Raw genomic sequence first — 54,858 nt, 5'->3', positions numbered from 1 at the left:
CGCAACGGCTCGCTGCAGGCGGCCTATCTGATGATTGCCGCGCGGTCGCTGGGCCTGGATTGCGGGCCGATGTCGGGCGTGAAGCTGGACGGGGTGAACGCCGAGTTCTTCGCCGGCACGACCTGGGAAGCGAACTTCATCTGCAACATCGGGCACGGGACGGATGAACACCTGCATCCACGTTCGCCGCGGCTGGACTTTGAAGAGGCGTGCCGGGTTTTGTGAGGGCGGAGAGCCGAGGCGCAAATACCGAACGTCATCCTCGCCCTTGTGGCGAGGACCCCTCGCGCAGCCGCACAAACAGCTCCCCAGCCGGACGCGTTCGGGACGCGTCGAGAGGGATCCTGGGCACAAGGCCCAGGATGACGAGGGTAGGGTTAGCCTACCCGTTGGGCCCACGCGGTGGTCAGCGCCGCCGCTGATCCCGTCCCGAACACATACCGGTCCGGCCGCACCAGAACCGCCTCAGCGTCGCGACTCCCGAACCATGCCGTCAGTTGGTCCGCGAATGGCGCTAGCGGGCTGTCTGCCAGCGACGCGCGGTCGATCAGCCACGGCCCCTCGCCGAGCAGGTCATCCAGACGCACATCGCCCGCCCAGGGCTGGGGAAAATACTCCCCGCCCACGCCGTCCAGCATCACGCCGGGACCGAGCCGCAGCGGCGCGATCGGCGGCGGGGCATGGCCTGCGGCGCGTTGGGCCAGCATGCCGGCGTCGCGCATGGCGGCGGCCTGCGGGTCGCTGATGCAGACCACCCGGCCCATGGCGATGGCCAGTTCGATGACGCTGCGCACCTGTGGCTCGCGCTCGGTCTGGTAGCTGTCGAGCAGGTCCGGATCCGCGCCGCGCCGGATCACCGCCGCCAGCTTCCAGGCCAGATTGTCGACGTCGCGAAGACCCGAACACAGGCCCTGTCCCGCGAAGGGCGGGGTCTGGTGGGCGGCGTCACCGGCCAATAGCACGCGGCCTTCCCGCCAGCGGTCGGCGACCCGGCCGTGGAAGCGGTAGACCGCCTTGCGCTCGATCTCGACGACATCCTCGCAGTTCCAGGGCTTCAGCAGGTCGCGGATAACGGCGTCGTCGAGCAGGCCCTCGGGCTGCTCACCGGGCAGCAGCATGAACTCCCAGCGGTGCCGGCCCTGGCTCATCACCAGGCAGGTGGTCGGCCGGGCCGGGTCACAGATCTGCAGGTTGGCCTGGGGCAGTCGCGAGACGTCGCTGACCACCGCGTCGATGACCAGCCAGGGCTCGTCGAAACCGTAGTCGCTCTGGCCGATGCCGAGGGCGTCGCGGACCGGGCTCTTGGCGCCGTCACAGGCCACCATCCAGCGGGCCCGGATTCCGGTCCTGCCGTCTGGTCCGTCGACAGAGGCGGTCACACCATCGGCGTCCTGGGTGAAGCTGGTGAGGCTGTGCCCAAGCCGGGCGTCGATCAGCGGCGACCCTGTCGCCAGCCGCCGCAAGGCATGCTCGAGGCTCGGCTGATGGAACATGTAGCCGGGCGCCCAGCCGGACGGGCTGTCCAGACGCTGGTCGTAGCGCATGAGGATCTCGCCGGCGGCGTTGCGGAACTCGTAGGCCGCCGCCGGCTGCGAGGCCGCCTGCATCTCCTCGGCGATGCCGAGCTTCTGGAACAGCCGCATGATCTCGTGATCGAAATGGGCGGCGCGGGGCAGGGGATAGACGCCGGTGTCCTTCTCGACGGCGATGGCCGTCACGCCCTGCCGGGCCAGCAGGGCGCAGAGCGCCGCGCCGACAGGACCCATGCCGGCGACCAGGACGTCGCAGTCGTAAGTCATCAGACCGCCTCGCAGACCGCTTCGATGGCGCCCAGGCCATCGACCTCGCAGCGCATCACGTCGCCGGCCTTGAGGAACTGACGGGGGTTCATCGCCGCGCCGACGCCGCCGGGCGTTCCGGTGAAGATCACGTCGCCGGGCTCCAGCGTCATGGCCGTCGACAGGTGCTCGATCTGCGCCCAGACGTCGAACACCAGGTTCTTCGTGTTCGAGTTCTGCCGCGTTTCGCCGTTGATCAGGCAGCGCAGTCCGAGCGTGTGCGGGTCGGCGATCTCGTCAGCGGTGGTGATCCAGGGGCCGAACGGGGCGTGGGTGTCGAACGACTTGCCCAGCGACCACTGCGGCGTGCGGTGCTGCCACATCCGTTCGGTGACGTCGTTGCCGACGCACCAGCCGAACACCGCGGCGGCAGCGTTCGCCTTGCTGATGTTGCGGCCGCCGACGCCGATTACCGCGACCATCTCGACTTCGTAGTCGCAGGCGGGGGTGGGGACCTGCACCGGGTCGTACGGCCCGGTCACCGCCGTGCCGGCCTTGGTGAACCAGACCTGGTTGGGCGGGGTCTCGACGCCGCTCTCGGCGATGTGGTCGGCGTAGTTGAGGCCGATCGCCCAGATCTTCCCGGGCCGGGGGATCGGCGCCAGCAGGCGGACGCTGTCCAGCGCCAGGGCGCCGGTTCCGGCCGCTGCAATGGCGCGGACCTCGGCCCCAACGCTCGGCCAGGCCTTGATCAGGCCGATCATGTCGGCCGGCAACCCAGGCGCGGCGCGGTTCAGCGGCACGATGCGGTCGCCGGTGACGACGCCCAGTTCCGGCGCGCCGTCGGCGGTGAAGGTGGCGAGTTTCATGTCTGTCGTTCCTAGCCGAAGTCCGGCGGCGAGGGCTGGCCCCACTGCACGCCGAGAAGGTCCTGAAGGGTGGCGGTGTTCGGGGCGTCGGCGGCGGTGAACAGGTCGCCGTCGGTCCAGTGTTCGAGGATGTGGCCCCAGGGATCGCGCCAGTAGTCGAACACCTGGCTGCCGAGGATATGGCGACCCACGCCCCAGGCCGGGGTGCGGGCGCCGGCCTTGAGGTGCGTGTGGCCGGCCATCAGATCGTCCAGGTCGCGCACCTCGAAGGCGGCGTGGTTGAATCCCGGGCCGGTCGGCGCCTGGAGAAGGAACAGGGTGTGGTGGTCCGTCGGCGTGTCGCCCCGGTCGCAGCGCAGGAAGGCGCCGATGGAGAACTCCGGCGCGACGGCGATCTCGTCGGAGGTCAGGAAGCCGAACCGGGCCTTGTACCAGGCCTCGGACGCCCGGAAATCCGACACACCGAGCACCGCGTGGCCGAGCCGGATGACGTTGGCGGGGCCCTCGCCGGTCCGCTTCACGGTGCGCAGACGAGGACGCGCCTCGATGTTGTTCCACGGCGGGCGGGGCGCGAAGGTCGCGGGGTCGGTCCAAGTCTGGCCGGCGACGACCTCGACCTGATGGCCGTCCGGGTCGCGGAGGCGCACGACGGACCCGCCGCCGGGCGCGTCCAGAGGCTCGATCGCCACGCCCTCGGCGGTGGCCAGCGTCCGCAGATCGTCGAGGCTCGCGGCCCGGAAACCAATGGCTGCGAACCCGGCATCGCCGCGCTCGGTGGCATGCAGGAAGGGCGCGCCGCCCTGCCCGCGCATGAACAGGCGCGTCTCGTCGGCCATGGCGACCTCGAGCCCGAACTGTTCGAGGAAGGCCTGCATCTCGGTCAGGTCCGGCGCGCTGAAGCGGACGTAGGCGATGTCCTCGATACGGATCAGGCTCATGATCGGGTCTCCGTGAAAATGTCGGCGGCAGCGGCGTCGCTGAGGGCGCGGGCGAGGTCTTCGGCGACGCCCAGGCCGCGCAGCAGGCCGAAGTTCAGGTCGCGGCAGAGGTCGGCCGCCGGGGTCTGGCCGCGCGGTTCGAGCACCCGGGTGATGGCGATCATGGCCATGCCCATGGCCATCAGGACGCCCGTCTCAAGCGTCAGTCCACGGAAGGCGCCGGAGGTCAGGCCGGTCTCGATGTCGGCGCGCAGCCCCCGGTTCAGCGGGGCGTCCGGCAGGGTCGCGCCCGCGAACAGCCGCATCATCGCGCGGGACCGCGCGGGGTTCTGAAGGGCGAACCGCACGACGACTGTCTGGGCGCGGGCCATGCGGCGGGCGGGATCGGTCAGGCCGTCGTTGACCCGGTCGACCTCGGCCTCGACCTCGGCGCGCACCTGTCGCGCGATCTCCCGCGCCAGCGCGTCCTTGTCGGCGAAGTGGTTGTAGAAGCTGCCCTTGGCCACGTCGGCGGCGGCGACGATGTCGTCGATGCTGACGGCGTCGACGGACTGGGCGGAAAACAGGCTCTCGCCGGCCTGCAGCAGCGCCGCCCGCGTTCTGGCGCGGCGTCGGTCCGGTTTGATGTCGATGGCGTCGGCGATCATCGCGCGGGTCCATATTTGACTATTTGGTCACTATTGAACTAATCAGTCAGAATTGCAAGCCAATCGGAGATCGGGCATGGGCTCCGGTCAGCGAGACCGCGCAGACGGCCTGACGCCACAAGGGGAAACGCCGATGACGACGCCCACGCCGATCAACCCTTTCGCCGGGCAGGACATCCGGAGCCTGATCGACGCCCAGGCGACTCGGCGCGGCGAACATCCGGCGCTGATCTGGGAGCCTTTCGAGGGCGAGGGGCGTACCTGGTCCTATGCGCAGCTGGCCGAGGCGATCCGCCGGTTCGCCGCCGGGCTGCAGGCGCGGGGCGTGAAGCCCGCGGACCGGGTGCTGGTGCACCTCGACAACTGTCCGGAGTCGGTCATCGCCTGGCTCGGCTGCGCCTATGCCGGCGCCGTGGCGGTGACGACCAACGCCAAGTCGAGCGCGGACGAGATCACCTATTTCGCCAGCCACAGCGGCGCGGTCGGCGGCGTCACCCAGCCGTGCTTCGCCCATCTCGTGCGCGACGCCGCGCCCGGTCTCGGCTGGCTGGTGGTGACCGACACCGACAACGGCGCGCCCGCGGCGGCCGACGTCTCCGGGTTCGAACCCTTCTCCGCCCTGTCAGGGGATCCGGCGACCCTGACCGAGCGGCCGCACGACCCGATGGCGCACTTCGGCATCCAGTACACCTCCGGCACCACGGCCCGGCCCAAGGCGGTGCTGTGGACCCACGCCAACTTCCTCTGGGGCGCGAAGATGTGCGCCCTGCACGAGGATCTGCGGCCGGAGGACGTGCATCTGGTCTTCCTGCCGATGTTCCACACCAACGCGCAGGTCTATTCGGTGGCGGCCGCCCTCTGGGCCGGTTCGACCATCGTGCTTCAGCCGAAGTTCTCCGCCTCGCGGTTCTGGACGGTGTCGCTGAAGCACGGCTGCACCTGGGCCTCGATGGTGCCCTTCTGTCTCAAGGCCATCGCCGAACAGCCGAAGCCTGAGCGGCACAGCTATCGCTTCTGGGGCAACGGCATCTGCGAGCCGCCGACCGACGCCCTGTTCGGGGTCAAGACCATCGGCTGGTGGGGTATGACCGAGACCATGACCCAGGGCACGGTGGGTCATCCGCATCTACCGGACGCCCCGATGTCGATGGGGCGGCCTTCGCCGGGCTACCGCATCCATGTGCTTGATGAGGATGGTCAGCCGGTGAAGCCGGGCCAGACCGGCGACCTGCTGGTCGGCGGGCAGCCCGGGGTGTCACTGTTTCTGGAATACGCCAATGACCCGGAGGCGACCGCGAAGGCCTACACGGCAGACGGCCTTTTCATCACCGGCGACCGCGTTCGGCTCGGGGAGGACGGCTTCCTGTATTTCGCCGACCGCAGCAAGGACATGCTCAAGGTCGGCGGCGAGAACGTCGCCGCGTCGGAAATCGAGCGCGTCGTGGCGAGTGTCGCCGGCGTGAAGGAGTGCGCGGTTGTCGGCCGGCGGCACCCGATGCTCGACGAGGTCCCGGTGGCGTTCGTGATTCCGGTGGACGCGGCGGACCTGGGGTTGCCGGGCAGGGTGCTCGACGCTTGCATGGCGACGCTCGCCAGCTTCAAGCGGCCGCATGAGGTGCGACTGGTGCCGGAACTTCCGCGCTCGACCCTGGAAAAGATCGCCAAGGCCGAGCTGCGGGCGGTGCTGGCGGCGGAGGGGAAAGGCTAGCGCCTTGTCGCCCCTGTCCCCCGGGGTCTATCACCGTCGGCCATACAGGAGCGAGACATGGCCGCGGGCTTCACCTTCACCGAGACGCTGACCGAGGCGGATCGCGAGATCCTCACCGACGAGGCCCTGGCCTTTCTGGGCGAGCTGGTCGACCGGTTCGCGGCGCGGCGTGACGCCCTGCTGGCCGACCGCAAGGTCTGGCAGGCCAGGATCGACGCCGGCGGCCTGCCCGGCTTCCGGCCCGAGACGGCGACGATCCGCGAGGGCGACTGGACCGTCGGCGCCCTGCCGGCCGACCTGCTTGACCGGCGCGTCGAGATCACCGGCCCGGCCGAGCCGAAGATGGTCATCAACGCCCTGAACAGTGACGTGAAGCTGTTCATGGCCGACTTCGAGGACGCCCTGTCGCCGACCTGGGCCAATGTCGTCGGCGGCCAGCGGGCCCTGCGTGAGGCGATCGCCCGGACGCTGACGTTCGATGATCCGGCCAGCGGCAAGCACTATGCCCTCGGTCCGAAGCTCGCGACCCTGGTCGCCCGGGTGCGCGGGCTGCATCTCGACGAGAAGCACATCCTGCGCAACGGGAAGAAGGTCCCCGGGGCGCTGGTGGATTTCGGCCTCTATTTCCACCACAACCATGCGGCGCTGAAGGCTATCGGCAGCGGCCCCTACCTCTATGTGCCCAAGCTGGAGCACCGCGAGGAAGCGCGCTGGTGGAACGACGTGTTCGTCTTCGCGCAGGAGCGGCACGGCGTGCCCGTCGGCACGATCAAGGCGACCATGCTGATCGAGACCCTGCCGGCGGTCTTCGAGATGGACGAGATCCTGTTCGAACTGAAGGACCACGCGGCGGCGCTGAACTGCGGCCGCTGGGACTACATCTTCAGCTACATCAAGACCCTGCGCCGGCATGGCGACCGGCTGCTGCCGGACCGCACCTCGGTCAGCATGGACAAGCCGTTCCTCGACGCCTACTCGCGCCTGCTGATCCGGACCTGCCATCGCCGCGGGGCGCTGGCCATGGGCGGCATGAGCGCCTTCATCCCGCGCAAGGATCCGGAGGAGAACGCCCAGGTGCTGGAGCGCGTGCGCGCCGACAAGGCGCGCGAGGCGGCCAACGGCCATGACGGGTCCTGGATCGCCCACCCTGGCCTGTCGGATGTGGTCAACGCGGTCTATGGCGCCGCCTTCGCGCCGGGGCGTACCAACCAGCTCGAGGTCAGCCGCGCCAATGACGCGCCCGTCACCGAGGCCGACCTGCTGGCCCCTCCGCCGGGTCCGTTCACCGAGGTCGGCCTGCGCCACAACCAGCGGGTCGCGGTCCAGTACATCGAGGCCTGGCTCGGCGGCTCAGGCGCGGTGGCGATCTACGGCCTGATGGAGGATGCGGCCACGGCCGAGATCAGCCGGGCGTCGATCTGGCAGTGGATCAGGAACGGCGTGACGCTCGATGACGGGACGCCGATGACGGCCGAGCTGTTCGAGACGATCTTCGTCGAGGAACTGGCCGTGGTCCGCGCCGAGGTCGGCGAGGAGCGCTGGGCGTCTGGTCGATGGTCCGAGGCCGCTGAGCTGATGCGCGAGCTCTGCCTGCAGGACGAGTTCGCGGAGTTTTTGACGCTGAGCGCGTACGAGCGACTGTAGGGGCGGGCCCAACCAGACCCGTCATCCTCGCCCTTGTGGCGAGGACCCCTCGCGCAGCCGCAGGCGCTGCTCTCCAGCTTGACGGGTTCGGAGCACTTTCAGAGGGGTCCTGGGCACAAGGCCCAGGATGACGGGCTCAGGGGATCACCACCTCAATCCAGTCCCCCTCGCTCAACTCCACCTCATCCAGGTTCTCCCCCGGCCCCGCGCGGTCGATGACGAGGAAGTCGCTCTCGGTCTCCAGCGCCAGTGAGTAGTGGTGCCAGGTTCCGGCGGCGTAGTTCACACCCTGGTCGCCGGACGCCAGAAACACCTCGATCCTGGCCGGGTCCAGATCGCCCGCCAGCGCCACCGCCACCAGGTAGGGTCTGCCGTTCAGCGGCATGAAGGCCTGGCTGCCCAACGGGTGGCGCTCCATGATCTTCAGCACCGGCGGCTCCAGCGGCCTGGAGCGGAACAGGCTGACGATCGTCCGGCCGCCGTCGACGGCCGTGTCGATCACCGCCAGGTCGTTGAACCGCGTCGTGGCGCCGTAGTTGATCGGATACTGCTCGACGCCGTCGCGGGCCGAGATCACGTCGCCATAGGGCGCGAAGGCCTCCGGCGTCAGAGGTCTCGGTGTGACCCGCCGCATCACCTGGTCTCCGCCCTGATCCATGCGCCCAGCCGGTCGCGTTCGGCTTGCGTCATGCCGGTCATGTTGCCGAGCGGCATGCTGTCGGTGGCGACTGCGCGCTCATAGATGCGCGGGGCGTAGCGGCGGATTTCCTCGGGCGTGTCGTAGGCGACGCCGTTCGGAGCCGTTGCAAATCCCGGATTGGTCGGATGGGCCGAGTGACAGCCGATACAGTGCTTCTGGATCGTCGCCTGCACCTCGCTGAACGGCACGACTCCGGCGACCGCCGCGGCCTTCGGCTTTGTCGCCAGGGCCAGTAACATCACCATCAGGAAGATCATCGCTCCGCCCGCGAGGATCATCGGCTCGCTGAATCCGGCGTTCCGGCGATTGAAGAAGTGGCGGATGGTCAGGCCGCTGAGGCCGATGCCGGCGACCAGCAGCCAGTTCAGTGGATGGTCGATGACCATCGGATAGTGGTTGCTGACCATCAGGAACAGCACCGGCAGGGTCATGTAGTTGTTGTGCACCGAGCGCATCTTGCCGCGCTTGCCGAGCGCCGGATCGACCGGCTCGCCGGCCAGCATGGCCGCGACGATCTTCCGCTGGTTGGGGATGATCACCAGGAAGACGTTGGCCACCATGACCGTGCCGATCATCGCGCCCAGATGGATGAAGGCGCCGCGGTTGCTGAAGATGTGGCTCAGGGCCCAGGCGGCGGCCGTCAGGATTATGAACCAGACCACTCCGAACAGCCGCAGCTTCTGGCCCAGGGGGGACCGGCACAGGCCGTCGTAGAGAATCCAGCCGCCGCCCAGAAAGCCGAGACCGATCGCCACCGCCTGCCAGGGCGCGAGCGCCGCCTTCGACGGATCGATCAGGTAGGTCGGCGCGCCGAGATAGTAGATCACGCCCAACAAGGCGAAGCCGCTGAGCCAGGTGGTGTAGGCCTCCCATTTGAACCAGTGCAGGTCTTCCGGCATGTCCGGCGGGACGGAGAGGTATTTGCGCTTGTGATAGAAGCCGCCGCCGTGGACGGCCCACAGGTCTCCCTGCACGCCCTTGGGCGTGGTCGCGTCGGCCTTCAGCCGGGCGTCCAGCCACATGAAATAGAAGGACGAGCCGATCCAGGCGATGCCGGCGATGACGTGCAGCCAGCGAATTCCGAGGTTCAGCCAGGCGAGGAGGTCCGCGATCATGGCGTCTCGATCATCTGCAGGAGTTGGGCGGCCACGGCCACTGCGATCACTTCGGGCGCCTTGCTCTTGAGGCCCGGCAGGCCGATCGGGCTGGTCAGGCGCGCGATGGCGTCTTCCGGCACGCCGTCCTCGCGCAGGCGGCGCAGGAAGCGGGCGCGCTTGGTGTCGGAGCCGATCAGGCCGCAGTAGCGGAAGGTCCCGGCGGTCAGGGCGGCCCGCGTCAACTGGTAGTCCAGGTCGTGGTTGTGGGTCAGGATCAGGACGAAGTCGTCCCCGGCGATATCGCCGGCGATCTGAACGAGGCGGGCCTCGTCGTGGACGGCGACGCCCGGCGCGGCGGCCTCGTCGCGACTGTCATGCCAGTCGAGGCTGAAGGGCAGCGGCGCGAAAACCCGGGCGATGGCCTGGCCGACATGGCCGGCGCCGAACATCAGCAGGCGCGCGCGGCGGGCGTCGACGGTTTCGATCAGCGCGTCGCCGTCGCCGAGCTTCGGCCGGCGGCCGGGCAGGGGTTGGCCGTCGGACCCTATAAGGCGGATCAGGGAGCCGGGCCATTGATCCACCTTCGCCAATCCTCCCCGCTCCGCGGGGATGATAGAGCGGTGGAGATGGTCGCCGCGCACGCTGGCCTCCAGCTGATACCGCTCTCCCGCCGTCTCCAGCCGCGCCGCTTCGCCGAGCCAGTCCGCGCTGCCGCCATCGAGCCGTTCCAGCAGCAGCCGCACATGGCCGCCGCAGCACTGCTGCAGGAACGGGCCCAGCGGGTAGTCCTGCAAAGCCCAGTGTCGCTCGGACGCCAGCATCCGCCGCGCCTGGTCGGTCGCCCGAAACTCCAGCGCGCCGCCGCCGATGGTGCCGCTCTGGCCCTGTTCGCCGACGAGCATCCGCGCCCCGGTCTCGCGCGGGGTAGAGCCCTCGGCGGCCACGACGGTGACCATGGCCAGGGCCTCGCCGCGCTTCACGGCGGTCAGGGCTCGCGCGGCCCAGCTCATGCGAGGCCCGCCCGGCGGCGGACGTCGCCCACGGCCATCAGGATGCGCTCGGGCGTCGCCGGGGCGTCCAGATCAGGCATGACGCGGTAGTCACCCGCCGCCGCCACCGCCTGTGTCAGGGCCGAGAACACCGAGATGGCCAGCATCAGCGGCGGTTCGCCCACGGCCTTCGACCGGTGGATCGTCGGCTCCGCGTTCGGCTCCTGCCAGAAGTCGATGTTGAGGACGCCCGGCCGGTCCGACGCCGTCGGGATCTTGTAGGTCGACGGGGCATGGGTCTTCAGCACGCCCTTGCTGTCGAAGACGAGCTCCTCGGTGGTCAGCCAGCCCATGCCCTGGACGAAGCCGCCCTCGATCTGGCCCAGATCGATGGCCGGGTTCAGCGACCTGCCGCAGTCATGCACGATGTCGGTGCGCAGGCAGCGGTTCTCGCCGGTCAGGGTGTCGATGATCACCTCCGACACCGCCGCGCCCCAGGCGTAGTAGAGGAACGGCCGGCCGTGATGCCTGGCGCGGTCGTAGTGGATCTTCGGCGTGCGGTAGTAGCCGGCGGCCGACAGCGAGATGCGGTTGAACCAGGCCTTCTTCGCCAGCTCGGCGAAGGTCAGGCTCCGGTCGCCGCCGTGGACGGCGTTGTCCGCGAACCTCACCTGGGCCTCGGCGACGCCCAGCGCCTTCGCCGCCACCTCGACCAGCCGGTCGCGGATCTGCACCGCCGCATCGAGCGCCGCCATGCCGTTGAGGTCGGAGCCGGACGAGGCGGCCGTGGCGGAGGTGTTGGGCACCTTGTCTGTGGTCGTGGCGGTGATTTTCACCCGGTCGAGATCGATGCCGAACACATCGGCGACCACCTGGGCGACCTTCACATAGAGGCCCTGGCCCATCTCCGTGCCGCCGTGGTTCAGCATGACGCTGCCGTCGCTGTAGACGTGCACCAGCGCCCCGGCCTGGTTGAGGTGAGTGGCGGTGAAGCTGATGCCGAACTTGACCGGCGTCAGGGCGATGCCGCGCTTGAGCCAGCGGTTCCCGGCGTTCCACTCGAGGATGGCAGCGCGGCGGGCGCGGTAGTCGCTGCTGGCCTCAAGCTGTTCGATCAGGGCGAGGGCCGGGCTGTTCTCGACGGTCTGGCCGTAGGGTGTCTGGTCGCCGGTCACGCCATAGAGGTTGGCCTTGCGCACATCGAGCGGGTCCTTGCCCAGATGCAGGGCCATGGCGTCCATCGCCCGCTCGACGGCCATCATCCCCTGCGGCCCGCCGAAGCCGCGGAACGCGGTGTTCGACACCGTGTGGGTGCGGAAACGGTGCGAGACGATCTCGGCGGTCTGCAGGGCGTAGGCGTTGTCGGAGTGGAACATCGCCCGGTCGTTGATGGCCATCGACAGGTCGGCCGAGTAGCCGCAGCGGCTGGCCAGGTCGAACGCCGCGCCGGCGAGCCTGCCGCTGTCGTCGAAGCCGACCGACCAGCTCGTCTCGAAGTCGTGGCGCTTGCCGGTCATGACCATGTCGTCGTCGCGGTCGACGCGGACCTTGGCCGGGCGGCCGGTGCGGACGGCGATCAGCGCGGCCGCCGCCGCGAACAGGGCCGGCTGACTCTCCTTGCCGCCGAAGCCGCCGCCCATGCGGCGGATCTCGACGGTGACGGCGTGGTCCCGCAGGCCGAGCACCTTGGCGACGTTGTGCTGCACTTCGGTGGGATGCTGGGTCGAGGACCAGACGTGGAAGTCGCCGTCCTCGCGCGGGGTGGCCAGGGCGATCTGGCCTTCGAGGTAGAAATGGTCCTGGCCGCCGATGGCCAGCCGACCTTTCAGGATGTGCGGTGCGGCGGCCATGGCGCCGGCGGCGTCGCCGAGGCGCATGGTCTGGGCGGGTTCGATGACGCTGCCGACGGCGCGGGCCTCCGCTATGGTCAGGACCGTCAGCAGGTCCTCGTAGACAACCTTCGCCAGCTTCGAAGCGGCGAGCGCCTGGTCGCGGGTGACGGCGGCCACGGCGAACAGCGACTGGCCCACGTACTGGACGAGCCCGTCCGCGAAGAGCGGATCATCGCCGGCGACCGGGCTGACATCGTTGGTCCCCGGGATGTCCTTCGCGCAGACCACATCGATCACGCTCGGGGCGGCGCGCACGGCGCTGAGGTCGAGCGAGACAACGCGGGCGTGGGCGCGCTGGCTCATGCCCAGGACCACATGCAGCAGGTCGCGCGGTTCCGGGATGTCGTCGATATACAGGGCCCGGCCGGCGACGTGACGTTCGGCGCTGTCGTGGCGGACGGAGGTGTGAACGACGCCGTGGTCAGCCATGAATCGGCTCCGCGTCCAGCAGGCTGACGGCCTCGCCCTGTGATTCCGCGAACAGCCGGCGCAGCAGGTTTTGCGCGGCCGTCAGGCGATAGGCGGCCGAGGCGCGCATGTCGTCGATCGGCTGGAAGTCGTTCGCCAGCGCGGCGGCGGCGGCCTCGATGCTCGCTTCGGTCCAGGGCTGGCCAAGGAGCGCGGTCTCGCAGGCGGCGGCGCGTTTCGGCGTCGCGGCCATCCCGCCCAAGGCGACGCGGGCGTTTTCGACGACGCCGTCTTTTATGGTCAAGGCGAAGCCGCCACAGACGGCGGAGATGTCCTGGTCGAAGCGCTTGGACAGCTTGAACACGCGGTAGAGGGTGGCCGGGTCGGGGTGCGGTACGACCACGGCCTCCACGAACTCGCCGGGTTGGCGGTCCTGCTTGCCGTAGTCGAGGAAGTACGCCTCCAGCGGCAGTTCGCGAGTCACGGCGCACTTGCGCAACACCAGCGTGGCGCCGAGGGCGATCAGGGCAGGGGGCATGTCGCCGATCGGCGAGCCGTTGGCGATGTTTCCGCCGATCGTGCCGCTGTTGCGCACCTGCACCGAGCCCAGCCGGCGGACCATCTCGCCGAGCGAGGGGTGCAGGCCGGCCAGAGTCGCCAGCGCATCGCTGTAGCGGACGCCGGCGCCGATGCGGACGCCCCCGGGCGTCCCGGCGATGGTCTTGAGTTCGGCGACGGCGTTGATCGAGATGATGGTCTTCAGATCGCGATGCTGCTTGGTCACCCACAGGCCGACGTCGGTGGCGCCGGCCAGCACCACGGCGTCCGGATGAGCCTCGACCAGACCGGCGAGATCGTCGAGCGATTTCGGCGCGAACCACCGGCGTCCATCGTGGCTCAGCGACAGGGGCTCTTCGCGCGACAGCGCCTGGAGCGCCGCGACGGGGTCGTCTTCCGCCCGGGTTCCGGCAGCCTCGCCGGCGGCCAGGATCGGCCCGTAGCCCGTGCAGCGGCAGAGATTTCCGGCGATGCTGTCGGCCACCGGCGGCGGGCTGTCCTCGCGGCCGCGCGCCCACAGCGACATGACGAAGCCCGGGGTGCAGAAGCCGCACTGCGAGCCGTGATGCTCGACCAGCGCCGCCTGCACCGGGTGATCGCCGCCGAGGCTCTCGACCGTCTTCAGCGCCTTTCCGTCGAGCATTGGCGCGAACAGGATGCAGGCGTTGACCGCCCGCCATTTCACCCGGTCGCCGTCCAGCTCGCCCACCGCTACGGTGCAGGCGCCGCAGTCGCCCTCGGCGCAACCCTCCTTGGTCCCGGTCCGGCGCAGGTCGTAGCGCAGCAGGTTCAGCACCGTGGTCGTAGGATCTACGCCGCAAAGCTCGCGGACCTTGCCGTCGAGCACGAAGCGGACGACGTCGCGCACCCTCAGCTCCCCCGGTAGGTCGAGTAGCCGAACGGGCTGACCAGCAGCGGCACGTGGTAGTGGGCGGCCGTGTCGGCGACGCCGAAGTCGATGACCACGGTTTCGAGGAAGGCCGGGTCGGGCAGGGCCAGGCCCGCCGCGCGGAAATAGGCCCCGACCTCGAACTCCAGACGATAGGCACCGGCCCTGATCGTCTCGCCGGTCAGCAGCGGGGCGTCGCATCGGCCGTCCGCGTTGGTGGTCGCGGCGACCAGCACCTGGCCGTCCCGCAGCAGCCGCAGCGCCACGCCGACGGCCGGACGGCCATGGGTGGTGTCCAGAACGTGCGTGGTCAGACCGGTCATCAGCGCTCCAGCGCCCGCGGAGGGCGGGTGAGCCGGTCAGATTCTCCCTCGAACGGACCGAATGCAACCATCCTCGCCCCTTAAACGGCTACTAACCTTGACGATGGGCGTCTCACGGGCCTGCAATGTCCGTCCCATGAGCGACAGCTATCCCAGAGACCTGATCGGCTACGGCCCCCATCCTCCGCATGCGGACTGGCCGGGCGGCGCGCGCATCGCCGTGCAGATCGTGCTGAACTACGAGGAGGGCGGTGAGAACAGCGTGCTGCACGGCGACGCCGGGGCCGAGACCTTCCTGTCGGACATGATCTTTCCGGGGCCCGTCGAGGGCGACCGCAATATGAGCATGGAGTCGATCTACGAGTACGGCTCCCGCGCCGGGGTCTGGCGGTTGCTGCGGCTGTTCGACCGATACGACGTGCCGCTGACGGTGTTCGGCGTGGCGTCGGCGATGGCGCGCAATCCGGTGGCGGTGGAAGCCTTCCTTCAGGCCGGCCACGAGATCGCCAGCCACGGCTACCGCTGGATCAACTACCAGTCCGTGCCCGAGGCGGTGGAGCGCGAGCACATGGCCCGGGCCATCGAGATCCATACCCGCCTGACCGGCGAGCGTCCGCTGGGCTGGTACACCGGCCGGACCAGCCCCAACACGCGGCGGCTCGTCGCCGAGGAGGGCGGCTTCCTCTACGACGCCGATGACTATTCCGACGACCTGCCGTTCTGGTCGACCCAGACGGCCACCCCTCATCTGATCGTGCCCTACACGCTGGAAGCCAACGACATGCGCTTCTCCGGCACGGGGCTGAACACCGGCGACCAGTTCTTCAGCTACCTGCGCGACGCGTTCGATGTGCTCTACGCCGAGGGCGAGGAGCGGCCGCGCATGCTGTCGATCGGCCTGCACTGCCGACTGGCCGGGCGGCCGGGCAAGCTGGCCGGGCTGGAGCGGTTCCTGAAACACGCGCTGTCGCACCAGGACGTCTGGTTCGCCCGGCGCATCGAGATCGCCCGACACTGGCGAAAGCGGCATCCGCATGTCGGGTAGGGAAGGATTCATCCAGCGCTACGGGGCAATCTACGAGGACAGCCCTTGGGTCGCCGAGGCTGTCTGGCCCGGCGCCGGCGCGCTGCGCTCGGTCCAGGCGATGGCCGGCGCGATGGCAGCCGTCGTCGACTCTGCCTCGCACGAGCAGAAGCTGGCCCTGATCCGCGCCCACCCGCAGCTGGCCAGTCGCGCGCGCATGGCCGACGCCTCGGTGCGCGAGCAGTCCGGCGCCGGTCTCGACCAGTGCACGGCCGAGGAGTTCGCCGACTTCCAGCGGCTCAACGCCGCCTACAACGCCCGTTTCGGCTTTCCCTTCATCGTCGCGGTGAAGGGGATGAGCCGGCGCGATATCCTGGACGCCTTCGAGGCCCGGCTCGGCCATGATCCCGAGACCGAGTTCGCCGAGGCCCTGCGCCAGATCCACCGTATCGCCGCCTTCCGGCTGGCCGAGCTGTTCGAGGACGCGTCTTGAGTAACCCCTTCATCGGCCTGATCGACCTGGCGCAGCCGCGGCTGGGCGGCGAGGTCGTCTACGCCACCGACGACTTCTTCGCCGACAAGGCCCGGCTGATCGACCCGGCCGAGCCGGTGTTCATCCCCGGCAAGTACGACGACAACGGCAAGTGGATGGACGGCTGGGAAAGCCGCCGCAAGCGGATCCCCGGCCACGACTGGGCGATCGTGAAGCTGGGCGCGCCGGGCGAGATCGCCGGCTTCGAGATCGACACCCGCAACTTCACCGGCAACTACCCGCCGAAGGCGTCGATCGAGGGCTGCGTGTCGGACGCGGCGATCCCGGCCGACGACGCCTTCTGGACGACCCTGGTCCCGGTGATGGACCTGAACGGCAACGACCGGCGCTGGGTGAAGGCGCAGGCCGGTGGGGTCTGGACCCACGTGCGGCTGAGCATCTTCCCGGACGGCGGCGTGGCGCGGCTGCGGGTCTACGGGAGGATCCACAAGGACTGGAGCAAGGTCGCGCCGGATACGGTGCTCGACCTGCTGGCCATGGAGAATGGCGGCCGGGGCCTCATCGCCAACGATGAGCATTTCGGCCGGGTCGAGAACCTGACCGCGCCGGGGCGGGGCCGGGACATGGGCGACGGCTGGGAGACCCGCCGCCGGCGCGAACCGGGCCACGACTGGGCGATCCTCGAACTCGGCCATGCCGGGGTGATCGAGGAGATCATCGTCGATACGGCCCACTTCAAGGGCAACTACCCGGACCGCTGTTCGATCCAGGCGACAGGAGAGGTGCCGGGCTTGATGTCGAGCATTGTCGAGGAAGCCCAGTTGTGGCCGGTCCTGCTGCCTGAGACGAAGCTGCAAGCTGACCACATCCACGTCTTCACCGACGCGATCCGGCCGCACGCCCCGATCCGGTTCGTGCGGCTGAACATCTATCCGGATGGCGGGGTCAGCCGCCTTCGGCTGAAGGGGAGGTTGGCCGGGGGCTGACGAACCCCGCTCCGTCATCCTCGGGCTTGTCCCGAGGATCCATGCGCACGGACCCGGATCGTGAGGGCGGCGATGGCGGAGACGCCCGACCCCCACGGTGTTCATGGGTCCTCGGGACAAGCCCGAGGATGACGGGGGGGTGGAAACAGGCAGGCAGGAGAAGGGGACGCGTGCCCTTCGGAACGTGTCCCCGACCGCCTAGTTGACCATCAGGCCCTGGATCTTGCCGTCGGCGTTGATCGACAGGGTCCAGTGCAGGGTCACGCCGTTCTGGAAGGTCACGTCGTAGGCGTAGGGGTCCGCCTGGCTGGTCGCCGTCACGGCGGTCACCGGGCCGAGCGCGGCCAGCTGGGCCGGCGCGGAGGTGTTCTGCTTCACAGCAGCGGCCAGTTCCGGGACCATGGCGTCGTAGTTCGGCGCGCCCGACTGGATGGCGGTGATGGTCGAACGCAGCGTCGCTTCAGCCTCGGTCGGCGTGGCGGCGAGAGCGGGGGCGGCGGCGCCGAGGGCGGCGGCGACGGCGAGGGCGGCGAAGAGTTTCATGGTGAGCTCCTGAAAGGCGCGGGTTCCATAGACCGCCGCGCGCCCGGTGACAGCTTAAAGCTTGGTCATGAAGTCAGGTGGCGACGGCCAGACCGCCCTGCCGGGCTATGAAGGCGATGACCTCGTCGAGGCCCTTGAGCCGTGAGAGGTCCGTCATCACGAACGGGCGGTCGCCGCGCTGGGCTCGCGCATCGGATTCCATGACCGCCAGATCGGCGCCGACGTAGGGGGCCAGGTCGGTCTTGTTGATGATCAGCAGGTCGGAGCGGGTGATCGCGGGGCCGCCCTTGCGGGGGATCTTCTCGCCCTGGCAGACGCTGACGACATAGAGGGTCAGGTCGGCGAGGTCCGGCGAGAAGGTGGCCGCCAGGTTGTCGCCGCCGCTCTCGATGAAGATCACGTCGAGGTCGGGAAAGCGGGCGTTCATGGTCGCGATGGCGGCCAGGTTGATCGAAGCATCCTCGCGGATCGCCGTGTGCGGGCAGCCGCCGGTCTCGACGCCGAGGATCCGGTCCTCCGGCAGGGCCTGCAGCCGGGCGAGGATCAGGGCGTCTTCCCGGGTGTAGATGTCGTTGGTCACCACCGCGACGCTCCAGCGATCGCGCATGGCCTTGCACAGCTTCTCGGTCAGGGTGGTCTTGCCCGAGCCGACCGGACCGCCGATGCCGACACGCAGGGGGCCGTGCTTGCTGTTCATGACGGGATTCCCAGAACGATGAGGACGAGTCCGACGCCCAGCACGAGGCACAGCGGGCCGTAGAAAAGCCGGTCCAGCCGCGCGAACGGCTGTTGCGGCGTGAGACGGCGCCAGGCGTGAAGCCAGGGCGCCACGCCCCGAACAAGGAACACGGCCGCCGCCGCCAACAGTCCGATCCGCGCGAGCGGCGACGCCGTCACCGCGTTCCAGCCGATCATCGCCACGACGATGCAGAGGGCGATGGTCACCGCGAGGCTGGGCAGGACTCCCGGCATGCGGGTTTGACCGCGCAAGCCGATGACGGTCGCCACGCGCTCGGTCTCGGTGGCGCCCGGCCAGGGCAGGCCCAGACCCCATGCCAGGTGCAGGGCGGCGATCAGCAGCAGGATAAGGCAAAGGGCGGCGGCGACCAGGATCACGACAGAAACAACCTCGGCTGAAGGGTCTCGTGCCGCATGGCGGCGATGTCGGACATCAGCGCCGCCGAGCCGAGATCGTCCAAGGTCGAGCGGGCCGCACGGGCAGCCGTCTCGAGCACGACGGCTTCCACGGCGGCGAGGGTGCGAACACCCTCGGTCTGGCCGAGCGGCACAAGCCGAAGTGCGACCGAGACGAGATTGCCGGCGAACGCGTGCAACGTCGCGACCAGCGCATCGGTCAGCGGAATTTCTGCCAGGCCACAGGCCGCGCCGACGGCGACGGGCCACGGCGCTTCGTCGAGCGGGGGGCTGTGGTCCGGCCAGGCGCGGGCGGCTTTCAGGAAAGCACTGCCCTGACCCATCGTCTCGGCGAGTCGCTCGGCCGAAGGCGCGAGCGCCCGCGCCAGATCGGCGACCTCGGCCAGTCGTTCCGCATCGTCCGCGGCCGCGTGGGCCTCGGCGAACAGCACTGCGTCGGTCCAGCCCGAGCCGTCCGTCACCAGCCCGCTGATCCAGTCGACCAGCGTCGCGCCGTCCCGCACCGCGCCGTCGGCGATCGCCTGCTCCAGCCCGTGCGACCAGCCGAACATGCCGACCGGAAACGCCGGCGACAGCCAGGTCAGCAGGCGCAACAGGGCGGCGTTGTCAGTCATGGTGGTGGTGATGACCATGATCGTGGTCATGCCCGTGATCGCCATGATCGTGCGCCTGATGCGCCCCGCCATAAGCCCCGCCTTCAGGATCGAACGGCAGGATGACCCGTCTCACGGTCGCGCCGAGGTGCTCAAGCATGTGGGCGATCACGTGGTCATGGCGGATCAGCAGCTTGTCGCCGCTGATCTGGGTCGCCAGATGCCGGTTGCCCAGATGCCAGGCCAGCTGCAGGAGGTGCTCCGGCCCCTTGCCGGTCACCTCCAGCAACGCCTCCGGCGCTGCCAGCACCTCGATGATGCGGCCATCCTCCAGCGCCAGACCATCGCCGTCGCGCAATTGCACCGCTTCCGGGAGGTCGAGCAGGCATTGCAGGCCGTGATCGCCATTCAGCACGATGCGCCGACGGTGACGGCCGTCCTGGTCGAGCGTGACGTGGTCGGCGGCGGGGCCGGCCCAGGTTCCGGCAGGCAGGATCTCGGTGACTTTGAGCATGGTCAGAACAGGAAATACCGTTGGGCCATCGGCAGGACCTCGGCCGGTTCACAGGTGAGCAGCTCGCCGTCGGCGCGGACCTCGTAGGTCTCCGGATCGACCTCGATGTGCGGCAGGGCGCTGTTGTGGATCATCGAGGCCTTCGAGAGGCCGCCGCGGGTGTTCTCGACCGCCAGCAGTTCCTTGTCGACGCCGATACGGCCGCGCAGGCCGTTGTCGACCGCCGCCTGCGAGACAAACGTCACGGACGAGCGCGCCGTGGCCTTGCCGAAGGCCGCGAACATCGGCCGGTAGTGCACCGGCTGCGGGGTCGGGATCGACGCGTTGGGATCACCCATCGGGGCGGCGGCGATGGTCCCGCCCAGCAAGACCAGCGCCGGCTTCACGCCGAAGAAGGCCGGGTCCCACAGCACCAGGTCGGCCCGCTTGCCGACCTCGACGCTGCCGATGTGGCGGCTGAGACCCTGGGCGATGGCCGGATTGATCGTGTACTTGGCGATGTAGCGCTTGACCCGGTTGTTGTCGGCCGCGCCGTCGCCGGGCAGCGGTCCGCGCTGGCGCTTCATCTTGTCCGCGGTCTGCCAGGTGCGGATCAGCACCTCGCCGACCCGGCCCATGGCCTGGCTGTCGCTGCTGATGATCGAGAAGGCCCCGATGTCGTGCAGGATGTCTTCGGCCGCGATGGTCTCCTTGCGGATGCGGCTTTCGGCGAAGGCGATGTCCTCGGGGATCGACGGATCGAGGTGGTGGCAGACCATCAGCATGTCGAGATGCTCGGCGATGGTGTTGACCGTGTAGGGCCGCGTCGGATTGGTCGAGGACGGGATCACGTTCGACAGGCCGCAGACCTTGATGATGTCCGGCGCATGGCCGCCGCCGGCGCCCTCGGTGTGGAAGGCGTGGATCGTCCGCCCCCGGAAGGCGCCGATGGTGTCCTCGACGAAGCCGGACTCATTGAGCGTGTCGGTGTGGATCATCACCTGCACATCGTAAGCGTCGGCCACCGACAGGCAGCAGTCGATCGCCGCCGGCGTGGTGCCCCAGTCCTCGTGCAGTTTCAGCGCGCAGGCGCCGGCGAGGATCTGCTCCTCCAGCGCGCCGGGCAGGGAGGCGTTGCCTTTGCCGGCGAAGGCGAGGTTCATCGGAAAGCCATCGGCGGCCTGGATCATCCGCTCCAGATGCCAGGGGCCGGGGGTGCAGGTGGTGGCGTTGGTGCCGGTCGCGGGACCGGTTCCGCCGCCCAGCATCGTGGTGACGCCGCTCATCAGCGCCTCCTCGATCTGCTGAGGGCAGATGAAGTGGATGTGTGCGTCCATGCCGCCGGCGGTGAGGATCTTGCCCTCGCCGGCGATGGCTTCTGTGCCCGGGCCGACGATGATGGTCACGCCCGGCTGGGTGTCGGGATTGCCGGCCTTGCCGATGGCGGCGATGCGGCCGTCACGCAGGCCGATGTCGGCCTTCACGATCCCCCAGTGGTCGATGATCAGGACGTTTGTGATGACCGTGTCGACCGCGCCCTGCGCCCGCGTCGCCTGGCTCTGGCCCATGCCGTCGCGGATCACCTTGCCGCCGCCGAACTTCACCTCCTCACCGTAGGTGGTGAAGTCCTTTTCCACCTCGACGAACAGCTCGGTGTCGGCCAGCCGCACCCGGTCGCCGGTGGTCGGGCCGAACATGTCGGCATAGAGGGCGCGGCTGATGCGGGCCATCAGAGGTCTCCCATCACGGCCTGGCGAAAGCCGTAGATCTTGCGGGCGCCGAGCAGCGGCACGAGCGTGACCTCGCGGGTCTGGCCGGGCTCGAAACGCACTGCCGTGCCGGCCGCGATGTCCAGCCTCTGACCCCGGGCCGCTTCACGGTCGAAGGCGAGCGCCGGGTTGGTCTCGAAGAAGTGGTAGTGGCTGCCGACCTGTATCGGGCGGTCACCGGTGTTGGCCACCTCCAGCGTGACCTTCGGCGCGCCCGCGTTGAGCTCGATCTCGCCGGGCGCGGTGATGACCTCGCCGGGGATCATCCGGCCACCGCCAGAAGCAGGCCGCCGATGGCCGTTCCGGCGCCCATCATGCGGATCAGGGCCGGACGTCTGATGGTCCTGACGGCCGCGCCCAGTCCAAGCCCGGACAGGTGGAGAGCGAGAGTCGACAGGGCGAAAGCCAGCGGGAAGGCGACCTGGAGGCCGCCCGCCGGCGCTTCCGACCCATGGGCGTAGCCGTGCGCCAGGCCGAAGGCCGCGATTAGCGCCAAACCCGCTGCAACGGGAACCCGGGCATTGGCCGCCGTGACGACGCCCAGCACCACCACCGACGCCATGATCAACGGCTCGATCAGTGGCGCGCCCGGGACTACGACACCCAGTCCATAGCCCGCGAGCATCGCCGCGACGAACGCGGTGGGCCAGGCCCAGAGCGCATTTCCGCCGCGCTGCGATGCCCACAGGCCGACGGCGATCATCGCCAGCATGTGGTCGAGGCCGCTGAAGGGATGGGCCAGGCCCGATGCGAACGACGCCGCCTCGTGGCCGGGATGGGCCAGCGCCGGCGAGGCGGCCAGCGTGGCCGCGAGGATCAGGGCGGACAGGGACAATTTGCGCATGGCGAACCTCAACGGATCGGGTGGTGAACGGTGACCAGCTTGGTCCCGTCGGGAAAGGTGGCCTCGACCTGGATGTCGTGGATCATCTCGGCGATGCCCTCCATCACCTGGTCGCGGCGAACGACGTGGGCCCCGGCCTCCATCAACTCGGCCACCGAGCGGCCGTCGCGGGCGCCCTCGACCACGAAGTCGGTGATCAGGGCGATGGCCTCGGGATGGTTGAGCTTTACCCCACGCTCCAGCCGCCGGCGGGCGACCACCGCGGCCATGGCGATCAGCAGCTTGTCCTTCTCGCGCGGAGTCAAATTCATCAGAGGGTCCAGACGCTGGGAGCGGGGCGGCCGCCGCTGAGGGCGGCGAGAGCGGGCAGCAGGACGCGGCGCAGGGCCAGGCCGTCCGGCGCGGCGATGCGGCAGACCAGCCTTCCGTCGAAGGCGCTGGCCCCGCCGAGCGGGCCGATCGCAGCGCGCACGGCGTCGAGCGGCCCGGCCGCGTCCGGCGCGACCAGCAGCAGGGTGGCGAAGGCGCCGGCGCCGGCCAGCAGTGGGCCGGAGCGGGTCAGGGCCAGGATGTCGCCGGCCAGACGCAGGTCGTCGGCGAACAGCAGGCGGCCGTCCCGGCGGATCCGCCAGCGGTCATGGAAGTCCGTTCGCGTCACCGTCTCGCCCATCGCCCGGCGGCCGAGCACGACCGACTCGGCCAGCAGCAGGCGGCCGTCGGCGGCGACGTCGGCCTCGATGGTTCGGTGCAGCGCCGAGCGCTCGAACAGGATTGTTTCCTGCGGCAGCCAGTCGAGCCGTGCGCCGGCCCCGACCGTCAATCGCGCGGCGACTCCGGCGTGTCCGTCCTCCGCGCGATAGACCTTCTCGCAGGCCTGGGTGGTCAGGATGGCGGACGCGGCGGCGCCGACGTCGACGTCCCAGCTGAACCGGTCGCCGCCGGTCATGCCGCCGCCGGAATTGATCATCACCGCCTGTAGCGCGTCGTCGCGCACGGTCGGCAGGCGCAGCTTGGCGGAGCCCTCCTGGAACAGTTCGACCAGGCGTGTCCGGCCGTCCTCACGGCGCACGGTCAGCCGGCCACGTCCCGCCGCCCGCTGTGGCGCGGCGGGCGCGGACTTCGGCTGGGCCGGAAACGGAAGGACGGCGGCGAGAGCCATGCGCCGACTGTCCGGGCGCGGCCCGGAAAGCGCAAGCCGCTCTCTGCCCGCTCGACCGTTCGTCGGGCGGCGCCTGTTTTTCGGGCAGCAAGATCGAGTCGACAGACGGTGCCAACCTGTGCAGGTCTGACGGCCGATGACGCAGGACACCGCCCCCACCACCGGCACGCTCGGCACGGCGCTAGCCCACGCCGCGCAACTGCTGACCCAGGACCCCGCGCTGGCCGAGGCGCAGGCGGTCGAGATCCTGCGCGCCGTGCCGGAGCACCCCGAGGCCCTGTTGATTCTGGGCGCGGCTCTGCGGCGTCAGGGGCGGGCCGAAGCGACGCTGTCCGTGCTTGAACCGGTCATTCGCACTCAGCCCAGCTGGCCGCCGGTGCATCAGGAAGCCGGACTGGCGCTGGCGGACCTTGGCCTGGCGCGGCCGGCGGTCGTCGCCCTGAGCCGGGCCGTGGCCCTGGACCCGAAACTCACCGTCGCCTGGGGCGCGCTGGCCGACCAGTTGCTGCTCGCCGGAGACGAGGCCGGCGCCGAGAAGGCCAGGGCCCAGCAGATCCGGGCTTCGACCTCCGACCCCGAGCTGCTCGAGGCGGCCGTCGCCCTGTGCGACAATCGGCTGGCGGTCGCCGAGCGCCTGCTCAAGCCCTACCTGTCGCGCCACCCCACCAACGCGGCCGCGATCCGCATGCTGGGCGAGGTCGCAGCGCGGCTGGGACGCCTGGAGGATGCGGAGACCCTGCTGTCCCGCTGCGTCGAGCTGGCCCCCGGCTTCGCAGAGGCGCGGCACAACCACGCCACCATCCTCTACCGCCTGAACCGGTCCGAGGAGGCGCTCGCCGAGCTGGACTGGCTGCTGGGACGCAATCCCGGCCACCCCGGCTATCGCAATCTGAAAGCGGCGACGCTCGGCCGGGTCGGCGACTACGAGGGCGCGATCGCGCTCTACGACGACCTGCTGAAGGCCTATCCGGACCAGCCGAAGGCCTGGATGAGCTACGGCCACTCGTTGAAGACGGTGGGGCGTCAGGCCGACAGCATCGCCGCCTACCGCCGCGCCATCGCCCTGACGCCGCAGCTGGGCGACGCCTGGTGGAGCCTGGCCAATCTCAAGACCGTGCGCTTCAACGACGACGATATCACCGTCATTGAAGCCCAGCTCGCCAGGACCGATCTGTCGGACGAGGACCGCTTCCATCTGCAGTTCGCGCTCGGCAAGGCGCTGGAGGACAGTGGCCAGTACGAGCGGTCGTTCGGCTTCTATCGCGACGGCGCGGCTCTGCGGCGGGCCGGGATCGAATACGACGCGGAAGAGACCAGCGCCCATGTCGCGCGGTCGAAGGCGACCCTGACCCGGACCTTCTTTGAGGCCAGGGCCGGCTGGGGCTGCGAAGCGCCCGATCCTGTCTTCATCGTCGGGCTTCCGCGATCCGGGTCGACCCTGATCGAGCAGATTCTCTCCAGCCATTCGGCGGTCGAGGGCACCATGGAGCTGCCCGACATCATCTCCATCGCCCGCCGCTTGGGCGGCCGACACAAGAAGGACCGTCCATCGGCCTATCCCGAGGTGCTGGAGACGCTGGACGCCGACGCCTGCCGCGCGCTCGGAGAGGAATACCTTGATCGTACTCGGATCCAGCGGAAGCTCGGCCGGCCCTTCTTCATCGACAAGATGCCGAACAATTTCGCCCACGTCGGGCTGATCCGCCTGATCCTGCCGCGGGCGAAGATCATCGACGCGCGCCGCCACCCGCTGGGCTGCTGCTTTTCAGCCTTCAAGCAGCACTTCGCCCGCGGGCAGACCTTCTCTTACGATCTGACCGAACTCGGCCGGTACTACGCCGACTACATCGACCTCATGGCCCATTGGGACGAGGCCATGCCGGGCGCGGTTCACCGGGTGATCTACGAGCGGTTGATCGCCGATCCGGAGGCCGAAGTCCGGCGCCTGCTGGACTACTGCGGTCTGCCGTTCGAGCCGGGATGCCTGAAGTTCTACGAGAACGATCGCGCCGTCCGGACGGCCAGTTCCGAACAGGTCCGTCGACCCATCTTCACCGACGGCGTCGATCAGTGGCGCGCCTACGAGCCGTGGCTGGGCCCATTGAAGGCTGCGCTGGGGCCGACGTTGCAGTCCTGGGACTCCCCAATCTGAGTGCTCTCCGTGAGGCAATAGCGCCACACAAAGCTGCATCAGGGCGTCCCTCACCGCTTTTCAAACCGGGTCGCTTGACAGTCAGGGGGTCGGCAGCCTGTCTTTGTGGCGAGTCTGTGACGGGGAGGGTTGTCCATGACCATGAAGTTCGGGATGTCGGGGCGCAGGGCGACGGTGCTGACCTCGGTGCTGCTGGCCAGCTCGATGCTGACTGGGATCTCGGCGGCGTTCGCCCAGGACACCACCGTCGGCGAAGTGGTCGTCACGGCCCAGAAGCGCTCGGAAGACCTGCAGGACGTGCCGGTCAGCATCCAGGCGATCGGCAGCGAGAAGCTCGAAGCCCTCGTGATCTCGGACTTCAATGACTATGTGAAGTTCCTGCCCAGCGTGTCTTTCCAGAGCACCGCGCCCGGCTTCTCCAGCGTCTACATGCGCGGCGTCGCCAGCGGCGGCGACGGCAACCACTCCGGCTCGCTGCCCAGCGTCGGCATCTATCTCGACGAGCAGCCGATCACGACGATCCAGGGCGCGCTCGACGTCCACGTCTACGACATGGAGCGGGTCGAGGCCCTCGCGGGGCCGCAGGGCACGCTTTACGGCGCCAGCTCGCAGGCCGGCACGATCCGTCTGATCACCAAGAAGCCCGACCTGAACGATTTCAGCGCGGCGATCGACACCGAGGTCAACAGCGTCGCCGAAGGCGACATGGGCTACGGCGTCGAGGGCTACGTGAACCTGCCGGTGTCGGACAATGCCGCCCTGCGGGTGGTCGGCTGGTACCAGCACGACGCCGGCTATATCGACAACGTCGCCAACACCCGGACCTATCCGACCTGGGGCGGCACGATCAACAACAACGCCTTCGCCGAAGACAACTACAACGACGTCACCACCGTCGGCGGCCGGATGGCGCTGAAGATCGACCTGAACGACACCTGGACCGTCACGCCGACCCTGATGGGCCAACGGGAAGTCGCCGGCGGCAACTTCTCCTACAACCCCGCCCAGGGCGATCTGCAGATCTCGCGCTACCGTCCGGAAAGCTCGAAGGACAAGTGGTACCAGGCCTCGCTGACCGTCGAGGGCAAGATCGGCAACCTCGACCTGGTCTACGCCGGCGCCTACATGCGGCGGGCCGTGGATTCCCAGTCGGACTACTCCGACTACTCGTTCTTCTACGACACCCTGTTCGGCTACGGCGCCTACTGGGTCGACAGCCTCGGAAACCCGGTCGATCCGACCCAGTACATCCAGGCCCAGGACCGCTACACCAAGGAAAGCCACGAACTGCGGCTCTCGACGCCAGGCGACCTGCCCGTGCGCGCCGTCGGCGGCATCTTTTTCCAGACGCAGACCCACGGCATCGAGCAGCGCTACAAGATCGACGGCATCGACCCCGCCATTTCGGTGACCGGCTGGCCGGACACGATCTGGCTGACCGAGCAGTTCCGCACCGACAAGGACCAGGCCATCTTCGGCGAGGTCTCCTGGGACTTCGCGCCGGGCTGGACGGTGAACGCCGGCCTTCGCTACTTCCAGGCGGAGAACGGCCTGAAGGGCTTCTTCGGCTACAGCGGCGGCTACAGCGGCTCCACCGGCGAGTCCCAGTGCTTCCTGCCGACACCGGTCACCGGCCACGGCCCCTGCACCAACCTGATCAAGTCGACCGAGGAAACCGGGACGACCCACAAGCTCAACGTGACCTGGAACGTCAACGACGACGCGATGGTCTACGGCACCTGGTCGACGGGCTACCGGCCCGGCGGCATCAACCGCAAGGGCACGCTGCCGCCCTACATTTCCGACTTCCTGACCAACTACGAGCTGGGCTGGAAGACGATGTGGTTCAACCGCTCGGTGCGCTGGAACGGCGCCTTCTATCTCGAGCGCTGGGAGGACTTCCAGTTCTCGGTGATCGGCTCCAACGGCCTGACCGAGATCCGCAACGCCGCCCAGGCGGAAATTCTCGGCTTTGAATCAGACGTGGTGTGGCGGGCGACCGAAGGGCTGACGTTCACAGGCGGTCTGGCCCTGACCGACGCCAAGCTGAGCGCCAATGACTGCGGCAAGACCGACGCCAGCGGCCACCCGATCACGGTCTGCCCGGTCGGGTCGCCCGGATTCCCGACCGGCCCCGAAGCGCCGGACGGCACGCAGCTGCCGGTCACGCCGAAATTCAAGGCCAACCTGACGGTGCGCTATGAGTGGACCATCGGCGCGCTCGACGCCCACCTTCAGGGCTCGATGGTCACCCAGAGCAGCAGCTGGGCGGATCTTCGGATCCTTCAGCGCGGCATCCTCGGCAAGCAGGACGGCTGGAGCTCGTTCGACGTGACGGCGGGCCTCGAAGGCGACGCCTGGACGGCCGAGTTCTTCGTCCAGAACCTGTCCGACGAGCGGGCCGACCTGACGCGCTACAGCCAGTGCCCGGAAACGGTCTGCGGCGGTGCGGTCTACTCCGTGCCCAACCAGCCCCGGACGATTGGCCTGCGGCTCGGACACAAGTTCTAGCGTCCGGCCTGTCGACTCCCGATCCGTGTCCCCGGCGAAGGCCGGGGTCCGGATCGTGGCGTGCCTCATGGAGGCGTCTATCCGGCCGATAGCCGCCGCAGGATATCCGCGTAGGCGGCCTCTATGAGCGCCGTGAGCGCCGGTTCGTCCAGCGGCACGCCCGGGCGGAGCTTCACATGGCGCATGCGCTTCCCCGAACCTTCGAGCAGGCCGCCGGGGTCGGGCAGGTCGGCGCCATGGAAGAAGCCGACGTTCACGTGCGCCTTGAAGGCGTTGACGTAGCCGAACGGCGCGTCCTCGACACAGGCCACCGGGCAGCCGTCGTTGAGCATTTTGCCGACGTCGGGGCCACAGTCCCGCATGCGCTCGAACCACGGCCGCGCCATCAGCCGCAGGGGATCGGTCATGCCGAGGAACCAGGCCTCGACCCGGGGATCACGTCGAACGGCGCCGGAGAACCGCAGAAACCCATCCATGTGATAATCATGCCGCGCCCGACCGGACGCGTCGAGCCGAGCGCCATGTGAAGGACATCTCCGTGAAGAAGAGCGACCTCATCCAGCCCGACGAGACGCCCGCGTCCGAGCAGATCGACGCCAAGATCGCGGCCCTCGGCGACTGGCGCGGCGCGGCGCTCGCCAATGTTCGGGTCCTGATCCACGAAGCCGACCCGGAAGTGGTCGAGACGATCAAATGGGGCCGGGTGCCGGTGTGGGAGCACGACGGAATCCTGACCACCGGCGAAACCTACAAGGCCGCCGTCAAGCTCACCTTCGCCAAGGGCGCGTCACTGGCCGACCCGACCGATCTGTTCAACGCCAGCCTTGAGGGCAATCTCCGCCGGGCCATTGACATCCACGAGGGCGAAACCCTCGACGCGACCGCGTTCAAGGCGCTGATCCGCGCGGCGGTGGCGCTCAATGTGTCGAAGAAGAACAAGCCGAAGACGACCAGGCCGAAGAGGGGCTGATCTACTTCTTCGCCCGCGCCGCGAAGGCGGCGATGCGGTCGCGCATGTCCGGGCCGACGCCCTCGCCGTGATAAACCTCGTGGGCCAGGCCGGACGCGATCGGCAGGCCGTCCGTGTGCGTGACCAGCCGCTTGTTGGCCGCATGGCTGAACGGCGAGTTCGCGGCGATCTCGGCGACCCAGGCGTCGATGGCAGCCTCGAAGCCGTCGTCAGGCACGCAGGCATTGGCCAGGCCCATGGCCTCGGCCTCGCGGCCGGAATAGGTGCGGCAGGTGAACATCATCTCCCGCGCCTTGTAGGTCCCGACCCTGCGCGGCAGGCGCTGGCTGAGGCCCCAGACCGGGGTGAGGGCCCAGCGGGCGTGGGTGTCGGCGAACTTGGCGCTCTCGGCGGCCAGAATGATGTCGCCCGCCAGAGCCAGTTCCAGCGCGCCGGTGTAGCAGTGGCCGTGGACGGCGCTGATCACCGGCATTGGCAGATTGGCCAGCCGCTCGATGACATGGGACTGGTAGTTGGGCCGGGGCAGCTTCTCGCCGACGGCGATGTCGCCGAGGTCGTGTCCCGCCGAGAAGCACCGGCCCGCGCCGCGAATAACGACCACCGACGCGCTGCCGGGATCGTCTTCCAGCGCCGCGACATGGCCCTCCAGCGCCTCGAACACCGGCACGTTGAGCGAGTTGAGCTTGTCAGGCCGGTTCAGGGTCAGGATCGCGGCGTGACCGCGATCCTCGCGCAGGACCAGATCGCTCATCAGGCGGCGGCCTTCTTCAGGAACACCGTCTGGGTGTTGGTGTATTCGAGCAGGCCTTCGAGTGCGCCCTCGACCCCGAGACCGGACTGCTTCTGACCGCCGAAGGCCGCCAGCGGCGAGAGATGCTGGCTCTCGTTGATCCAGACGGTGCCGGTGGCCAGACGCTCGGCCAGTTCCAGCGCCTTGTCCTCGTCCGAAGACCAGATCGAGCCGCCGAGGCCGTATTCGGTGGCGTTGGCCTTGCCGACCACATCGTCCAGGTCGTCCCACTTCAGTAGCGGCAGGACCGGGCCGAACTGCTCTTCCTGGACGATGCGCGAGTTCTCCGGCGGGTTGTCGATGATCGTCACCGGCACGAAGTAGCCGGGGGCATCCGATTTTTCGCCGCCGATCAGGAACTTGTAGCCGTTGGCCCTGGCGTCCTCGATCAGGTCCAGCACGCGCTGGTACTGCAGCTTGTTCTGGATCGGGCCCATCTGGGTGCCCTGGTCGGCGCCGTCGCCCATCTTCACGGTCTTCGCGTAGGCGACGAGGGCGTCCTTGAGGGGCTCATAGATGTCCTTGTGGACGTACATGCGCTTGGTCGCGATGCAGATCTGGCCGGTATTCCTGAAGGCGGCCCAGAACAGCTGCTCGGCGACCTTCTCGACGTCGACGTCGGGCATGACGATGGCCGCGTCATTCCCGCCCAGTTCCAGCGTGATGCGCTTCAGCGTCGCGGCGGCCGACTGCATGACCTTGCGGCCGGTCTGGGTCGAGCCGGTGAAGCTGACCTTGTCGATGCCCGGATGGCTGGTGATCCAGGGGCCGAGGTCGTCGCCGCCGGTGACAATGTTCAGCACGCCGTCCGGCAGGACGCCACGCAACAGCTCGCCGATGCGCAGGGTGGTCAGCGGCGTGAAGGGCGAAGGCTTGAGGATAACCGTGTTGCCGGCCAGCAGAGCCGGGGCGACCTTGAACATGGCCAGGATGATCGGGAAGTTCCACGGGGCGATGGCGCCGACGACGCCGATCGGGACGTGGCGGGTCTCGCCGCGGCGCTCGCCGCTGTCCTCGACCACCGTGACCGGCAGGTCGAGGCTGGAGGTCGCCTGGCACCAGTAGGCGCCGCCGAGGATGTCGCCCATGGCGTCGGCGTGCGGCTTGCCCTGTTCGGCGGTCAGCAGGCGCTTGAGCTCCTCGACGTTGCCGCCCAGCACCCCGGCGATGGCCAGCAGGGCCTCGCGGCGTTTGGCGATCGGCGTGGCGCGCCAGGCGGGGAAGGCGGCGCGGGCGGCAGCGACCGCCTCATCCAGTTGCTCGCGCGAACAGTCCGGCGCCTGGCCGATGACCTGTTCGTTGGCCGGGTTCAGCACGTCGAACTGGCCGGCGCCGGCGACGCCCTTGCCGCCGATGGTCATGGTGTAGGTGTCGCTGGACATGGCTCGCTCCCTTTTCGTTGGCGGTACAATGACTCCGTGACGCTTGGTCAGCCAAGGGTGTCGCGTGCTTGATCAATTGACATGGTGCATGCAGATAGTTGCGACATTTCGCGGGGAGCTTCGGCGATGACCTTCAAACTCTACGGCACGCCCGGGTCGCTCTACACGGCCAAGGCGCGGTCCTGGCTGATCAAGAATGGCGTGCCGTTCGAGAACCGCGCCGCCGGTGAACCGCGCTTCCGCGAGGAGATCGTGCCGAAGATCGGCCGCTGGATCATTCCGGTGCTGGAAGCGGCCGATGGCGAGCTGCTGCAGGACGGCTCTGCGATCATCGAACGGCTCGAGGCCGACGGTCTGGCGCGCTGGCCGACGTTTCCGACCACACCGCGCCATCGCCTGATCGGCCAGATCTTCGAGCTGTTCGGCGGCGAGGGCCTGCTGCGGCCGGCGATGCACTACCGCTGGAACTTCGACGCCGTGAACCAGCCGTTCGTCGGCCTCGACTTCGCCGCCGGCCTGGCCACGCCGGGCGCCGATCCCTCCGAAGGCGCGGCGGTGTTCCAGTTCGCGGCCCAGCGCATGCGCAAGGCGATGGGCAGTTTCGGCGTGTCGGAGGCGTCGATCCCGCTGGTCGAGGCGTCATACGAGGCGTTCCTCGCCCTGTTCGACGCCCATCTGGCGCATTCGCCCTACCTGCTCGGCGGCCGGCCGACGATCGGCGACTACGGCCTGATCGCGCCGCTCTATGCCCACCTGGGCCGTGACCCGTACCCGGCGGATCTGATGAAGCGAAAGGCGCACCGCGTCTGGCGCTGGGTCGAGCGGATGAACGCCGCCGACCTCGATTCCGGCGAGTACGGCTATCCGGCGCCGGAGCTGTTCGCCGACGATGGCGTGCCCGACACCCTGAAGGCGCTGCTGCGGTTCATCGCACAGGACTACCTGCCCGAGGTCCACGCCTATGTGGACTTCAGCAACGGCTGGCTGGCCGAGCGGCCGGACCTGGAGGCCGGGACCAGCGGCCTGGCGCGGACCAGCGAGCGGGTCATCGGCCGGGCGGCATTCGACTGGCGCGGCGTCGAGATCGCCGTCGGCGTCATGCCCTACCGCCTGTGGCTGCTGCAGAAGGTCCAAGACGCGGCCGACGCCCATGCCGACAACGCTGCATTAAATGCGCTGCTGTGGGAAACGGGTCTCGGCGATCTGGTCACGCTGCGCACGACACGCCGCGTGGAGCGCATCGACCAGCTGGAGGTCTGGGGGCCCGTTCGGTGATCTGATCGGCGAGACCGCGCCCCGCGGCTGGGTCCCGGCCTTCGCCGGGACGCTCGGGCCCCGGAAGGGCGGATTCGGCCCGTCCAACAGTCTCGCGGCCCTCGCGCTTGTCTTCCCATAGGGCGCCCCTCCATCATCGGGGCAACCAAGGGAGAAGACACATGGGTACGAGTCAGGCTGGCAAGACTCTGTTCGTCGCGGGCGGATCGAGCGGCATCAATCTGGGCATCGCCCGCTGCTTCGCCGCCGAAGGGGCCAATGTCGCCCTGATCAGCCGCAGTCCCGAGAAGATCGCCATCGCCGCGGCCGAGATCGGCGAGATCAACGGCGGCCGGGCTATCGGCATCGCCGCCGACGTGCGCGACTACGCGGCTGTCGAGGCCGCGCTGAAAGCCACCCACGACAAGTGGGGCGACATCGACACCGTCATCTCCGGCGCGGCGGGCAACTTCGTCGCTCCGGCGCTGGGAATGTCGGCCAACGGCTTCAAGACGGTCGTCGACATCGACCTGATCGGCACCTTCAACGTGCTGCGGGCCTCGTTCGCGTTCCTGCGCAAGCCGGGCGCCTCGCTGATCTCGATCACGGCCGGCCAGGCCACGCGCGCCTCGATGTTCCAGGCCCATGTCTGCGCCGCCAAGGCCGGCATCAACATGCTGACCCAGTGCCTGGCGCTCGAGTGGGGTCCCGCCGGCGTGCGGGTCAACGCGATCTCGCCCGGCCCCATCGCCGACACCGAGGGCATGGCCCGCCTCGCGACCACACCGGAAGCCGAGGCCCGGGTGAAGGCCCGCGTGCCGCTGCGCCGCTACGGGACCAAGGACGAGATCGGCGACGCCGCCCTGTTCCTGAGTTCCGACGCCGCCCGCTACATCAACGGCGCCATCCTGCCGGTCGACGGCGGCTCGGGCTGCGGCGACGGCGCGGGTGACGCTCTGGGCAACTTCGGCGCCGCGTCCTACGCTTAAGCCAACAAAAATCAGAACCGTCAGGGAGAGCAGGAATGTCCATCGACTTCGAAATTCCGCCGGAGGCCAAGGCCATCCGCGAGAAGGTCCGCCAGTGGGTCAACGACGAGTGCAGGCCGGCTGAAAAAGCCCTGCTGGCGGGGGGCGACTACAAGACCATCCTCGGCGAGCTGCGGACCAAGGCCCGGGCCCAGGGCCTGTGGTGCCCGTTCATCCCCAAGGAACACGGCGGCATGGGCCTCGGCCCGCTGGCCAACGCCCTGGTGCAGATGGAGCTCGGCGAGAGCTATCTGGGCGCCCTGTCGATGAACACCCAAGGTCCTGACGACGCGACCATGATGACGCTGCTGGCGCACGGCACCGAGTACCAGAAGGAAAAGTTCCTCAAACCGCTGCTGAATGGCGAGAAGCGCATCTGCTACTCGATGACCGAGAAGGCCGCCGGCGCCGACGCCACGGGCATGCAGACGCGCGCGGTCAAGGACGGCAACGAGAACTACATCCTCAACGGCGAGAAGTGGTTCTCGTCGGCGGCCAGCGTCGCCGACATCGCCCTGGTGATGGCCAAGACCGATCCGGACGCCCCGCGGCACCAGCAGTTCTCGACCTTCATCGTCGAGCTGCCCAACCCCGGCTACCGCATCGTGCGCGACATCGGCACCATGGCCGCCGAGGGTCCGCTCTCCCATGTGCTAGGCGGCGGCCACTCCGAGATCGAGATCAAGGATCTGGTCGTGCCGGCCGAGAACCTGCTCGGCGGCGAGGGCAACGGCTTCAATATGGGCCAGCATCGCCTGGCCTATGGCCGCCTGCGCCACGGCATGCACAACGTCTCGATGGCCCAGCGGGCGCTCGATCTGGCGGTGGCCCACGTCACCAGCCGCGAGACCTTCGGCAAGAAGCTCAGCGAGCGCCAGGGCGTCCAGTTCATGCTCGCCGACTGCGCGCAGGACATCTACATCGCCCGGCTGATGCTGCTGCACATCGCCTACAAGGCGGAAAAGGGCCTGGACCTGCGCCAGGAGAACGGCATCGCCAAGGTCTATCTGGCCAACATGGTCCATCGGGTGGTCGACACGGCGATCCAGCTCCATGGCGCCCTCGGCTATTCGACCGACACGCCGCTGGCCCGCTGGTACACCCACATCCGCAGCCAGCGACTGGTCGACGGCCCGGACGAGGTCCACCGCTGGACCACCGGCCGCAACATCATCAAGGCGTTCCAGGCCACCGGCACCACCGCCGGCGCCTGCGGCGGGGATCTGCTCTAGGGCTGCGAGGGCAGGGCCTGGACCCGCCGGACGATCTCGTCCGCCGCCCGGTTCAGGCCCGGTCCGTCCAGGCTCTCCAGCGCGATGACCGCCGTCGCCTCGCGACCGTCCTTGCGGCGGCCGCGCTGGTAGGCGGGGTCGTAGTGCAGTTCCATCAGCGCCTCGGCCAGGGCCGCGTAGTCGCCGGCCGCGAGCAGCGCGCGCCAGCCCTCCAGCCGCTTCTGGCTGGGATGCACGGGCAGGCGAGCCAGCACGGCTTCGATCAGGTCGTGATTGGCGACAATGTCGCTGTAGGCCCGCACCAGATAGCGGGCCCGTTCGTCGCGCGGGGCGGCCACCTCGATGCGCGGCGCCGCCAGCATCCGCGCCCACAGAGCCGGCGGGACCATCAGGTCGCCGATGCGGCTCGACTCAGCCTCGACGACGGTCAGGCGCGTCGGATCGAGCGCCTCCATGGCCTGCAGCAGGTTCGACTCGAAGCCCTTCTGGTTGGGCTGCGGCTTGCCGGGGAGCCCGCCGAACAGCGAGCCGCGATGGCCGGCCACGCCTTCCAGGTCGAGGGTCTGCACGCCGCGCGCTGCCAGGGCGGTGAGAATCTCCGTCTTGCCGGTGCCGGTGTCGCCATCGAGCAGCACCAGATTCAGAGACCACGCCTCGTCATAAAGCCTCGCCTGAACATGCCGACGGTAGGTCTTGTAGCCGCCCTGCAGCAGGCTGGTCCGCCAGCCGACCTTCGCGAGGATGGTCGCCATCGAGTCCGACCGCGAACCGCCCCGCCAGCAGTAGACCAGCGGCGCAAAAGACTGCGGCCGGTCCGCCAGTTCGTTTTCCAGATAGCGGGCGATGTTGCGGGCGACGTGAGCCGCGCCGATGCGGTTGGCCTTCAGCCGCGACTCCTGGACGTAGATCGTACCGACCTCGGCCCGCTCGGCGTCATTCAGGACCGGAAGGTTGATGGCGCCAGGCAGATGGTCGAGCGCGAACTCGCCGGGGCTGCGGACGTCGATGATCGTCTCGAAGCGCGCAAGCGCGGTCGAGTCGGCGGTCTGCAGCAGCTGGATGCGCGACATGAAGGTCCTGTTCCGGCCTGTCTCCCCTACGCTGTAGGGGACTTCGCGCCCGTCGTTCAATATGAAGCGACGATCCTCAAGGAGCTATCCCGTGTCCGACCCCGTGCGACTGACCTCCCTGGCCCACGGCGGCGGCTGCGGCTGCAAACTGGCGCCGGCCGTCCTGCGCGAGATTCTCGCCAAAACCCCGGCAGCGGCGGTGTTCCCCGACCTGATGGTCGGAACCGAGACCTCGGACGACGCGGCGGTCTGGCGGCTGAATGACCAGCAGGCGCTGGTGGCCACGACGGACTTCTTCATGCCGGTTGTCGACGACCCATTCGATTTCGGCCGCATCGCCGCGACCAACGCCCTGTCCGACGTCTACGCCATGGGGGCGACGCCGATCTTCGCCCTGGCGCTTGTCGGCATGCCGGTCGACCGGCTGCCGGTCGAGACGATCCAGCAGATCCTCGCCGGCGGCGCCTCGGTCTGCGCGGCTGCGGGCGTGCCGATCGCCGGCGGTCATTCGATCGACAGCGTCGAGCCGATCTACGGTCTCGTGGCGCTGGGCCTAGTCCATCCGGACAAGGTCCTGACCAATCGCGGCGCGCGGGCCGGCGATGTGCTGATCCTGACCAAGGCGCTGGGGGTCGGCATTCTCAGCGCGGCCTTCAAGCAGGAGAAGATGCCGGAGGGCGGCTACGCGGCGATGATCGCCTCGACGACGCAGTTGAACACCGTCGGCGCGGGTCTCGGCGATGTGCCGGGCGTGCACGCGGTGACCGACGTGACCGGCTTCGGCCTGCTCGGGCATCTCCTGGAGATGTGCCGGGGCGCCGGTCTGACGGCGGAGGTCGATGCGGATGCGCCGGCCCTGCTGACCGGCGTCGAGGCCCTCGCCAGCGGCGGCATCCGCACCGGCGCCTCGACGCGCAACTGGGCCAGCTATGGCGAGGCCGTGCGCCTGCCGGACGGCTTCGCCGACTGGCGCCGGGACATCCTCTGTGATCCCCAGACGAGCGGCGGCCTGCTGATCGCGGTGGCGCCGGATCAGGCCGATGCGGTGCTCCGCCATGTGACGGCCGCCGGGTTCGCGGCCTCGCGGCGTGTTGGCCGACTGATCGACGGCGTGGCGGAAGTCCGGGTTCTGGCGGACTGATTTTCCCCTCTTTCGGAGGATGTCCGGGCCCCAGGATCGATCGACAATCGGTCGACCAGAGGAGGGCTCCCTGATGCACACCATCTTTCGCGCGGCCGCGGTCGTCACGTTCGCCGGACTGCTCACCGGCTGCGCCAGCCTGATCACCGGCGGCCCGTTGATCCGACCCGGCGAGCCGGTCGGCGCGATCGCCGTGATCAACCGAACCAGCCACCCCATCGGCGTCGTCGCCATTTCGGCCTGCAGCGCCGCCAGCTACGGGCTGAACCGCCTGCCGGACGGCGTCTCGATCCCGTCGGGCCGCAGCTACCAGTTCCAGGTCTCGGCGGGCTGCTGGGATGTCGACGCCGGGGCGTTCGGCGTCGGCGAGGCGCGTCAGCGGCTGACGGTCTCCGCCGGACGGGTGACCGGCTACACGGTGACGGACTAGAGCCAGAGCGGGCGGCTTGCGCGCGGCTGCGGGCGGGATAAGGTCCCCGCCTTTCCCTCGTCTTAGCGAGTATCCGCCATGGCCGTCGATCGTCGCCAACTCCTGCTGAGAGCCGCCGCCGCCGGCGCCGCCGTCTCCGCGCCCGACCTGACCTGGGCGGCTTCCGCCGGCCCGGTCGCCAACCCTCAACTGGCGGCCCTGCTCGATACCTTCGTGCAGGAGATGCTGGTCGACTCGCCCGAGACGGCGACGTCGCTCGGCCTCGACAACGGCGCCAACGCGGGCCTGAAGAGCAAGCTCAGCGGCGCGTCCGCCGCCGACCGCGGGGCGCAGGTCGCCGCCTATGAGGGCCGCCGCAAGCGCCTGCGGGCGATCGATCGCGCCTCGCTGACGCCCTCGGACGTGACCATCTTTGACACCGTCGACTATTCCCAGGGGATGGGTATCCAGGGCGGACAGTTCAGCTACGGCCTCGACTACGCCAATCCCTATATCGTCAGTCAGCAGAATGGCGCGGCCCTGAACACGCCGGAGTTCCTCAACTCCCAACACCTGATCGCCGTGAAGGCCGACGCCGACGCCTATGTCTCGCGCCTGGAAGCCCTTGCGACCGTCATCGACGAGGAAACCGGCCGCATCCAGGCCGACGCAGCCGCCGGCATATCGCCGCCCGACTTCATCCTCGGCAACGCGCTCGGCCAGCTCCGGGGCATGCGCGCGGTCGCCGCCGGCGATACGCGTCTGGTCGGATCGCTGGTCGAACGGACCGCGGCCAAGGGCATTGCCGGCGACTACGCGAAGTCGGCGACCGCCATCGTGCAGACCAGCATCTATCCGGCGCTCGACCGCCAGATCGCGGCGCTCGCGGCCCTGCAGGCCGGCGCAAGTCCCGACGGGGGCGTCTGGCGTCTTCCGGACGGAGAAGCCTATTACGCCTGGGCGCTGCGTCAGGGCACAACGACCGAACGCACCGCCGACGACATCCACCAGATGGGCCTCGACCAGGGCGCGGCCATCGACGCCCAGATGGATGCGGTGCTCCAGGCGCAGGGCTTCACCCAGGGCACGGTCGGGGAGCGCATGGGCGCCCTGACCCGCGATCCGCGGTTCCTCTATCCCAATACCGAAGCCGGCAAGGCCGAGCTGATCGCCTACCTGAACGGCCGCATCGCCGCGATCCGGCCGATGATGGCGAAGCTGTCGAAACTGGGCCTCAAGGCCGAGGTCGAGGTTCGCCCGGTGCCGAAGGAGATCGAGGCCGGCGCGGCGCTCGGCTACATGAACTTCGCCTCCCTCGATGGGTCGCGGCCGGCGATCTACTATGTGAACCTGCAGGATACGGGGAACTGGCCGCGCTACACCCTGTGCAGCCTGACCATGCACGAGGCGATTCCGGGCCACGCCTGGCAGGGCGCCTTCCTGGCCGAGCGTGGGGACCGGGTTCCGTCGATCGCGGCGCTGATGGGCTTCAACGCCTTCGTCGAGGGCTGGGCGCTCTATGCTGAACAGATGGCTGACGAAGTCGGCATGTATGCGGACGATCCGATGGGTCGCCTGGGCTATCTGCAGGCGCAGCGCTTCCGGGCCGCACGGCTGGTGGTCGACACCGGGCTGCATCACAAACGCTGGAGTCGCGCCCAGGCCATCACCTGGATGACGGGCGCCACGGGTCGTTCAACCGGCGCCATCACAAGCGAAGTCGATCGCTATTGCGCCAGTCCCGGCCAGGCCTGCGGCTACAAGGTCGGTCACACGGAAATCGTGCGCCTGCGTGAAACGGCGAAGACGGCGCTGGGCCCGAAGTTCGACATCCGCGACTTCAACGACGCGGTGGTCGGCACCGGCGGTGTGCCGATCAGCGTGCTGACCTCGGTGATCGACCGGTACGTCGAAGGGCAGCAAGCCCGCCGCAAGGGCTGGTTCCACTGGCCCCTCTAGACGGTCTGCCGCGTCAACGGTTCGTCGGTCGGCTCACGCTGCTTCGGACGAACCGTTGCACCGACTTGTGCGGTGACTTGTCCAGTTCGGACGCGGAGCCGCGCCAGACCACCTTGCCCTGATCGAGCATGGCGATTTCATCGGCGATGATCCGGGCCGAGACCAGATCGTGGGTGATCGACAGGGCCGTGCAGCCCAGCCGCTTTACCTGGTCGACGATCAGCAGATTGATGGTCTCGGCCGTCATAGGGTCAAGACCGGTGGTGGGTTCGTCGAAGAACAGGATCTTCGGGCGCCCGACGATAGCGCGCGCCAGACCAACCCGCTTCTGCATCCCGCCAGACAGCTCCGAGGGATAGAGGTCGGCGACCGCGGACTCGAGCCGCACCTGGTCCAGCGCTTCGAGCGCGGCCCTGCGCGCGGCCTTGCGGCCCCGGCCGTCGGCATTGATCAGGCGAAACGCAACATTTTCCCAGACCGTCAGGCTGTCAAACAGGGCCGCGCCCTGAAACAGGACGCCGGCGTTGCGGTAGAGCTTCTGCTGCTGGCGACCCAGGCCTCCCGGCAGCCGCTTGCCTTCAAAGTGCACCTGACCCGCGTCCGGCCGCATCAGGCCCAGCGCCAGCTTCAGCGTCACGGACTTGCCCTGGCCTGACCCGCCGATGATCACCAGCGATCGACCGGCGTCGACGGCCAGGTCGAGCCCGTCCAGAACGGCCTTGCCGCCAAAGCGCTTGCTGACCGCGCGCCACTCGAGGATCGGCGTCGGCCCGGCCATCAGCGCGTGAACAGCGTTGTGAGGGCGTAGTCGGTCGCGAAGATCAGCACGCCGGACCAGACCATGGCCTGGGTGGCTGCCCGGCCCACGCCACGGGCGCCGCCGGTCGCGCGATAGCCGTGGTAGCAGCCCATCAGCGTCACGATGAAGCCGAACACGGCGGCCTTGATCAGGCCGGATTCGACATCCCACGCCTCGACGAAGTCGACCGTCGCGCGCGCATAGATCGACGGGTTGAAGTCCAGTGTCAGGACCGAAACCAGCCAGCCGCCGGCGATGCCGATGATGTCCGCCACGCCGGTCAGAAGCGGGAGGGTCAGAACTCCGGCCAGCAGGCGAGGGGCGACGAGGTAGCGGAACGGGTCGGTCGAGAGGGTCCGCATGGCGTCCAGTTGCTCGGTCGCCCGCATGGCGCCGATCTCGGCGGCGATGGTCGCGGCGACGCGGCCGGCCAGCATCAGGGCGGCCAGCACGGGCGCCAGCTCCCGGGTGATCCCCAGGGCGACGATCTGCGGCACGATCTGTTCGGCGTTGAACCGGCCCCCGCCGGTGAAGATGTTGAGGGCCAGCGCCGCGCCGGTGAAGACGGCCGTCAGTCCGATCACCGGCAGCGACATGAAGCCGATGGCCACGCACTGGCGCAGGAGTTGCCCCCCGTACCAGGGCAGCGAGACGCAGGCGGCGAGCCCGCGCAGCGCGAACAGCGTCACCGCGCCGACCAGTCGCGTCACGGCCAGGACCAGATGGCCCACGGCCGTCACCGGCGACAGCAGGGTCAGGCGCGCGGCGACCGCCACGTTACTGCGGATCCGCGGGCGCGGGAGGCGCTGGCTTGATCACCTGGCCGATCAGGCCGAACAGGTCGACCGCCCCCTGGGTGTTCTGGATCTCGCCACCGGGCTTGAGCATGTCCTCGGCGGCGCCCGGCTCGATCGACACATGCGCCCCGCCCAGCAGGCCGTCGCTGGTGATCTTCGCCGTCGAGTCCGTCGGCAGGGCGACGCCGGCGTCGATGGTCAGCTGCGTCGTCGCGAAATAGGTTTTCGCGTCCAGCGACAGCCGGTCGACCTGACCCACGCGCACCCCGGCCACCCGAACATCGTCGCCTTCCTTGAGGCCGCCGACCTGGCCGAACCGGGCCTTGACCGCATAGCCGCCCGTCTGCCCGCCGACGTCGCCGGTCAGCATCAGATAGCCCAGGAAGAGCCCGGCCCCGATCAGGACAAGTGCGCCAACGACCGTCTCGGCCCAGTTCTCACGCATCGGTCAGGGTCTCCTCGGCGAGCGGGTCATCAGCGGCGGGCGCCATCGGCTTCGAGCTGTGCGATCAGGGCGTCCACGTTCCCGCCGGCGTTGTCGATGGTCGAAACGAAGTCCTGCTGCAGCGTGATCGCCAGCCACACGCCACGCGTCTGGACATCGACCGCCTTGTAGGTTCCCGGTCCGCCGAGGATGCGCCAGGCGACGGGGAGCGGGCCGGACTTTGGGTCGCCGCTGACGATGGTGTTGACGACCGTGTCGCCCGGGCCGCGCACGACTGAACCGGTCACCTGCAACTGATTGCCCTTGAACGCAGCCAGATGGGTCTGGAACAGCCGCTGGGCGTAACCCTTGAACACGGTGTTGAAGCGCTGACGCTGCGCCGGCGTGGCGATCCGGGCATATCGTCCCAGAACGAAGCCGGTGATGCGCTGGAAGTCGGCCAGCTGTTCGATCATCTGGCGGAAAGCCGCGTCCCGTGCGGCGGGAGTCAGGGACCGATTGGTCACGACGGAGAGGACCTTCTGGCCTTCCGTCTGGACAAAGGCTTCGGCCGCGGCGTCGCGGGCCACACGGGCGCTTGCGACGGCCGGCGCGAACAGGCCAGCGGCAAGGGCGGCGATCGCAGCGCGCCGGTTCAGGTCGGGAAAGGTCATGGTTTGGCGGGCGCTGGTTCTGGCGGTGGTCCGGGTGCGGGTTCCGACTCAGGCTCGGAAGACTCGAACTCGGGCAAGGCCTCCTCCGCGCCGGTGGCTTCGCGGACCATGGCCTCGCGGTTCTGGAGATAGCTTGACCGGACCGTCGCGTAAGGGTCGGTCGACTCCTCCATCACGGTCCTGAGCGTCTCGTCATTGTCGGCGCGGGCGTTGATCGCGCGCACGGCGCCCCGGCCGACGGCGAAGTCCGTGGCGGGTCCGCCGGTGGCATGGCTGACCGGGTCGCCGAGCAGGGACACGATGGAACCCACCCCGTCGCGGACCGTCGTCGGGCCGATGACAGGCAGATAAAGGTAGGGGCCCGACCCCACGCCATAGCGCCCCAAGGTCTGACCGAAGTCGGCCGGCTGCCGCTCGAGGCCGCTCTTTCCGGCGACGTCAAACAGGCCCAGCAGTCCGACCGTTGAATTGGCCAGGAAGCGCCCCGTCGCCCGGGTCGCGACCTTGGGACGGCCCTGCAGCACGGCGTTGACCACCGTCGCGGGCTCCCGGAGATTGGCCACCGCGTTGCCCAGGCCGCGCCGCAGAGGGCCCGGCACGATCCGCCGATATCCCCGGGCGACCGGTCCGATCAGAATCCGGTCCAGCGCGGCGTTAAGTCTGAAGTTGCGGCGATTGAAGCTGCGCAGCGGGTCCGACTGGGTCGGCACGCCACCCGCCAGCGGCAGGCTCTCGGGATCACCTGAATGGCTGACGCCGGGGGCCGCGGCGATCAGGATGGAGGAGGCCAACGCGACGGCGCCGATCAGCAGGGTACGCACAGCTGATCGCCGTCCCGACGCTGACGTCCGATCCCCGCTGTTGAGTCGCTCCACTGACATCGTGTGTCGTATCTCGCCTGTCCCCCCTCCACCCGTAAAGCGACGTGGCAGGGAGGCAAACCGATTCAACCGTAATCATAGAAAACGCTATCCCTGATTCGGGGGGATGGTGATGTTGCGCTTTTTACGCTGCGCCGACCGCCGCGACGGTCTCAGCCGCCGGCGAGCTTCTGGCGGGCCCTGGCCAGGAGCGCCTGAGCCTCCGCCCGGCGACCGCGATCCGCGACCTCCCGACCGGGACGGGCCGGCGCGGCGATCGACTTTTCAAGCGCTTTCACGGCGCCCGCATACTGGCCCTGCCGGACCAGGTAGTCGGCATAGAAGAAGTTGGTGTCGATGCCGTTCGGATTGGCCGCGAGGCCCTTCAACAGATAGGCGCGGGCCTTGGCCGGATCGCCGAAGCCGACAGGGAAGCCCGGCACCTGGGCATAGAGAGAGCCCAGGCTGGAATAGACCGAGCCGTCCCCGAGCGCGGCGGGATTGATGTGTTCCGCCCGTTCAAGCAGCGCCCTGGCTTCCTTGGCAAGGGCCAGACCGCCCAGGCCGCCCTTGGCGCCGGCCTCTGTGGCCAGAGCGATGGCTTCCCAGACGAGGGGTTCGGCGCGCGCCGGAAACTGGTGGGCCAGGGCGTCGGCCTGGGCCGCCACCCTCGCCGCCGCCGCGGCCTGGGCCGGCTTGTCCCGGACCTCGAAGTTGGCGTGATCCCAGGCGTGGGCGAGGCCGTCGATGCGGGCGTCGAAAGCGGCGTCGCGCGCGAACGCGGGTGCGGCGGCGGTCAGGCCGAGCGTCAGGGCCATCAGGAGGGGGGCGAGTTTCATGGGCGTGTCCTTGGGGTCAGCGGGCGAACATCGCCACGGCCTTGCGGTCGTTGGCGGACAGGGCGCGGTCAACGAGGCCCGGCAGCAGGGCGTTGATGCGAACGAACAGGCTTTCTGGGAAGCCGAAGTAGACGTCCCGGCGCCGGTCGCGGACCGCCGCGACGATGCGGCGGGCGATCGTCCTGGGCTCGTCCATGTTCATGTGCGTGAGTTTCGCGAACTCCATGACCGCCGGGGTGTTGAGCGGCGTGCGGACCGCGCGCGGCGCGACGTAGGTCACGTCGACGCCGGTCCCCGAGAGCTCGCGACGCAGGGCCTGGCTGAAGCCGCGCAGGCCGGCCTTGGCGCTGGAATAGCTGACGAAATGGGCGAAGTTGATCGAGCCGAAGATGGAACCGATGTTGACGATCTGGCCCTGACCCCGGGCCTTCATGCCCGGCAGGACAGCCTGGGTCAGCCGGACCGGCGCGACCAGGTTGACCATGTAGCTGGTCACCAGATGCTCCGGGGACTGCCGTTCGAACGGTCCGAAATGCTGGATGCCGGCGAGGTTGATGAGAATGTCCCAGTGACGCCGGCCGATGTCTGCCGCCGCCGCCTCGAGACCGGCCGCTGAACCGAGGTCGTGCTTCAAGGTCTGGCCGGCGACATCGGAGTCGATCCGGTCCAGCACCGTGACCCGCGCCCCCTCGGCGGCCAGCTGACGGCAGATCAGCGCGCCCAGGCCGCCGGAGCCGCCGGTGATCAGGATGTCCTTGTCCTTAAACGACATGAGCGGCCTCGCGATTGTGGGGGATGGCGGCGAACACGCCCGCGAACAGGTTGAACACACCGCCGGCGACTTCGATGATCGCGGCCTGGTCGGCGGGGTCGTCGACCTCGCCCATCAGGTTCTGGAAGAAGACAAGGTGGTCCTGATCGAGGGCGCCGTGCGAGGTCAGATAGCTGAAGCACTGCGGACCGAGGCCCAGGTTCTTGGCCACCGCCTCGGCGCCCTGGGTCGCCAGCCGGACGCTGGTCCCCTCGAGCACCAGCACCATGCCGAAGAAGCCCATCGGATTGACCCGGCGGATGTAGTCGTAGGCGTAGTCGACCATCGCCTGGGTCGCGGGGCGCGGCGTGCCGTTGCGGACAGCCTCCGGATCGCCGCCGCAGTTGCGGATGTCGTTGAGGATCCATTCCTCATGGCCCGTCTCCTCTGCGATGTACTCGTCGAGGGCGTCGCGGAAGCGCTGGTGGGCGTCGTCCAGTCCGGCCTTGGCCGCCTGCATCAGCGGCACGGTGTGCTTCACGTGGTGATAGGCCTCGGTCAGATAGGCGATGTAGGTCTCAAGCGAGATCGCGCCGGTCAGGCCGTCCTGGATCTGCGGCACGGAGGCCAGGGTCTGCTGGCCGGGGGCGGTTTCGGTGATCAGTCGCTGGAAGAAGGTCACGGCCGGGTCTCCTGTTCGGTGGCTTCGATGAAGGGGCGATGGTTGGCGAGGATCGCGGCCCGGCGCGGACGGCCGTTGCCGGTCAGTTCCCCGGCGTCGGAGTCGAACGGCGGCCGGACCATCCAGCGGGCGATCCGCGCGTAGGCCGGCAGGTTGGCGTTGGCCCGCTCGACGGCGCGGGCGAGGGTCGCCGCGTCGAGGTCGGGCATCAGGGGCACGATCAGGGCGCCGAGTTCCGGCTGGGCTTCGCCGAAGACGATGGCCTGGCGAATCTCGGGCTGGGCCAGCAGCTCGCTCTCGACCCATTCGGGCGCGATGTTGCGGCCGTAGGCGTTGATGATCGTATTGCCGCGCCGACCGGCGATGGACAGGAAGCCGTCCGCGTCCTGAGCGCCGATGTCGCCGGTGGCGACCACGCCCGCATTGAGCGCTCCGCCAGCGTAGCCAAGGAACGGACGGGGGCCGACAAGGATCTCGCCATCAGCCGACAGGGTCACCTTCAGGTGCGGCAGTGGTTTGCCGACCGTGCCTGCGCGATGGGCGCCGGGCGTGTTCAACGCGACCACCGAGGCGCATTCACTCAGGCCGTAACCTTCGTAGACCGGCAGGCCGAGCGAGGCGGCCTGGTCGAGCAGCCTGGGTGAGACCTTGGCGCCGCCCACGGCGACCAGACTCAGGTCCGGGAACCGCGCGCCGGCGAATGACATGACCATCAACAGCGCCCGCAGAAGCTCGGGCACGAGGATCAGGCTGGTGGCCTTCTCGCCGGCGATGGCGGCCGCGAGTTTGGCGAGGTCCGGCCGGAACGGATTGTCCAGGCCGAGGTCTGCGGCGGGCAGAACGTGATAGCGACCGCCGGCAAGAAGGGTCGTGTAGAGGCCGGCGACATTCTCGAGCAGGATCGACAGCGGCAGCAGCGGCAGGTGCTTGCCGGCGTAGTCCGCGCCGATCACCTCGACCAGCGAGGCGGAGACCGCCTCCATCTGGTCCTGCGACAGGCAGACGCCTTTGGGCCGGCCGGTCGACCCGGAGGTATAGGTGATCTTCGCCGTCCCGGCTGGCAGGACAGCCGTGGTCGGGGCCAGCAGTCTGACGCCCAGTCGAAGACCGGCCGCCTCGATCGAGGCGTCATCTTCCCCCTGTGCAATGAGCAGGGCGGCGCCGGCGTCCGCCAGCACGTGATTGCGCTGGTCCAGGGTGAAGAAAGCGGGGATGGGGAGGCTCGGCACGCCCAGACTGACGAGCGCCAGATCGAGCACGACCCAGGCCGGGCTGTTGTCCAGGATGATCGCGACAGGCGCGCCGGGACGTGTCCGCGCGACGAGCCGCGCCAGTTGCAGGGCGGTCGCTTCAACGGCCTGCGCCAGTTCGGCGTAGGTGAAAGCCTGATCCGCGTCGCTCAGCGCGATGGCGGCAGGCGAGGCGGCGGCGTGGCGCGCCAGGGCGTCCAGAACGCGGCTCACTGGACCACGCTCCCCGGCAGGGCCGGATGCAGGCGGGGGGTGACGTCGGTGTCGAGAATCGGATCGGCGAGCAGCAGGCTGGCGAGCGCGGGCAGGGCGGGTGCGATCGCGCCGACCAGCACTTCCGGGTCGCGGGCGTAGTAGGCGCCCCAGTCCGCGCCGCCATCCGGCAGGCGCTCCGGCTGCGCGCGGGTGAGGCCCTTTGTGGCGAAGCCGACGCGGGCGAAGCTGCGGCGGAGTTGCTTCGTGGCGGTCGCCACCGCGTGGGTGCAGCCCTGCCGGTCGAGATGGGCGGCGAGGGCAAGGAACAGGAACAGCGAGGCGCCGGGGCTTTCGGACGCCAGATTGCCGATCTCGGCGATCTGGTTGCGCCGAGGGCGATCGTCGAGGCTTGCGGCGACGGCGACCTCCACCGGGCCATCCAGATAGTGCTCGAGATACAGCGGTGCGTCGGCGGCGAAGCGGAAGCCGGCGGCGGCGTGGATCACGCCGTCGTTGTCCTGCACGCTGATCAGGGTCGGGAAGTGGCTGCGGATGTGGCCGTCGAAGGCCTTTGCGTAGGCCGCTTCCAGGTAGGCTTCCACCCGCAGGCGGTCGGGGCGGCCGCTGTGGTGAATGCTGATCCGGCCCGGCTCCACGGCCGTGAACCGGCGAACGCGATCGGCGTCGAACCGAAGACTTCCCCGGACGGCGCCGTCATCGACCATCATCACTTCCAGCAAGGCTCGTCTCCGTTCTTGCATCGCGCCCAGACACCCTCTGTCCGGAATGACGACGTCGTCGGAGAAGCCCCTCACAGGAATCGACATTGGCGATTGCGCGGGCGGTCGGCATGAGGGAAATCGGGTCGCGCCCTGATCACTGAAGGGCTAGGCGGCAATCCGGCCGCGGGAGGTCTCGTCCCGCCTTGGACGACAGCGACAGCCATCCCCTGATCGCCGTCTATCTGGCGCGCCGCGTCGAGCTGGTGCGCTATTTCCGCATCCGCTTGCGCTCGGAAGCCGCCGCCGAGGATCTGGTCCAGGACATCTATGTGAAGATTGCCGGCCTGCCATCGGAGGACATCGGCAATCCGGCCGCCTACCTCTACCGGCTTGGCACCAACCTGATGCTCGATCGCATCAAGCAGCAGTCGCGATCGGCTCGCCGCGACGCCGACTGGCGCGACAGCGAGACCGTCACCGCCAGTGGCGAGGACATCGCCCAGGCCCCGCCCGCGGACGAGGCGCTCGCCGCCCGCCAGCGCCTCGACCAGATCATCGCGACGGTCAGCGACCTGCCGCCGCAGGTGAAGGAGGCCTTCCGTCTGCACAAGCTGGAGGGGCTCACGCACGCCGAGACCGCCAAGGCGATGGGCATCTCCCGATCGAGCGTGGAGAAGCACATCATGGCCAGCCTGAAGCGCATTCTCGCGAAGGTTGGACGATGAGCCGCAGCGGCCCCGAAAAGAAATATTGGAGGCGCCTGGCGGTTTGTGGCGTCATTTGGGCAGAACCCCCCAGCGGGTCTTACAGGAGTCACCCTCCGCGATGAGCGGTCAGTCCATCCCGCCCGACGACCCGGCCCTGCGCGAGGAAGCGCTCGCCTGGCTTGTGCGCGTCCAGTCCGATGCGGCGACGGAGGCCGACTGGTCCGCGCTGGCCGACTGGCTCGACGAGTCCGACGAGCGTCTGGTGATGTTCGAGGCCGTCGAACGGCTGACCGCGTCAATCGAGGAGGACGCCCAGGCCATCGTCCATGGCCTCAAGGACGCGGCCGGCGTGGTCATTCCGTTCCGGCCGCGCCCGTCCTTCCTGCCGTCCCGCCCGGTCTGGGGCGCGCTGATCGCCGCTTGTCTCGTCCTTCTGGCCGGTCCCGTGGTCTGGCAAGCCTCGTTGGGCACGCCTGAAATCTACAGAACGAACCCCGGCCAGACTCGTGAGATCACCCTCTCCGACGGCACCTACATCCACCTTGGGGCCGACTCCGAGCTGACCGCCCGCATCGGCTGGCGCGCGCGACGGGTGAAGATGGCCACCGCGGAGGCGAGCTTTGACGTCGCCCACGATGCGGAGAAGCCGTTCCTGATCTCGGTCGGCGACCAGCAGGTCAAGGTCGTCGGCACCGAGTTCAACATCCGCCACCTCGACGATCAGGTGGTGGTCACCGTGCGGCGGGGCGTGGTCGAAGTGCGTCAGCCGGACCTGGGCGCCGCGCCGGTCGCCCGCCTGACGGTCGGCGACCAGCTCACCCATCGTGTCGGCGCGGCGACCTCCCGCCAGGCCCGGGTGAACCCTGCGGTCGCCTTCGCCTGGACCGAAGGCCGGCTGATCTGCGAGGACCAGCGCCTCTCGGAAATCGTCGCCGATCTTAACCGACGCTACGGCGCGCGGATCGAGGTTTCGGACGTGGCCGGCCGCAAGCGGTTTTCCGGCGTCCTGACCCTTGATGATCAGGATCAAGTCGTTCGCCGGCTGGCGGACTACCTTTCGCTCACTGTCGAGCGTAGGGGAGAGGCTGTTCTCCTGCGCTGAACCGCGAGACGCCGGACTTGCCTGACGCCTTCCGCCCTCGCTGGGCGCCCCTTCTTGGCCTGATCGTGGCCCTGGCGAGCGTCGGCGCGGCCAAGGCTGCTTCGCCGACGCCTGTCTTCAATATTCCGGCCGGGAGCCTGGGCGCCGAACTGGTCGATTTCGCGGTCCAGGCGGACATCTCGATCAGCACCCGTGACATCGCCGCCTGCCGGCAAAACGGGCGCGCACTGGTCGGCCGCTACAGCCTCAGGGACGGCCTGACGCGAATTCTCGCGGGCAGCGGCTGCGGGTTCCGGTTCCTCGACGCCCGGGCGGTCGAGGTCATGCCGTTGCCTCACGCACGGCCCGACCGGCCGCCCGGCCCGCCGGCGGCGCCACCGACCTCAATCTCGACAGATCTGGAAGCGGTCGTCGTGGTCGCCACGCGTCGGCCGGTCGCTGTTGACCGGCTGGCCTATCCCGTCACGGCGCTGGGCGCGGAGACCCTGTCCGGCCAGGGAGTCGGGGACGCCGCCGACATCGCCCGGCTGACGCCGTCCATGACTGTCACCAACCTCGGGCCGGGGCGGAACAAGATCCTGCTGCGCGGCCTGTCGGACGGCCCCCTGACCGGCCGCACCCAGTCGATGGTCGGCATCTATGTCGACGACGTGCGCATCACCTACAACGCGCCCGACCCCGATCTGCGTCTGACCGACATGGATCAGGTGGTGGTGCTGCGCGGTCCGCAGGGCGCGCTATACGGAGCCGGGTCGCTCGGCGGCGTGCTGCATCTGGTCACGGCCAAACCCGACACGACCGGGTTCTACGGATGGGTCGGGGCGAGCCTCGCGGCGACCGTTGGCGGCGACCCGTCCGGCACGCTGGAAGGCATGATCAACCTGCCCCTGTTCGACGGCCGCGCCGCCGTCCGCGCGGTGGGCTGGCGGGAGCAGACCGGCGGCTACATTGACGATGCGGGTCTGGGACTGACCAACGTCAACCGGACGACCCGCTTCGGCGGTCGACTGGCCGCGTCGCTGGCGATCGGAGACCGCTGGACGCTGACGGCAGGCCTGATTGGTCAGGCGATCGACTCCGCGGACACCCAGTACAGCCTGAAGACGGAGGCGCCCTACACCCGCCGCAACAGTCTGCGCGAGCCGCATGACAACGACTTCGCCGAGGCCAACCTGGGTCTGACCGGCGACCTCGGCTGGGCGCGGCTGCGCTGGTCGACGGCCTTCGTCGAGCACACGCTGGACAGTCGCTACGACGCCACCGCCGCGCCGCCGGTCGCGATGCCGGCCGGCCCGGCCGCGTTCGACGACGCCAACGACATCAGCAGCCTCATCACGGAAGCGACCCTGATGTCGCCCGACGACGCGAGGACCACCTGGCTGGTCGGTCTGTTCTATGCCCACACCCGGCAGGACATCGGCTTGACCCTGGAGCGACCGGGACCCGGATCGCTGGTCGGGTTCAGCGAGGACCGCCACGACCGTCTCGAAGAAGCGGCGCTGTTCGGGGAGGCGACGTTTCCGGTCGCTGACCGGCTGACGCTGACCCTCGGAGGGCGGTTGTTCAGCGTGTCCGAAACCGTATCCAGCCAGATCGAGGCGCCTCTGGCGGGGACTGGGTCGACCTATGACGGGACTGACGGTCGGAGCGGGTTCGCGCCGAAGGTGCTGCTGGCCTGGCATAGGTCGCCGACCACGCTGCTCTACATCGAGGTAGCCGAGGGCTACCGGGTGGGGGGGCTGAACACCACCGGCGCACCGGGCCAGACGTTCGGGACCGCCGGCGGCGCCCAGCCCCGTCGCCGCTACCAGGGCGACGAACTCATCAGCCTTGAGTCCGGCGGCCGCATCCGGCTGCTCGACGGTCGCCTGCAGCTGCGCATGGCGGCCTTCGAAGCGTTCTGGCAGAACATCCAGAGCGACCAGTTGCTGCCCAACGGCCTGCCGTTCACGGCCAATATCGGGGACGGGATCAACCGCGGGGTTGAGGTCGAAGGCGTCTATCGCGCGGGCGCGCTGGTGCTGACGGGCAATCTGCTGCTCAACGCGCCGGAACTGGAGCAGGCCAACGCCGCGTTTTCCGCCCATGGCGACCTGGCGCTGGCGGCGGTGCCCGACCTGACCGGCGGCGTCTCGGCGCACTACGCCTGGTCCTTGTCGCGAAACCGGCTATTCGCGCTCGATGGCCGCCTCGCCTATGTGGGCAAGTCTGCGCTGACCTTTGACGCGGCGACATCGCGGACGATGGGCGACTATGTCGACGGCCGCGTCGCCGGCAGCCTTGTCACGGACCGCTGGACGGCGACCCTGGCGGTGACCAATCCCGCGAACAGTCGCGGAGACACCTTTGCCTATGGCAATCCCTTCACCTTGCGACTCGCGCCGCAACAGACGCCACAACGTCCGGTGACCGTGGAGCTGACCCTCAGGTCCACGTTCTAGATCGGCGACCTCGTGGGCAAAAGCCGGACCCCACCTCGCCAAAGGCCCGGCGCATGCTAGTCTCGGACGAACAGTTTCGGAGCGGTCCGGTGCAGGCCGCCCATCGAGGGAGGATGCATGAAGGGCCCGGCTATTTTTCTGGCGCAGTTCGCTGGCGACGAGCCACCCTTCAACAGTCTGGAGGCCATCGCGCGCTGGGCCGGCGATCTCGGCTACAAGGGCGTGCAGATCCCGACCTGGGACCGGCGGCTGTTTGATCTGAAGCTGGCGGCCGAGAGCGATACCTACTGCGACGAGGTGAAGGGCGTTCTGGCGGCGGCGGGACTCGAGGTCTCAGAGCTGTCGACCCACACCCAGGGCCAGATGGTCGCGGTGCACCCGGCCTATGACGAGATGTTCGACGGTTCCGCGCCGGCCCGGGTACGCGGCAACCCGAAGGCGCGTCAGGAATGGGCGGTCGAACAGGTGCTGCTCGGCGCCAAGGCTTCGCGGCGGATGGGTCTGCCTGCCCACGTCACCTTCTCTGGCTCGCTGGCCTGGCCCTATCTCTATCCCTATCCGCAGCGCCCGGCCGGGCTGATCGAGGAAGCCTTCGACGAACTGGCCCGGCGCTGGCGACCGATTCTCGACGCCTTCGACGAGGTCGGCGTCGACCTCTGCTACGAGATCCATCCCAGCGAGGATTTGTTCGACGGCACGACCGTGGAGATGTTCTGGGACCGGGTGGATCACCATCCCCGCGCCTGCCTGCTCTACGATCCCAGCCACTTCCTGCTGCAGCAGCTCGACTATCTCGAGTACATCGACCTCTACCACGAGCGGATCCGGATGTTTCACGTCAAGGACGCCGAGTTCCGGCCGACCGGGCGGCAGGGGGTCTACAGCGGCTATGCGCCGTGGAAGGAGCGGGCCGGTCGGTTCCGCTCGCTCGGCGACGGCCAGATCGACTTCAAGGCCATCTTTTCCAAGTTCGCCCAGTACGGCTACCAGGGCTGGGCGGTGCTTGAGTGGGAGTGTGCGCTCAAGGACCCCATCCAGGGGGCGCGCGAAGGCGCGACCTTCATCCGCGACCACATCATCCAGGTGACGGGCAAGAGCTTCGACGACTTCCTGGCCACCGACGTGGACGCGGCGGCCAACCGCAGACTGCTGGGCCTTGATCGCTAGCATGCGCCTGTCTCTGGGTATGATCGGGGGCGGCGAGGGCGCCTTCATTGGCGGCGTGCACCGTATGGCCGCGCGGCTGGACGACCGCTGGACCCTGGTCGCCGGGGCCTTCAGCAGCAACGCAGGACGCTCGCAGGCCTTCGGTCGGACGCTCGGGCTGGATGACGACCGCTGCTATGGCGACTGGCGGGCGATGGCGCAGGCCGAGGCCGCCCGGCCAGACCGGATTGATGCGGTGGCCATCGTGACGCCGAACCATTTACACCACGCTCCGGCAAAGGCCTTTCTCGACGCAGGCATCGCCGTAATCTGTGACAAGCCGCTGACGACCGGTCTCGCCGACGCCCTGGATCTGGTCGAGGCGGTGGCCCGGACCGGGACGCCGTTCGTGCTCACCCACAACTACAGTGGCTACGCCATGGTCCGGCAGATGCGGGCCATGGTGGCGGCGGGAACGCTGGGGGCGATCCGGGTGGTCCAGGCCGAGTACGCGCAGGACTGGCTGGCCACGGCGTTGCCCGGCAACAAACAGGCCGACTGGCGGGGCGACCCGGCGCAGGCTGGTCCAGGCGGCGCGCTGGGCGACATCGCGACCCATGCCTACCACCTGGCGACCTTCGTGCTGGGCGAGGCCGCTGATCAGGTCAGCGCCGAGACCTCGCGGTTCGTCGAAGGGCGGCTGCTCGACGACGATGTGCAGCTTCGTCTGCGTTGGGCAGGCGGCGCGCGGGGACAACTCTGGGCCAGCCAGGTGGCGGTCGGGGCGGCCAACGGCCTGCGGCTGCGGCTTTATGGAGAGACGGGCGGGCTGGAATGGTCGCAGGAGGACCCGGACATCCTCCGCTACACGCCGCTCGGCGAGCCGCCCCGGATCCTGCGGCGGGGTGGACCCGGCCTGTCGGCGGCGGCGCAGGCGGCCACGCGCATCCCGGCCGGACACCCTGAAGGTTACCTGGAAGGTTTCGCCCGGATCTACGCCGACGCGGCGGATCTGGTGTCGGCACACAAGGCCGGCAGGCCTACGCCCGCAACTGACCTGCCCGGCGTTGCGGCCGGAGTCGACGGGGTGCGATTCATCGAGGCTTCGGTGCGCAGCGCCGCCGCGGACGGTCGCTGGATGTCCCTCCATGAGGCGCGTGCATGATGCGGCAGAGTTTCGCCTGGTGGTCCTTCACGGCCGGCCGCGAGGTCGATCCGGCGACGCTGCTGCGCGAAGCCGCGGCGGCCGGCGCCAAGGGCGTGGAGATGCTGCCGGAGCCGCTCTGGCCGGTCGCGCAGGACGCGGGCCTGTCCATCGTCACTCTGACCGGCCACACGCTGGAGCGCGGGTTCAACGACCCGACCCTTCATGCCGCTCTGGCCGATGAGGTCCGCCGCAACATCGACACGGCGGCGGCCGGCGGTTGCGAAGCGGTGATCGTCTTCTCCGGCAACCGCATCGGCGACGGCGCCGACGCGCCCGCGATCGCGGCCTGTATCGAGGGTCTGGCCCCCGTCGTGGCCCATGCCGAAGCGGCGGGCGTCCGTCTGCTGATGGAGCTGCTCAACAGCAAGGTCGATCATCCCGGCCACCAGTGCGACCGCACGGCCTTCGGGGCCGAGGTGGTTCGCGGCGTGGGTTCGCCTGCCCTGCGGCTGCTCTACGACGGCTATCACATGCAGCTGATGGAGGGCGACCTGATGCGGACGATCCGCGCCAACATCGACCTGATCGGCCATGTTCACACGGCCGGCGCTCCGGGCAGACGCGACCTCGACGACCGGCAGGAAATCAACTGGCCGGCCATCGCCGGGCTGCTGCGGCATCTGGATTACCCGCACTGGGTAGGGCATGAGTTCGTGCCCCGCGGCGAGCCTGTCCCGGCGCTCAAGGCGGCGCTCGACCAGTTCGACCCATCGTTACAAGCAAAGGGAGCGGCGTGATGTTCGACGCCATCGTTGTCGGCTCGGGCATCAGCGGCGGCTGGGCGGCCAAGGAGCTCTGCGAGCGCGGCCTGAAGGTGCTGATGCTCGAGCGCGGGCCCGAGGTCACCAACGGGCCGGATCAGAGT

56 protein-coding genes (2 of these 56 cut by a window edge) are annotated in these 54,858 nt (G+C 69.0%); 22 read left to right on the top strand and 34 right to left on the bottom strand.

Translation table 11 applies throughout. From position 1 onward, the window contains the following. Positions 1–225, top strand: partial view of a malonic semialdehyde reductase gene (locus tag ACODSL_RS04535; RefSeq protein WP_488899442.1) — the end only. 369 nt of this gene lie to the left of the window's left edge; 225 of the gene's 594 nt are visible here — the last part of the coding sequence; its start codon lies beyond the left edge, outside the window; it ends in the stop codon at positions 223–225. Positions 226–377: 152 nt separating this feature from the next. Here ACODSL_RS04535 and mhpA read toward each other — a convergent pair whose 3' ends face one another. Genes mhpA through ACODSL_RS04515 form a run of 4 tightly spaced genes read right to left on the bottom strand, consistent with a single transcriptional unit; the run spans position 378 to position 4,232 of the window. Then, positions 378–1,799: a bifunctional 3-(3-hydroxy-phenyl)propionate/3-hydroxycinnamic acid hydroxylase MhpA gene (gene mhpA, locus ACODSL_RS04530; RefSeq protein WP_488899441.1), complete on the bottom strand. Its 1,422-nt coding sequence runs from the start codon at positions 1,797–1,799 to the stop codon at positions 378–380. Beyond that, complete coding sequence (locus tag ACODSL_RS04525; protein WP_488899440.1) at positions 1,799–2,647, bottom strand: fumarylacetoacetate hydrolase family protein; 849 nt, start codon at positions 2,645–2,647, stop codon at positions 1,799–1,801. Before ACODSL_RS04525 ends, mhpA begins: the two co-directional genes overlap by 1 nt. Before the next feature lie 11 nt (positions 2,648–2,658). Continuing rightward, positions 2,659–3,585, bottom strand: coding sequence for a VOC family protein (locus ACODSL_RS04520; protein ID WP_488899439.1), 927 nt, complete (start codon positions 3,583–3,585; stop codon positions 2,659–2,661). Further along, a complete protein-coding gene (locus tag ACODSL_RS04515) occupies positions 3,582–4,232 on the bottom strand; it encodes a TetR/AcrR family transcriptional regulator (RefSeq protein WP_488899438.1) in 651 nt (216 codons plus the stop codon). The genes ACODSL_RS04520 and ACODSL_RS04515 overlap by 4 nt, the downstream gene beginning before the upstream one ends. 133 nt (positions 4,233–4,365) lie before the next feature. On the opposite strand from ACODSL_RS04515, the gene ACODSL_RS04510 reads away from it, so the two are divergent. Both ACODSL_RS04510 and aceB read left to right on the top strand, forming a co-directional pair. Continuing rightward, positions 4,366–5,940 carry an AMP-binding protein gene (locus tag ACODSL_RS04510; protein WP_488899437.1) on the top strand — a complete coding sequence of 525 codons (1,575 nt, stop codon included), beginning with the start codon at positions 4,366–4,368 and terminating at the stop codon, positions 5,938–5,940. A gap of 57 nt (positions 5,941–5,997) precedes the next feature. After that, positions 5,998–7,584 (top strand): malate synthase A, encoded by a 1,587-nt coding sequence (aceB, locus tag ACODSL_RS04505; protein WP_488899436.1) that lies wholly within the window; start codon positions 5,998–6,000, stop codon positions 7,582–7,584. 136 nt (positions 7,585–7,720) lie between these two features. Here the strand turns inward: aceB and ACODSL_RS04500 are convergent, their stop codons facing one another. The 6 genes from ACODSL_RS04500 to uraH are packed head-to-tail and all read right to left on the bottom strand — an operon-like array spanning position 7,721 to position 14,440. Further along, positions 7,721–8,218 carry an ureidoglycolate lyase gene (locus ACODSL_RS04500; RefSeq protein ID WP_488899435.1) on the bottom strand — a complete coding sequence of 166 codons (498 nt, stop codon included), beginning with the start codon at positions 8,216–8,218 and terminating at the stop codon, positions 7,721–7,723. After that, positions 8,218–9,399 (bottom strand): urate hydroxylase PuuD, encoded by a 1,182-nt coding sequence (locus ACODSL_RS04495; protein WP_488899434.1) that lies wholly within the window; start codon positions 9,397–9,399, stop codon positions 8,218–8,220. The genes ACODSL_RS04500 and ACODSL_RS04495 overlap by 1 nt, the downstream gene beginning before the upstream one ends. Further along, on the bottom strand, positions 9,396–10,391 hold the full coding sequence (gene xdhC / locus ACODSL_RS04490) for a xanthine dehydrogenase accessory protein XdhC (protein ID WP_488899433.1): 996 nt from the start codon (positions 10,389–10,391) through the stop codon (positions 9,396–9,398). Before xdhC ends, ACODSL_RS04495 begins: the two co-directional genes overlap by 4 nt. Further along, the gene (gene xdhB / locus ACODSL_RS04485; RefSeq protein WP_488899432.1) at positions 10,388–12,691 is read right to left on the bottom strand and encodes a xanthine dehydrogenase molybdopterin binding subunit; all 2,304 of its coding nucleotides are present in this window, start codon (positions 12,689–12,691) and stop codon (positions 10,388–10,390) included. The genes xdhC and xdhB overlap by 4 nt, the downstream gene beginning before the upstream one ends. Further along, positions 12,684–14,096 carry a xanthine dehydrogenase small subunit gene (gene xdhA / locus ACODSL_RS04480; RefSeq protein ID WP_488899431.1) on the bottom strand — a complete coding sequence of 471 codons (1,413 nt, stop codon included), beginning with the start codon at positions 14,094–14,096 and terminating at the stop codon, positions 12,684–12,686. The genes xdhB and xdhA overlap by 8 nt, the downstream gene beginning before the upstream one ends. A 2-nt stretch (positions 14,097–14,098) precedes the next feature. Then, a complete protein-coding gene (gene uraH, locus ACODSL_RS04475) occupies positions 14,099–14,440 on the bottom strand; it encodes a hydroxyisourate hydrolase (RefSeq protein WP_488899430.1) in 342 nt (113 codons plus the stop codon). 136 nt (positions 14,441–14,576) lie between these two features. Between uraH and puuE the strand changes: the two genes are divergently transcribed. The 3 genes from puuE to alc are packed head-to-tail and all read left to right on the top strand — an operon-like array spanning position 14,577 to position 16,943. Further along, positions 14,577–15,485, top strand: coding sequence for an allantoinase PuuE (gene puuE, locus ACODSL_RS04470; protein ID WP_488899429.1), 909 nt, complete (start codon positions 14,577–14,579; stop codon positions 15,483–15,485). Continuing rightward, complete coding sequence (gene uraD / locus ACODSL_RS04465) at positions 15,475–15,957, top strand: 2-oxo-4-hydroxy-4-carboxy-5-ureidoimidazoline decarboxylase (RefSeq protein WP_488899428.1); 483 nt, start codon at positions 15,475–15,477, stop codon at positions 15,955–15,957. The genes puuE and uraD overlap by 11 nt, the downstream gene beginning before the upstream one ends. Beyond that, positions 15,954–16,943 (top strand): allantoicase, encoded by a 990-nt coding sequence (gene alc / locus ACODSL_RS04460; protein ID WP_488899427.1) that lies wholly within the window; start codon positions 15,954–15,956, stop codon positions 16,941–16,943. The genes uraD and alc overlap by 4 nt, the downstream gene beginning before the upstream one ends. A 198-nt stretch (positions 16,944–17,141) precedes the next feature. On the opposite strand, the gene ACODSL_RS04455 is transcribed toward alc, so the two are convergent. The 10 genes from ACODSL_RS04455 to ACODSL_RS04410 form a co-directional block, all read right to left on the bottom strand. Then, positions 17,142–17,486, bottom strand: coding sequence for a hypothetical protein (locus ACODSL_RS04455; RefSeq protein WP_488899426.1), 345 nt, complete (start codon positions 17,484–17,486; stop codon positions 17,142–17,144). A 73-nt stretch (positions 17,487–17,559) separates the two neighbouring features. Continuing rightward, on the bottom strand, positions 17,560–18,183 hold the full coding sequence (gene ureG / locus ACODSL_RS04450) for an urease accessory protein UreG (protein WP_488899425.1): 624 nt from the start codon (positions 18,181–18,183) through the stop codon (positions 17,560–17,562). Further along, positions 18,180–18,602, bottom strand: a complete 423-nt coding sequence (locus tag ACODSL_RS04445; protein WP_488899424.1) for a DUF3995 domain-containing protein — start codon at positions 18,600–18,602, stop codon at positions 18,180–18,182. Before ACODSL_RS04445 ends, ureG begins: the two co-directional genes overlap by 4 nt. Further along, positions 18,599–19,300 carry an urease accessory protein UreF gene (locus tag ACODSL_RS04440; RefSeq protein ID WP_488899423.1) on the bottom strand — a complete coding sequence of 234 codons (702 nt, stop codon included), beginning with the start codon at positions 19,298–19,300 and terminating at the stop codon, positions 18,599–18,601. Before ACODSL_RS04440 ends, ACODSL_RS04445 begins: the two co-directional genes overlap by 4 nt. Beyond that, positions 19,248–19,748, bottom strand: coding sequence for an urease accessory protein UreE (locus tag ACODSL_RS04435; protein WP_488899422.1), 501 nt, complete (start codon positions 19,746–19,748; stop codon positions 19,248–19,250). Before ACODSL_RS04435 ends, ACODSL_RS04440 begins: the two co-directional genes overlap by 53 nt. A gap of 2 nt (positions 19,749–19,750) precedes the next feature. After that, positions 19,751–21,457 (bottom strand): urease subunit alpha, encoded by a 1,707-nt coding sequence (ureC, locus tag ACODSL_RS04430; RefSeq protein ID WP_488899421.1) that lies wholly within the window; start codon positions 21,455–21,457, stop codon positions 19,751–19,753. Then, complete coding sequence (locus tag ACODSL_RS04425) at positions 21,457–21,762, bottom strand: urease subunit beta (protein ID WP_488899420.1); 306 nt, start codon at positions 21,760–21,762, stop codon at positions 21,457–21,459. Before ACODSL_RS04425 ends, ureC begins: the two co-directional genes overlap by 1 nt. Beyond that, positions 21,759–22,340 carry a HupE/UreJ family protein gene (locus ACODSL_RS04420; RefSeq protein ID WP_488899419.1) on the bottom strand — a complete coding sequence of 194 codons (582 nt, stop codon included), beginning with the start codon at positions 22,338–22,340 and terminating at the stop codon, positions 21,759–21,761. Before ACODSL_RS04420 ends, ACODSL_RS04425 begins: the two co-directional genes overlap by 4 nt. An 8-nt stretch (positions 22,341–22,348) precedes the next feature. Beyond that, positions 22,349–22,651, bottom strand: a complete 303-nt coding sequence (locus ACODSL_RS04415; protein ID WP_488899418.1) for an urease subunit gamma — start codon at positions 22,649–22,651, stop codon at positions 22,349–22,351. Next, entirely contained in the window at positions 22,651–23,499 is an 849-nt protein-coding gene (locus tag ACODSL_RS04410; RefSeq protein WP_488899417.1) for an urease accessory protein UreD, read from the bottom strand. Before ACODSL_RS04410 ends, ACODSL_RS04415 begins: the two co-directional genes overlap by 1 nt. A gap of 136 nt (positions 23,500–23,635) precedes the next feature. Here ACODSL_RS04410 and ACODSL_RS04405 point away from each other — a divergent pair, with 136 nt between their 5' ends. Both ACODSL_RS04405 and ACODSL_RS04400 read left to right on the top strand, forming a co-directional pair. Beyond that, a complete protein-coding gene (locus tag ACODSL_RS04405) occupies positions 23,636–25,651 on the top strand; it encodes a tetratricopeptide repeat-containing sulfotransferase family protein (protein WP_488899416.1) in 2,016 nt (671 codons plus the stop codon). 135 nt (positions 25,652–25,786) lie between these two features. After that, positions 25,787–28,162 (top strand): TonB-dependent receptor, encoded by a 2,376-nt coding sequence (locus tag ACODSL_RS04400; RefSeq protein ID WP_488899415.1) that lies wholly within the window; start codon positions 25,787–25,789, stop codon positions 28,160–28,162. 77 nt (positions 28,163–28,239) lie between these two features. Here ACODSL_RS04400 and ACODSL_RS04395 read toward each other — a convergent pair whose 3' ends face one another. Continuing rightward, positions 28,240–28,638 carry a DUF1801 domain-containing protein gene (locus ACODSL_RS04395; RefSeq protein ID WP_488899414.1) on the bottom strand — a complete coding sequence of 133 codons (399 nt, stop codon included), beginning with the start codon at positions 28,636–28,638 and terminating at the stop codon, positions 28,240–28,242. Positions 28,639–28,700: 62 nt separating this feature from the next. Here ACODSL_RS04395 and ACODSL_RS04390 point away from each other — a divergent pair, with 62 nt between their 5' ends. Beyond that, complete coding sequence (locus ACODSL_RS04390) at positions 28,701–29,132, top strand: DUF1801 domain-containing protein (RefSeq protein ID WP_488899413.1); 432 nt, start codon at positions 28,701–28,703, stop codon at positions 29,130–29,132. A 1-nt stretch (position 29,133) separates the two neighbouring features. On the opposite strand, the gene ACODSL_RS04385 is transcribed toward ACODSL_RS04390, so the two are convergent. Beyond that, positions 29,134–29,883, bottom strand: a complete 750-nt coding sequence (locus ACODSL_RS04385; RefSeq protein WP_488899412.1) for an enoyl-CoA hydratase/isomerase family protein — start codon at positions 29,881–29,883, stop codon at positions 29,134–29,136. After that, positions 29,883–31,304 (bottom strand): aldehyde dehydrogenase family protein, encoded by a 1,422-nt coding sequence (locus ACODSL_RS04380; RefSeq protein ID WP_488899411.1) that lies wholly within the window; start codon positions 31,302–31,304, stop codon positions 29,883–29,885. Before ACODSL_RS04380 ends, ACODSL_RS04385 begins: the two co-directional genes overlap by 1 nt. 126 nt (positions 31,305–31,430) lie before the next feature. On the opposite strand from ACODSL_RS04380, the gene ACODSL_RS04375 reads away from it, so the two are divergent. From ACODSL_RS04375 to ACODSL_RS04365, 3 genes are all read left to right on the top strand, one after another. After that, complete coding sequence (locus ACODSL_RS04375; RefSeq protein ID WP_488899410.1) at positions 31,431–32,579, top strand: glutathione S-transferase family protein; 1,149 nt, start codon at positions 31,431–31,433, stop codon at positions 32,577–32,579. Positions 32,580–32,740: 161 nt separating this feature from the next. Then, positions 32,741–33,547 (top strand): SDR family oxidoreductase, encoded by an 807-nt coding sequence (locus ACODSL_RS04370; protein ID WP_488899409.1) that lies wholly within the window; start codon positions 32,741–32,743, stop codon positions 33,545–33,547. Between the two features lie 35 nt (positions 33,548–33,582). After that, on the top strand, positions 33,583–34,818 hold the full coding sequence (locus tag ACODSL_RS04365; RefSeq protein ID WP_488899408.1) for an acyl-CoA dehydrogenase family protein: 1,236 nt from the start codon (positions 33,583–33,585) through the stop codon (positions 34,816–34,818). Here the strand turns inward: ACODSL_RS04365 and mnmH are convergent. Further along, the gene (mnmH, locus tag ACODSL_RS04360; RefSeq protein ID WP_488899407.1) at positions 34,815–35,888 is read right to left on the bottom strand and encodes a tRNA 2-selenouridine(34) synthase MnmH; all 1,074 of its coding nucleotides are present in this window, start codon (positions 35,886–35,888) and stop codon (positions 34,815–34,817) included. The genes ACODSL_RS04365 and mnmH overlap by 4 nt on opposite strands. Before the next feature lie 91 nt (positions 35,889–35,979). Between mnmH and selD the strand changes: the two genes are divergently transcribed. The 3 genes from selD (at position 35,980) to ACODSL_RS04345 (ending at position 39,397) form a co-directional block, all read left to right on the top strand. Next, positions 35,980–37,029: a selenide, water dikinase SelD gene (gene selD / locus ACODSL_RS04355; protein WP_488899406.1), complete on the top strand. Its 1,050-nt coding sequence runs from the start codon at positions 35,980–35,982 to the stop codon at positions 37,027–37,029. A 73-nt stretch (positions 37,030–37,102) separates the two neighbouring features. Then, positions 37,103–37,459, top strand: coding sequence for a hypothetical protein (locus ACODSL_RS04350; protein ID WP_488899405.1), 357 nt, complete (start codon positions 37,103–37,105; stop codon positions 37,457–37,459). Positions 37,460–37,537: 78 nt separating this feature from the next. Then, positions 37,538–39,397: a DUF885 domain-containing protein gene (locus ACODSL_RS04345; RefSeq protein ID WP_488899404.1), complete on the top strand. Its 1,860-nt coding sequence runs from the start codon at positions 37,538–37,540 to the stop codon at positions 39,395–39,397. 13 nt (positions 39,398–39,410) lie between these two features. On the opposite strand, the gene ACODSL_RS04340 is transcribed toward ACODSL_RS04345, so the two are convergent. From ACODSL_RS04340 to ACODSL_RS04295, 10 genes are all read right to left on the bottom strand, one after another. Beyond that, positions 39,411–40,175 (bottom strand): ABC transporter ATP-binding protein, encoded by a 765-nt coding sequence (locus ACODSL_RS04340; protein WP_488899403.1) that lies wholly within the window; start codon positions 40,173–40,175, stop codon positions 39,411–39,413. After that, positions 40,175–40,972, bottom strand: a complete 798-nt coding sequence (locus ACODSL_RS04335; RefSeq protein ID WP_488899402.1) for an MlaE family ABC transporter permease — start codon at positions 40,970–40,972, stop codon at positions 40,175–40,177. The genes ACODSL_RS04340 and ACODSL_RS04335 overlap by 1 nt, the downstream gene beginning before the upstream one ends. A 1-nt stretch (position 40,973) precedes the next feature. Beyond that, on the bottom strand, positions 40,974–41,438 hold the full coding sequence (mlaD, locus tag ACODSL_RS04330) for an outer membrane lipid asymmetry maintenance protein MlaD (protein ID WP_488899401.1): 465 nt from the start codon (positions 41,436–41,438) through the stop codon (positions 40,974–40,976). Between the two features lie 29 nt (positions 41,439–41,467). Beyond that, complete coding sequence (locus ACODSL_RS04325; RefSeq protein WP_488899400.1) at positions 41,468–42,091, bottom strand: MlaC/ttg2D family ABC transporter substrate-binding protein; 624 nt, start codon at positions 42,089–42,091, stop codon at positions 41,468–41,470. After that, positions 42,088–42,912, bottom strand: coding sequence for an MlaA family lipoprotein (locus ACODSL_RS04320; RefSeq protein WP_488899399.1), 825 nt, complete (start codon positions 42,910–42,912; stop codon positions 42,088–42,090). The genes ACODSL_RS04325 and ACODSL_RS04320 overlap by 4 nt, the downstream gene beginning before the upstream one ends. Positions 42,913–43,124: 212 nt before the next feature. Continuing rightward, positions 43,125–43,790, bottom strand: coding sequence for a tetratricopeptide repeat protein (locus ACODSL_RS04315; protein WP_488899398.1), 666 nt, complete (start codon positions 43,788–43,790; stop codon positions 43,125–43,127). A gap of 16 nt (positions 43,791–43,806) precedes the next feature. Continuing rightward, positions 43,807–44,562 carry an SDR family oxidoreductase gene (locus tag ACODSL_RS04310; protein WP_488899397.1) on the bottom strand — a complete coding sequence of 252 codons (756 nt, stop codon included), beginning with the start codon at positions 44,560–44,562 and terminating at the stop codon, positions 43,807–43,809. Beyond that, positions 44,552–45,223, bottom strand: coding sequence for an iron-containing redox enzyme family protein (locus ACODSL_RS04305; protein ID WP_488899396.1), 672 nt, complete (start codon positions 45,221–45,223; stop codon positions 44,552–44,554). Before ACODSL_RS04305 ends, ACODSL_RS04310 begins: the two co-directional genes overlap by 11 nt. Beyond that, a complete protein-coding gene (locus tag ACODSL_RS04300; RefSeq protein WP_488899395.1) occupies positions 45,220–46,686 on the bottom strand; it encodes an AMP-binding protein in 1,467 nt (488 codons plus the stop codon). The genes ACODSL_RS04305 and ACODSL_RS04300 overlap by 4 nt, the downstream gene beginning before the upstream one ends. Next, positions 46,683–47,399, bottom strand: coding sequence for a thermostable hemolysin (locus ACODSL_RS04295; protein WP_488899730.1), 717 nt, complete (start codon positions 47,397–47,399; stop codon positions 46,683–46,685). Before ACODSL_RS04295 ends, ACODSL_RS04300 begins: the two co-directional genes overlap by 4 nt. Before the next feature lie 194 nt (positions 47,400–47,593). Here ACODSL_RS04295 and ACODSL_RS04290 point away from each other — a divergent pair, with 194 nt between their 5' ends. From ACODSL_RS04290 to ACODSL_RS04260, 7 genes are all read left to right on the top strand, one after another. Continuing rightward, positions 47,594–48,115 (top strand): RNA polymerase sigma factor, encoded by a 522-nt coding sequence (locus tag ACODSL_RS04290; protein ID WP_488899394.1) that lies wholly within the window; start codon positions 47,594–47,596, stop codon positions 48,113–48,115. Positions 48,116–48,215: 100 nt separating this feature from the next. Continuing rightward, complete coding sequence (locus tag ACODSL_RS04285; RefSeq protein ID WP_488899393.1) at positions 48,216–49,199, top strand: FecR family protein; 984 nt, start codon at positions 48,216–48,218, stop codon at positions 49,197–49,199. A gap of 17 nt (positions 49,200–49,216) precedes the next feature. Then, positions 49,217–51,640 (top strand): TonB-dependent receptor, encoded by a 2,424-nt coding sequence (locus ACODSL_RS04280; RefSeq protein WP_488899392.1) that lies wholly within the window; start codon positions 49,217–49,219, stop codon positions 51,638–51,640. A gap of 117 nt (positions 51,641–51,757) precedes the next feature. Then, the gene (locus ACODSL_RS04275) at positions 51,758–52,807 is read left to right on the top strand and encodes a sugar phosphate isomerase/epimerase family protein (RefSeq protein ID WP_488899391.1); all 1,050 of its coding nucleotides are present in this window, start codon (positions 51,758–51,760) and stop codon (positions 52,805–52,807) included. A 1-nt stretch (position 52,808) separates the two neighbouring features. Further along, entirely contained in the window at positions 52,809–53,951 is a 1,143-nt protein-coding gene (locus ACODSL_RS04270) for a Gfo/Idh/MocA family protein (protein WP_488899390.1), read from the top strand. Further along, positions 53,948–54,730 (top strand): hydroxypyruvate isomerase family protein, encoded by a 783-nt coding sequence (locus ACODSL_RS04265; protein ID WP_488899389.1) that lies wholly within the window; start codon positions 53,948–53,950, stop codon positions 54,728–54,730. The genes ACODSL_RS04270 and ACODSL_RS04265 overlap by 4 nt, the downstream gene beginning before the upstream one ends. Continuing rightward, on the top strand, positions 54,730–54,858 hold the 5' portion of the coding sequence (locus tag ACODSL_RS04260; protein ID WP_488899388.1) for a GMC oxidoreductase. 1,563 nt of this gene lie beyond the right edge of the window; only the first 129 of its 1,692 coding nucleotides appear in the window; it begins with the start codon at positions 54,730–54,732; its stop codon lies beyond the right edge, outside the window. Before ACODSL_RS04265 ends, ACODSL_RS04260 begins: the two co-directional genes overlap by 1 nt.

The sequence above is a fragment of the Caulobacter sp. FG121 genome (assembly GCF_057809815.1).
The sequence above is the reverse complement of the archived record's forward strand: the minus strand, read 5'-3'. Positions and strand labels throughout refer to the sequence as shown.

What these genes read in the sequence shown, in the direction of transcription:
- mhpA (WP_488899441.1), bottom strand. Translation starts at nt 1,799, where the DNA reads ATGACTTACGACTGCGACGTCCTGGTCGCCGGCATGGGTCCTGTCGGC.
- ACODSL_RS04525 (WP_488899440.1), bottom strand. Translation starts at nt 2,647, where the DNA reads ATGAAACTCGCCACCTTCACCGCCGACGGCGCGCCGGAACTGGGCGTC.
- ACODSL_RS04520 (WP_488899439.1), bottom strand. Translation starts at nt 3,585, where the DNA reads ATGAGCCTGATCCGTATCGAGGACATCGCCTACGTCCGCTTCAGCGCG.
- ACODSL_RS04515 (WP_488899438.1), bottom strand. Translation starts at nt 4,232, where the DNA reads ATGATCGCCGACGCCATCGACATCAAACCGGACCGACGCCGCGCCAGA.
- ACODSL_RS04510 (WP_488899437.1), top strand. Translation starts at nt 4,366, where the DNA reads ATGACGACGCCCACGCCGATCAACCCTTTCGCCGGGCAGGACATCCGG.
- aceB (WP_488899436.1), top strand. Translation starts at nt 5,998, where the DNA reads ATGGCCGCGGGCTTCACCTTCACCGAGACGCTGACCGAGGCGGATCGC.
- ACODSL_RS04500 (WP_488899435.1), bottom strand. Translation starts at nt 8,218, where the DNA reads ATGCGGCGGGTCACACCGAGACCTCTGACGCCGGAGGCCTTCGCGCCC.
- ACODSL_RS04495 (WP_488899434.1), bottom strand. Translation starts at nt 9,399, where the DNA reads ATGATCGCGGACCTCCTCGCCTGGCTGAACCTCGGAATTCGCTGGCTG.
- xdhC (WP_488899433.1), bottom strand. Translation starts at nt 10,391, where the DNA reads ATGAGCTGGGCCGCGCGAGCCCTGACCGCCGTGAAGCGCGGCGAGGCC.
- xdhB (WP_488899432.1), bottom strand. Translation starts at nt 12,691, where the DNA reads ATGGCTGACCACGGCGTCGTTCACACCTCCGTCCGCCACGACAGCGCC.
- uraH (WP_488899430.1), bottom strand. Translation starts at nt 14,440, where the DNA reads ATGACCGGTCTGACCACGCACGTTCTGGACACCACCCATGGCCGTCCG.
- puuE (WP_488899429.1), top strand. Translation starts at nt 14,577, where the DNA reads ATGAGCGACAGCTATCCCAGAGACCTGATCGGCTACGGCCCCCATCCT.
- uraD (WP_488899428.1), top strand. Translation starts at nt 15,475, where the DNA reads ATGTCGGGTAGGGAAGGATTCATCCAGCGCTACGGGGCAATCTACGAG.
- ACODSL_RS04455 (WP_488899426.1), bottom strand. Translation starts at nt 17,486, where the DNA reads ATGAAACTCTTCGCCGCCCTCGCCGTCGCCGCCGCCCTCGGCGCCGCC.
- ureG (WP_488899425.1), bottom strand. Translation starts at nt 18,183, where the DNA reads ATGAACAGCAAGCACGGCCCCCTGCGTGTCGGCATCGGCGGTCCGGTC.
- ACODSL_RS04440 (WP_488899423.1), bottom strand. Translation starts at nt 19,300, where the DNA reads ATGGCGATCACGGGCATGACCACGATCATGGTCATCACCACCACCATG.
- ACODSL_RS04435 (WP_488899422.1), bottom strand. Translation starts at nt 19,748, where the DNA reads ATGCTCAAAGTCACCGAGATCCTGCCTGCCGGAACCTGGGCCGGCCCC.
- ureC (WP_488899421.1), bottom strand. Translation starts at nt 21,457, where the DNA reads ATGGCCCGCATCAGCCGCGCCCTCTATGCCGACATGTTCGGCCCGACC.
- ACODSL_RS04425 (WP_488899420.1), bottom strand. Translation starts at nt 21,762, where the DNA reads ATGATCCCCGGCGAGGTCATCACCGCGCCCGGCGAGATCGAGCTCAAC.
- ACODSL_RS04420 (WP_488899419.1), bottom strand. Translation starts at nt 22,340, where the DNA reads ATGCGCAAATTGTCCCTGTCCGCCCTGATCCTCGCGGCCACGCTGGCC.
- ACODSL_RS04415 (WP_488899418.1), bottom strand. Translation starts at nt 22,651, where the DNA reads ATGAATTTGACTCCGCGCGAGAAGGACAAGCTGCTGATCGCCATGGCC.
- ACODSL_RS04410 (WP_488899417.1), bottom strand. Translation starts at nt 23,499, where the DNA reads ATGGCTCTCGCCGCCGTCCTTCCGTTTCCGGCCCAGCCGAAGTCCGCG.
- ACODSL_RS04405 (WP_488899416.1), top strand. Translation starts at nt 23,636, where the DNA reads ATGACGCAGGACACCGCCCCCACCACCGGCACGCTCGGCACGGCGCTA.
- ACODSL_RS04400 (WP_488899415.1), top strand. Translation starts at nt 25,787, where the DNA reads ATGACCATGAAGTTCGGGATGTCGGGGCGCAGGGCGACGGTGCTGACC.
- ACODSL_RS04395 (WP_488899414.1), bottom strand. Translation starts at nt 28,638, where the DNA reads ATGGATGGGTTTCTGCGGTTCTCCGGCGCCGTTCGACGTGATCCCCGG.
- ACODSL_RS04385 (WP_488899412.1), bottom strand. Translation starts at nt 29,883, where the DNA reads ATGAGCGATCTGGTCCTGCGCGAGGATCGCGGTCACGCCGCGATCCTG.
- ACODSL_RS04380 (WP_488899411.1), bottom strand. Translation starts at nt 31,304, where the DNA reads ATGTCCAGCGACACCTACACCATGACCATCGGCGGCAAGGGCGTCGCC.
- ACODSL_RS04375 (WP_488899410.1), top strand. Translation starts at nt 31,431, where the DNA reads ATGACCTTCAAACTCTACGGCACGCCCGGGTCGCTCTACACGGCCAAG.
- ACODSL_RS04370 (WP_488899409.1), top strand. Translation starts at nt 32,741, where the DNA reads ATGGGTACGAGTCAGGCTGGCAAGACTCTGTTCGTCGCGGGCGGATCG.
- ACODSL_RS04365 (WP_488899408.1), top strand. Translation starts at nt 33,583, where the DNA reads ATGTCCATCGACTTCGAAATTCCGCCGGAGGCCAAGGCCATCCGCGAG.
- mnmH (WP_488899407.1), bottom strand. Translation starts at nt 35,888, where the DNA reads ATGTCGCGCATCCAGCTGCTGCAGACCGCCGACTCGACCGCGCTTGCG.
- ACODSL_RS04350 (WP_488899405.1), top strand. Translation starts at nt 37,103, where the DNA reads ATGCACACCATCTTTCGCGCGGCCGCGGTCGTCACGTTCGCCGGACTG.
- ACODSL_RS04345 (WP_488899404.1), top strand. Translation starts at nt 37,538, where the DNA reads ATGGCCGTCGATCGTCGCCAACTCCTGCTGAGAGCCGCCGCCGCCGGC.
- ACODSL_RS04340 (WP_488899403.1), bottom strand. Translation starts at nt 40,175, where the DNA reads ATGGCCGGGCCGACGCCGATCCTCGAGTGGCGCGCGGTCAGCAAGCGC.
- mlaD (WP_488899401.1), bottom strand. Translation starts at nt 41,438, where the DNA reads ATGCGTGAGAACTGGGCCGAGACGGTCGTTGGCGCACTTGTCCTGATC.
- ACODSL_RS04325 (WP_488899400.1), bottom strand. Translation starts at nt 42,091, where the DNA reads ATGACCTTTCCCGACCTGAACCGGCGCGCTGCGATCGCCGCCCTTGCC.
- ACODSL_RS04315 (WP_488899398.1), bottom strand. Translation starts at nt 43,790, where the DNA reads ATGAAACTCGCCCCCCTCCTGATGGCCCTGACGCTCGGCCTGACCGCC.
- ACODSL_RS04310 (WP_488899397.1), bottom strand. Translation starts at nt 44,562, where the DNA reads ATGTCGTTTAAGGACAAGGACATCCTGATCACCGGCGGCTCCGGCGGC.
- ACODSL_RS04285 (WP_488899393.1), top strand. Translation starts at nt 48,216, where the DNA reads ATGAGCGGTCAGTCCATCCCGCCCGACGACCCGGCCCTGCGCGAGGAA.
- ACODSL_RS04275 (WP_488899391.1), top strand. Translation starts at nt 51,758, where the DNA reads ATGAAGGGCCCGGCTATTTTTCTGGCGCAGTTCGCTGGCGACGAGCCA.
- ACODSL_RS04270 (WP_488899390.1), top strand. Translation starts at nt 52,809, where the DNA reads ATGCGCCTGTCTCTGGGTATGATCGGGGGCGGCGAGGGCGCCTTCATT.
- ACODSL_RS04265 (WP_488899389.1), top strand. Translation starts at nt 53,948, where the DNA reads ATGATGCGGCAGAGTTTCGCCTGGTGGTCCTTCACGGCCGGCCGCGAG.